This window comes from Geobacter argillaceus (assembly GCF_007830735.1).
GTDB classification, from domain to species: domain Bacteria; phylum Desulfobacterota; class Desulfuromonadia; order Geobacterales; family DSM-12255; genus Geomobilibacter; species Geomobilibacter argillaceus.
The window spans coordinates 56825-101056 of sequence record NZ_VLLN01000015.1 but is presented as its reverse complement, the minus strand read 5'-3'; the positions used below and the strand labels follow the sequence as shown (position 1 = coordinate 101056).

Here is a 44232-nt window from a genome sequence, read left to right as displayed (position 1 = left end):
GCCAGGAGGCACCAGCTGTTCTTGAACATCCCGGTCTCGATCCCCTGACCGGCCTGGTAGAGGGAGAAGGCGGAGGTGGAGCAGGCCTGGGTGATCAGGACGCCGGGCGACCCTTCGGCCCCCAGCATGGCCGCGGCCCAGGGACCGCTGTAGAACCAGTGCTGCTGGTAGACGGTGCTCCCCACCAGGACATATTCGATTGCCTTCGGGTCCCACCCCTTGCCCTCCAGGAACCGCTTGGAGGTGGCAGCACCGAGGACGATGGAGTTCTCGTTGGCCAGGGTCCCCTGCCACTTGGCAAAAGGGGTGCTGTAGTAACCGCGGTAGGGGATGAATGCTTTCGTCAACATATGGCTCTCCTTAGGCTGATATCAGGACGGAAACTTATTTGTAGACACCGGCGGCTAGCAGGAAGTCTCCTGCGGATTCTATGTACGAGGTCTTCTCCTCGATCTTCTTGCTGACCGGATTGGTCCATTTGTAATCCACCCAGCCGCTCCCTTTCCTGGCAGTGCTTATGAATTCCTTAATAAAGAACTTTCCGTCAGGGTCTTTTAAATCCAGCATGTTTTTGCCAACGAGTTTCGGATTTGCACCATGCGCCAGCGTAATGCCGTTCATGTCGATGGCAAAGATGTACAGTTCACCCTTTACGAACTGTCCTTTCGGATTGCTGATCTCTGCCAGGGTCTTTTCTTTGCCCGCCGTTTTCAGAAAAGCGGCCGTCTTTTTGACCATGGCCTTTGCATCATCCTTTGCACTGGCGGCATAGCATGTCGTCATGGCAAATCCTGCTACGATCAAACTCACAAGTACGATCAGCGCAATTTTCCTCATCTCTGTTTTTTCTCCTTTATCTGATGTGAATTGCATAATCAGCCCACAGCTCCTGACAGGGCCGTAGCTGCCTGGTGAACTCAGATCCTGATCCTGCCATCCACGGCGTACACGCCGTCCTCAAACGCCATGATCGGGTTCATGTCCATCTCCTGGATCATCGGCAGGTCAATGAGGAGCTGGGAGACGCGCTGGATCAGGTTGACGATCCTCTCCTTGTCGACCCCCTTCTCGCCCCGGACACCGTCCAGGAGGGCCGCGGTCTTCAGGCTCGCCAGCATCTCCCCGGCCTCAACCTTTGTCACCGGCGCGATCTTGAACGCCACGTCCTTCAGCACTTCGACGTAGATGCCCCCCAGCCCGAACATCACCAGGTGCCCCAGCTCCCTTTCGGCAGTGGCGCCGATGATCAGCTCGCGCCCGCCGGGGAGGAACTGCTGGACAAAGAAGCGAAGCTTCCCGAAATGCCCGAGGCGGTTCTGCATATCCTCCACCGCGGCACGGACCGCTGCGCCGTCCTTCAGGTTGACGCTAACCCCGCCCATGTCGCTCTTATGGTCGATCTCCTCGCTGTCCACCTTGACCACCACTGGGTAGCCGATCTTGCCGGCGGCGAAAACGGCCTCCTCGGCGTTTTCCACCACCAGCCAGCCGGCCACCGGGATGCCGTACGCCTCGAAGATCGTGTAGACGTCGCTGGCGGGAAGAACGCTGCGGCCGGCCTGCTGTGCCTGCTCGATGATCGCCCTGGCACTGGCACGGTCAACGCCGCTAAAGGTCTCTGCCTGACCGATGTCGCGCTGCTTGAGCAGGCCGTACCTGGTGAGGGCGCCCAGCGCCTTGGCCGCGTCGCTCGGGTTGGCGTAGAACGGGACCCCGCCTTTTTTCAGGATGTCCCGGGTGATCTGGAACCGCTCCTGGCTGAGGTCGGTCATGAAGTTGCAGACGATCGGCTTTCTGGCGAGCTTGCTGACCTCGACGATCTGCCGGGCCACCTCGTGGGTGTCGGTGAACGGTGCGGTGACGAAGTTGATGAAGATGCTGTCCACGCTCTCTTCGTCGATGAGCACGTCCAGGGCACCGCGGAAGTGGGGGCCGCCGGCGGTGGCCACTACGTCGATCGGGTTCTCCAGGGCCGCTTCGGGAAGCTGGGTCCCTTTCAGCCGCTCGATGGAGCTTTCAGAAATCTTCGGCACGTCCAGGCCGCAGGCAACCAGGACGTCGGTGGCGATGACGGCCGGGCCGCCGGTGTTGGTGATGATCCCGACCCGGTTCCCCTTGGGGATCGGCTGGGTGGCGAAGGCCATGGCGGCCCTCGCCATTTCCCCTTCGTCGGTGAAGGAGAGGATGCCGGTCTTTTCGAAGATCAGTTCGGTGGCGATATCCACCCCGGCCAGGGAACCGGTGTGGGAGGAGGCCGCCTTGGCCCCCTGCTCGGTCCGGCCGGCCTTCATGGCCAGGATCGGCTTTCGGGCGGTGACCTCTTTGGCCACTTCGAGGAACTCGCGGGGATTGGAGAACCCTTCGGTGTAGAGGATGACCGCTTTGGTCCCCTCGTCCTGGCCGTAGTAGCGGACGATCTCGGGGATGGAGACGTCGCAGGCGTTGCCGTTGGAGGCGTAGAGCCGCTGGCCGATCCCCAGGTCGGCCAGGGCCTGCATGATCAGGGCGCCGACCCCGCCGGAGAGCGCCACCACCGAGATGTAGCCCGGCTCCGGGTAGGTGAAGGTGAAGTTGCAGTACGCATTCAGCTCAGGATCGGAGTTGATGACCCCCTGGCAGTTGGGACCGAAGACCCGCACGCCGTACTTCTTGGCCGTGGCGAGGAATTCCGCCTGGAGCCTGGCCCCTTCCTCCCCCATCTCGCTGAAGCCGGCGGAGTTGATGATGACCGCCTTGATCCCCTTCTGGCCGCACTCTTCCATGGCCTGGGGGACCTGGCTGCTGGGGATGATGATGTGGGCCAGATCAACCTCGCCGGGAATCTCGGCCAGGTTCCTGTACGCCTTGATGCCGCGGATGTCCGGGGCGCTGGGGTTGATCGGGTAGATGGCCCCTTTGTACCCGTAGGTTTGCAGGTTTTTGGTGATGACGTTGCCGATGGACAGTTCCTTGGTGGAGGCGCCGATGATGGCCACTCCTTTCGGGCTGAACAGTGCGTCAAGCTGGTGTGACATCTTATTTCCCCTCCTCAAGCTGTTCAATGAATGCTTCCACGTTGGTCTTGGTCTGCTCGTCGGATACGCAGCGCAGGTCGTTCAGGTCGCCGGAGATGACCAGGCTGGGGATGCCGGTTGCCGCTTCCAGCCGCTGGGGCATGCCGTAGCGGCTGTTGGAGTTGTAGGGGCAGGTCTTGGCGTCGTGGTAGATGATCCCGTCGATCCGGAACTTCTGCAGCATCTCCTGGATGTACGTTTCCTTGTAGGCGTCGGAGCGGACGATGAAGAGTTCCAGGTAGGCCTTGGCCATGCTGCGCAACGGATCGTTCTCGTCAAAGGAGGGGAAGATCCAGCTGCTGCAATAGGTGGAGGCGATAACGTTCGCCCGCAGACCGGAGAATAGCTCCGAATGCTGCCGCAGGCGGCCCCAGACCGGCATGCCGTCCCAGTAGATGCGATGCCGTTCCTCTTCGACCGCTCCCACCCCTGCGGCGATCCGCTGCTCCAGTTCGGCCAGGAGCACCTTATAGTAGTCGATGGCCTCCCGGGTGCCCCGCAGGACCACAGCCGGTCCCATATGGATGGTACCGTCAAAGAAGGTGAGCGGTGCAGGGGCGGCGGTGGCGGTCTCCAGGACCCTCTTCCACAGTTCGGTGCACTCCCGGGAGAGGGCCACTGTTTCCCGGAGCCTCTCCATGTCCAGCCTGGCCCCGGAGATCTCCTCCAGCGTCGGGACCAGGTCCGCCATCTGCCGCGCCACATCGTCGATATGGGCTGTGGTCACTTCGTTGACGTTTTTGGGGGAGGTGATGCCGATGACCGGAACCCCCAGTTCCTTGGCATACCAGGCGAACCAATCCTGCACGTCGCGGCACTGGTTGGTGTTGTAGATCAATACGTCGGGCCTGGGCACGGATTCGATTCCCGGGTAGGCCTTGGCCAGCGGGGTGGTCCCGTTCAGGTAGGCGCCGATGTCGGCCGTGAGGTAGGAGCAGATATCCGGCGAGTAGCCGATGGCGTTGGCCGCCGGGATCAGATCGGTTGAGAGGCGCGTGGCGCCGAGCATGGCCGCATGATTTTCCGGGAAGTGAACGGCGAACCCCATGGCCCTGAGCAGTTCCGCCGGGCCAACGCTGGTGCACCAGGCAACCTTTTGTGTCTTGCTGGTTGCCGCCTCGTTCAAGCCGTAAAAGTAATCGGCCATGATCTTGTTCATCCGGTCAGTGGCCTGAATTTTCTTGCGCACCGTCTTGCCCTCTTCAGCCATTACTGTCTCCTTCTGAATCCATAATTCAGTAGGTTGGGTTAGGCGGTTGTATCGCCGTAACCCAACATAGCAGCGTTGCTCGTTGGGTTACGCTATCGCTAACCCAACCTACTTGGGACTACCCTTTTTCATCCAGGGCGTAGAGTGCCGCGCCGATGGCGCCGGCCAGCTGGGGATATGCGGGAACCATCACCGGCCTGCCGATCATCTCCCCGACCATCTCGACGATGTAGGGGTTGTGCGCCACCACCCCGCCGGTCATGACGACCCGCTCGGTGAGGGAGTCCATCTCCAGGACCCTTTTGATGACCGAGTAGAAGATCCCCTTGACGATGTCGCTCACCTTCTTGCCGTTGCGGATGCTCTCCAGGACTTCCGTGGCCGAGAACACCGTGCAGTAGCTGCCGAGCTTGACCATATCTTCCGACTGTCGAGCCAGGTCGTTCATCCGTTCCAGGGGGAGGTCGAGGCGGCTCGCCATCTCCTCGATAAAGGCACCGGTGCCGGCCGCACACTTGCGGTTCATCTTGAAGCTGCTGCGACGGCCATTGCTGTCCAGCTTGACGATCTTGTTGTCCTGACCGCCGATGTCGATGACGGTGATAGCCTCGGGAAAATAGTGGTGGCACCCCTTGGCAATGCAGCCGATTTCCGTCTTGCTCTCCTTTGTGACAAAGGCGACATTGGCCCGGCCATAGCCGGTGGAGACGGCCCGGACGATGTCGTCGCGATTGGCGCCGGCCATCGCCAGCGAGTCATCCAGGCAGGCGGACGCGGTCGCCGCAAAGTCGACACCTGACTTCCTGACCGCGTGGCCGTTCAGTTGTCCTTGGGGATCGATAACCGCAACCTTGGTTCTTGATGCCCCCATATCTAGACCGACAAACACCGGTTTCAACATTCGTTCATGCCTCTTATTTCGTGAGCAGCTCGCCGCTCAAATCAGCCAGGGCAATGGGATACGCGTTCTGTTCGTTCGAGAGTCGAGCTCTGCCCGAGTTCTGTTGTTAAAGGGTCCGCAGTCGCTATTCGGCAATCTTAAAATATTGTTTTGCATTCTGTGTGCCACAATCAATATGCCGCCCCATAATTGCTCAACAAACCGAATTTATTGTGTTTTTGTTTTTAAATTGTGTTTTGTGTGAGCTGGTCATGGGCACACAACGACGATATTTCGTTGGATTGCGTGGCGGCAACACCAGCCACCCAGACGGTATCATCAGGTAACGGTTGGAATATTAATGAGAATGTGATGGGGAAGTCTTCTGAAGGCGTCATTGAATATTCGACGATATTTAGTCGGCATGACGATATATCGTCTACAACAAAAATAACTCCTCTGCGGGCAGGATGGTGCGTTGCAACCGGTCAGGCAACTTGTTCACATCCGCCCGGGACCGCCAGTGGCACTGGCGGCCCCGGGCGGTATCCTGAATCCTTTTTTACTTTTCCGTCAGATCTGGAACCATTGTCCTACGTATATAGAAGTTGGTCAGTCGAACACCCTGTCCAAATCCTCATCCTTCACCAGAAAGGAGAGATTGTGAGGTGCCACCGACTCGTTGTAGAAAAAGCGCGGCAGCCGGTCGTGGGCCTTTGAGAAGCCGGCGCGGGTGTTGAAGTCCCGCTCGGCGGCAAGGATCTTCGTGCCCAGCGCAGAAAATACGTCCGCTACCATGGGGCGTCCGGAACAGGCCGAGAGCATGTCAAGCAGGGCCTGGAACGTCTCCGGCTGGTCCATTATGGCCATGGCGACAAACAGGCACATACCGGTAGCATCAATGGCCGCCGTCGCAATCTGCAGGTTCCGGGATAGTTCAGCCTGCCCTTCGGCCTTGAGCGGATCCACATCGCCGCCGATCTTCAGGATGTTGGTGGCTACCGCGTAGCCGGCCGTATGGTCGGCCCCCATGGTGCTCGTTGCGTAGGTGACCCCCATCCCCTGGACCGCCCGCGGGTCATAGGCCGGAAGGGCCTGCCCCTTGACGACCGGAACCCGTTCCACGCCGAGAACCTTGCCGGTTATTTCCGCCCCGCAGCCGAGAATCCGGCCAAGGGGAGTTCCCTTAGCCACCTCCTCCACGAGCCCGATCGCTGCCTCCCCATCCCCGAAGGCGACAAGTCCCGCATCCATGGCCACCCCGATGGTTACCCCCATTTCGATGGTGTCGAGACCGATGTTGTCTTCCATATAGTCGAAACGGGCCACCGTATCCAGATCGGAGATGCCGCAGTGGCCGCCGTGGGCCCAGACCGTCTCGTACTCCGGCTGCTTGGTGACGTAGTTGCCATCCTTGTCGTTGAATATGCCCGAACACTGGATCACGCACCCCCGGTGGCAGCCGTGGGTAGCCGAGCCGCCGCGCTTTATCTCCAGTTCCGCCAACGCCTCGCCGCTCAGTTGTGCGGCGTTTTCGAACTGGCCGGCCTTGAAATTGCGCGTAGGGTAGCCTCCCGCCTCATTCAGGACGTTGGTCAGGACGTTGGTGCCGAAGGCCGGCAGCCCTTCGCCAGTGACCGGATGCTTGCGCAACCCCTCGACGAACTTCCGGTTGGCGTCCCGGAATCGTTCCGGTTCTTTCGGCGTGCGTATATTCATGCCGGCATCGTCGAGGATGATCGCCTTCACCTTCTTTGCGCCCATGACGGCGCCAACCCCTCCACGCCCGCAGTGGCGGGTCGGGCGGAGCTCCGGATCGGTGCAGGCGATGGAGGCTGCCAGGAGCCGCCGCTCACCCGCCGTGCCGATGGTCATGTAGGCCACCTTGTCACCGTATGTCCGGCGCAGCGTCTCGACCAGCGGGTAGTTGTCCAACCCTTTCAGGCCATTGTCCACCTGGATTCGGACCCCATCCTTGTTGAGGTAAATCGTGTAGAGATCGTCGCCGACCGGCTTCCCTTCGAGAACGATGGCGGCATATCCGAGCCGTGCCAGGACCTGGGCGGCCTGGCCACCGGCGTTCGACTCCTTGATGGTCCCGGTCAGCGGGCTCTTGCACCCGACCGACAGTCTGCCGGTCATGGCGCCGGAAGTTCCGCTCAAGAGTCCCGGGGCAATGACGAGCTTGTTCTCCGCCCCCAACGGATGGGCCAGCGGATGCACCTCCCTTGCCACCAGCAGTGAGGTCAATCCCCGTCCCCCCAATCCCTCGTACTCACCTGCCGGTTCAACGGCGGCCGTCGGACCTCCCGATGCTCCCATGTCAATGCGCAAAATCCTGTCCATGCCATTACTCCTCTCTTCCGGATAGGCGATTGATCTGTTGAATGATGGAATAGTTTCGTTGCTACCGCGGAAACGAATAGTCACTGCACCAATCGATGCGCTCTGGTACTCGGGCCAAACCTGGCGATATGCGCCGTCACCCGGGCACAGGCAAAGGAGTTCCCCCAGAGGTTGTCCGATCTCTTCACCCCTTCAAGATCCCGCGGGCTCCCTGATGCGGCATAGGGGTATCGCCTGCCATGGTCCACTGAGATTTCGCCCACCGGAACCAGGTCGTCGGCTATCGTGCCCAATACCCCGGGGATCGAGGCCGGTAACACCTGAGAACTGTCGGGACGACCCGCAGCAACGATGGTGCATCCGGCCGCGAGTACCTCCGTGCAGGCCATGGTGAGGAGGTCGGAGCCGGGACCGGGGGACATGCCCAGGCTCAGGTTCAGGAGCGAGCACCCCTCGGCTGCGGCCCGCAGGACGGCGCGCGCCACCAGCGAGGGATAGGAGGTGAGATCATGCTCGAACACCCTGACCGAAAAGATCTCCAGGTCGGAGAGCTGCTGACGGAGAATTCCGGCTACCGCAGTGCCGTGGCCGACCAGATCGCGGAAATCGTCGTCTTCCCGAACCTTGCCCCGGCCGTCGAGAAAGATGCGACAGCCGTACACGCCGCCTCTGACATGGGAGTGCCAGGGGTTTATCCCGGTATCGATGACCCCGATCCGGAGCCGCGTATTTTTGGCGGTGCGTTTCATGGTCGCCTGTCCGCCGATTGCCTGAGGGTGCGGACCTGATCGAGCGCGACCAGATTCGACGCGGCTTGTCGAAATGCCGTGCCGCCAAGCTCGGCGCTCAGTTCCTGACCGTCGACCTGTCGTAGTTGACCCGCCTTCATGAGAAAAAGGCGGTCGAATTCATTCAGACCGTGCAGGCGGTGGGTGATGACCAGAAACGTACGGTCGGGAAAATGGCTGAACAGATTCTGCCGGATCTTGGCTTCGGTTTCGGGATCGAGCGCCGAGAAGGCCTCGTCGAGGACCAGAATCGCCGGGTTACGCAGGATGAGCCTGACCAGCCCAATGCGCTGTCGTTGCCCGTCGGAGAGCGCCAGCCCCCGGCCGCCGATGATTGTCCGGTAGCCGTCGGGCAGTACGGAGATAAACCGGTGGGCTTCTGCCAGGGAGGCTGCCAGGTGCAATTCCGTATCGCTGATTCCCTGGTTGCCATACCGCAGGTTCTCGGCAACCGTCGCGTGCAGCAGAAAGGGATCGCACCCGGCATACCCGAGCCGTGCCTGCGCATCAGCAACGGCGGGGCCAACCGATATCTGCCCCGTGTGCGGGGTGCGCAGGCCGAACAGCAACTGCACCAGGGTCGATTTTCCTTCCCCCGATATCCCGAAAACCGCCACGCGCTCCCCCGGCGAGACCTGCAGATCTAACTTGTTCAAAACCGGAGGGGAGCCGGCATAGGCGAAACTGACGTCCTCAAAGACAATACCGCCCGGCTCAGTCCGGCCTGGTGGGGAGGGGGCAGTGACAATAGAGTCAATTGCCAGGAGTTCGACCACCCGCTCGAGGCTGACCCGCGCTTCCTGGATATTTCGCAGCAACCCCAGTAATCCCGTGGCCGGGCCGACAAGACGTCCCTGATAGAGGACAAATGCCACGAACGTTCCCAGGCTGATGGTGCCGCCTTCGATAAGCCTTCCGCCAAGGAGATAGATCCAGGCAAGACTCGCGGTCAGTGCCAGGGCCGGGAATCCGGAGGCGGCGGAATCGAGGGTCTGGAATCTCAGCAACCGGTGAACGAGGGTAGCATTATGGGCGGCAAACGCATGCCGGTCCTCTGCCTGCGCTCCCTGGAGACGCACTGCCCGCAGGGCGCCGAGGCGCTCGGTAAGGAAATGGGACAAGTCGACCATGGCATCGCGTACCCTGCGGGTCCCCTGTTCCACCGGTCTGCGGAACGATGCCGTGATGGCCAGGGCAATGACCAGCCCCAGAAAACTCCAGAGCGCCAACACAGCCGACAGACGCAGAAGGATCGCGGCGGCCACGACGAGAAAGAGGAGGTTCTGGAAGAATCCCAGAACACCGTCCACCAGCAGTGTCTGAATCTTGGGGATGTCGGAGCCAAACCGGTTCAGCAGGTCGCCCTGGCGGAACCGTTCCATCTCCGCCAGGGGGGCATGCAGACATTGGGCAAACAGACGCTCGCGGATTTCCACCAGGACCCCGGCCGAGAGCCGTGCGTGAACCTGACGCGTGCACGTTCCCAGGATGAGATCGGCAACCGCCAGTCCGAGAAGTGCCAGGGCAATGCGTGGCACCAGGGCAAAGTTCTGCTTCCCGACCACGGAATCGATAAAGCTCTTGCCGATCAGGGGGGAGGCCAGGGAGGTTGCGGCGCTGGCCAGGCCGAGCAGGCACAGGGCGGCGATAAGCAACCCTTTCCCTCGCAGGTGCCGGGTAAAGAGCGTAAGCCCCGTCAGCATGGGGATCCCTCTCGTTCCCACAGATCCGGGTAGTAGCAGAGATGCCGCTCTTCGCACATCTGGGGCCACCCACGCAGATTCACGACGGCCTGACGGATCTCCTCAGGGCTCGCCCCTTCCCGGGCGAGTCGAAGCGACAGGGCCGCTATCCGCACCGAGGCCTCCTTCCGCTCCAGGGACGCTTCCCGCCCCACAACTTTAAGACTGGAGATGCCCGAAGCGAGCAGGCGGGGAATGGCACACAGCCCGCAGGGACCCAGCGGATAGCCATTACCCGTCCGGCACTCGCAGTGATTGAGCGTCCATTTCCAGAAGGCATAGCGCTCCAGTGTCTCAGGAGAGACTCCTTCAGTTCCTTCTCCGTCCAGGGTGCAGAATGCACCGGCAGCATGGGTCGTGGCGCAGAGCCCTTCCTCGAAGACGCAGCCATCGTTCAGCAGGAAGACCTCGAACTCCACCCCGGGAATGACAATTGACTCCATTTCAGCAAGGGTCAGATGCCGGGGCAAAATGATCCGCGAGACCCCCAGATCCCGGTAGAATGCGGCACTCCCCGCATTGATGCAGGTGGCCAGGCTGGAAACATGGATACTGGCCCCGTGGCCGGCATCGACCAGGGCCAGGAGCAGTTCCGTATCAGCGACGATCAGCCCGGCAGCCCCCATCTCCAGAAGTTGGGCTCCGAACCCGGCAAGCATCTCCACGGCACCGCCAGGGTAGTACGGGGCGTTCAGCGTCACGAAGACGGGCCGGCCAGCAGTCGAGGAGAGAATCCGCTCAAAATCGGCCAGATCGGCCACGCCGGCCGACAGTGGCGCCCGGCGGTTTGCCCAGGTGCCGCCGAATCTCGCCTCCCAGCCCGGGGGAGTGACCCCGCAGAAGAATTCATCCGCCCCGGCCTCAAGCAGTACCCCGACCTCTGTGGAGCCGCGCAATGGCGCCAGAATGTTCACGGTACCGGCCTCTCGAACAGCACTACCCGGTCTGCCTGTGACAGATGCGCTGCAGCCAGTCGATGGGGCAGTTCGCAAAAGGAGGTGTTTCCGGCCCGCCAGAGCGGCAGGGAGGTGTCATCCCGGCGGACCCGGTGCCACCTCCCCTGGCATCTGCCGTTGCAGGGAATACCCAACCCCTTGGTGAAGCATTCGTCGGCGGTTCGGGCGCCATCGGCCTTTACCAGGCAATTCCTGCTGCTGGCCACAAAAAGGTAGGGAAGATACAGGACCCGCTGCATGCTTCCTGCAGCGGCTCCCAGAAAGCCTCCCTCAAGATCGGGGTCGGTCTCCACGGCGGTTACGCCGCTCTGAGCGAGCAGTGTCCGAACCCGTTTACCCCGGTCCGGCTGGCCGGACCCGCTGTCCGGGCGTGCCTCCACTACCCGCGGATCACGAAGAGCACGGTTGACCAGCCGCCCTGAGCGGCGGGGCAGGTCCGGATACCGCTGCCGCAGCAGGTTCAGTACCCCCCAGTCGTTGAACACAACCTCCGGAGCCCACCCCCCCGTTATCAGCCGTTCAAGCAGCAGGTCGAGCTGCCTGAGACCTTTGTCAGTGACGAGCGGAGTGAGCATGACCGCCTCCAGACCGGCTTCACGGGCCACGAGACAGAACGCCGCCGCGGCCCCAACCGGTGGCAGGAGGCTCTCGCAAAATTCAGTGCCGAAATAAAGTGCACGCAACTGCCCGGGCGGAAGGATTTCCCGCCATTCAGCCGGGCAGATGGTCCGTGGATCGGCCGGCAATTGGCGACTGTCGGTGAGACGCACTCCGTATTCCATGCGACGCCCCTCGATCCGGGCCAGAGCGGCAGCCCCCCTGGCCCGGATGATTCCCTTTACAGGTCCAGCCGTCTCAGCATGATGCCGTCGGTTGACAGCTGCAGCTTCTTGACGACCTTCAGGGTGGCGGCATCGTACACATCGACAATCGGCCCTCCCTGGAGGTAGATCTTCTTGCCGTCCGCACTGGTGACCAGGCCGAACGTGGTCCCCTCATTTACTACTTCCGTATTGGCCACGGTCCCGGTCTCAATGTCGATCACGTACAGGTCGTCCATATTGGCGTAGGCCTTTTTCCTGTCCGGGGAATAAAAGGCCCCGTATGCCATGATCTCGCTCTTCAGCGGGATGGTCGTGATCTCGGCACTCTTGGTATCGATACTCAGGAGGCCGGGCAGTTGCGGGGTGTAGTAGGGGACCAGGAACACGCCGCCATTCTCCTGGACAGAACAGAAGATCGGCAGAACATTCATCTTTTTGTCGAACAGCGGATAGGTATCGACGATCTTCATCGCACCCTCCGAAACGTCTATCGTGTAGATGTCCAGACCAACCGCAAAGAGCCTCTTCTTCTCGGCCGAATAGGCGATGTTGAACACGCCGGAGGGAACTTCCACGCTGTTCAGAATCTGGCCGGTTTCAAGGTCGATCTGGAGGACCGCAGGTTTGCCGATTACCACCTCCCCGTTTTCGGTCTTGCGCGAGATGCTGTTGATGTAGGCGGTCTTGCCATCGCCCGTATTCTCAAAGCCGTAAATGAAGCGTTGCCAGCCGCCGTGATTCATATCAACGGTCTTAACCACCTGCATGCTCTGCAGATCGACCTTGTGGATCATGTGCCGGCTGGCGGTCACATACAGGAACTGTTTGTCCGTGGAGAGCATTGTTTCCCGCGCCCACCCCTTGATCGGGATTTCGGCCGTCACTTCATCGGTACTGACATCGATCACCTGCAGTTTGCCATACCCCAGGTTCACCACCAGTTCCTTGGCATCTGCCCGAGCGGCAACTGCCAGCAGGCAGAGGAATATGGTTGTCAGAACTACATACGCCGTGTTTTTCATGGACATCTCCTTGAAAATTGATCGCAAGCCTTGCTACTCGACCCGGCCGCAGAGCATCCAGCAGCCCGATGCGCGAGTATGCCGCCCACGGGATGTGAGCCGTGGTTATTTGATATCGCGCCAGTCGCGGACAATGCTGCTGCAGACGAGCTCCAGGTCCGGCGTATTGGTGAGCCCGTCGGTACTCTGTGCCGGCCACCAGCAGTCACCGGCACAGCCCAGATAATCGTGGGACGAGGGCTGGCAGTTCCCGACCGGCGTTGAGAGCCGCGGATTCGTTTCCCACCCGGTATCAAAGATCGTGGTGCACCCGACCGGCATTTTCCATTTGGTCCCATCCTCCAAGGCCTCAACGGACCGTGTTTCTCCCCTGGCCAGGGATTCGATGGCACGGGCCTTCTCGTTCAGTGCTTCCAGGTGCTTTTTCTTGTCCATAATCAATAACCTCCGTTAGTTGTTACCGGTATCGCTCATTATGGGGGATTCAGCATTTGACCCGCTTCTCCAGTCTTCGCAGCAGTTCGTCCGCCCCCCCACGTTTCAACTCCGCGTATGCCTCGATGCCGAGCTGAAACCAGCGCCGAATGAAGGAGCAGCTGCTTCCGGGAGGAATACCCAGCAGGTTTTCCCGCAGATGGTTTTCATAATGGCACCCTCCGGCACAGAGGGTCCTGGCCCAGCACTGACCGCACATCTCCTCCCTGCCGCAGGTGACGCCATCGATCGCCCGGCGGATCTCCTCCGGATCGTGGCCAGCGGCAATGTCCCCCACGCAAAAGGCTTCCTCGCCAACCAGACGATGGCACAGGTAGTATTTTCCTTCGGCATCGACCGCCAGATAACCGATCCCTGCACCGCAGGAAACGGATTTTGTCTGTCCCAGATGCAGCCTGGCCAGCAGGTCGATGATATTGCTGAACGGTAGCAGCCTCCCCTGCCGGGCCGCTTTCACAAAGGTTGTGGTCAGGGCGGCAAATCCTGCCAGCAGCTGTTCCTCCTGGTCGGTATCCGGCAGGTACTCCGGCCGGACGGGACTTACCGGGCCAATGCCGACTTCATGAAAACCGAGCTCCATGAGGTGATAAAAAACCTCTTCCACCCGTGACCACTGTTCCGGGACCAGGGTTACCCTGGCGGCAACCGCGGCAGTTGCGCCCCGGAGCAGGTCGCCCAGCTTGGGGACGATTCTGGCGTAGCTCCCGTTCCCTGTGGCGTCGGGACGATTGGCATCGTGCAGGTCTGCCGGACCATCCAGGCTGACGGCAACCGCAATCCGGTGCTGATGAATGAAGTCAATGATCTCCGGGGTCAGCAGGGTCGCGTTGGTGGTGAGGGAGACAAAGACCTTTTTCCCTGTGGCAACCGCGGCTGTACCGGCCTCCTCCACCGCGGCCCTGACCGCGTCCATATTGAGGAGCGGCTCTCCACCGAAAATCACCAGCGTAACCGTTTCCCGGTCCCCGGAGCCGGCAACAAGTTGTCGGACCGCTTCTCTGGCCAGGGACGGGGAGAGGTGCCGGACCTGTTTTCCGTAGGTTCCCCCTTCGGCATAACAATACCGGCAGCTGAGATTGCATTCCTGGGCCACCTCGAGGACCATAGTGGTGAGGGGGATCGAGCCGACATCCGGGATAGCCGGCTCGATCCGGTGTCTCGCCCCGAGCGGGGCCAGAAATCTGGCTTCGGCCAGGCTCTCCAGAATGTCCCGGTCGGCGGCGGACAGTTCCTCCAGTCGGAGGGGATGTCGGCTGTCCAGACGCTCCACAAGCTCACGGGTCGCCTCATCGATGAAGAAAAGGCTCCCCTGATCGACTCCGAAAAGAATCGCCCGGTCATGGTGCTGGAAGAGCTGATGGTCGGTCCATTCGTACCGCATGCTTACTTGATCCTCTGCACAAAGTCGGGCATGGTGACGATCAGGTTGGCCGGCTTGGCGGCGTAAACCTGCTCACCCCGCCGGTATTCCGCCTCTACCTTGACGATGCCGCCCCCATCGGTTCCCATGGCGCGCGCCGGATTCGAGCCGTAATCACCCATAGGTATGTACTTGCCATTCGGCAGGATGGCGCCGGCCCATACCAGGTCGTCGTCATTGGCGCGCTTGACCTCGGCGGCCAGCTTGAACCGGGCCGGTACCGGTCCCAGGGCGATCTCTCCCCCGTCCCCCTTGGCCAGGGCTAGAGCCTGGTACTGGACGCCTTCGGCCGGGTAGTTCCTGCCGCCGTACAACCGGGAACGCCCCATTTCCGGCAGAATCCTGATGCTGTCGATCCGGTCGGCCAGGGTCAGTGGCATGCTGTTCAACCCCTTGATGCCGATTGCAGTCTTGACCAGACCATCATTGCTGGATACGGCCTCCACTTCGATTGCCTCCGGGCCGAGACGGCGCACCGCCGTCACTTCCACCGAGCCGCCGGAAACGGAGAGATCGCCGGCAGCGACATCGGGCAGGCCGACCCCTTCCAGTACCAGTGTGGTCTTTTCACCCTTCAGCAGAAATGCCGGAGAAACCCTGAGCAGCCGTGCCGCGCCGTTTGCCGGGTACCAGGTACTCTGCGACGTCCTGAAATCGGGTGCCGGGAAATGATGCTCTCCCTTGAGAGTGCCATCCGTAAAGGAGTAAGCGCCGCGGGTCTTGTTGCCGTCATGCTGCGTACGGGTCCGAAAGGCGTGGCCACCGTAGAGCGTCCCCTCCCCGGAGAAATTTTCCGTGGTGCCGTCGCTGAATTGCAGTTTGCCTTTGACCGCATACTCCTCGTTGCTGCCGGGGTTGATGGTTGCCTGGCCCCGGTAGTTCCCCTTGCCCGGTTCGTACCCCAGGATCAGCCAGGAGCCGGACGGCTTTTCCGCCGGCACCTGCCAGGCCTTGGTATACGGATGGCTCTTGGCCAGGGAGGCAAGGACCGTATCCGCTTCCTTCCCCCAGCGCATCTCACGCATCTGGTTCACTGTTGTCGGAACCATGTAGAGGTGAAAATCGCGGATCTTGGCCCAGGCGGAGTCGGTCATCCGGTAGGAGTAGATCTTGGCGCCGCTGTGACAGCGCACACAGGTGACGAACAGCTTCTCCTCCTCGGCCCCCTTCGGGATCTCCATATTCTGGGGATTGTTGAACAGGTTGAGGTAACTGACCTTGTCCAGCTCGGCCGGTGAAAGGATCTGGGTGCTGCAGAGCTCCTTCAACAGATCACCCATTTCCGCAGTGGTCAGATCCATGCCATGCAGCCGTGACATCCGGTCTACAATCACCGTCCACTCTTCCGGAGTTGTCCGAATCTCCTCAACCCGGGCGATCTTGCCGTTGGCCGGCGCGTGGCATCCCGTGCATTTTTTCCAGACCAGCGACTCCTTGGAGAAGGCCATTGCATCGGGCACGCCCCCCAAGGCCAGAACGAGTAAAGCAAGTGATAGATGTATCCAGTTCCGCATCGATTTCCTCCTTGTATGAGTGAGAGAACCGCTTGGGGTCTCTCCTCCGAACTTGACGGCCCGCCCCAGTGAAGATGGCGGTATCCGGCCTGTTACGCTGATTTCAGCCTGACTTCGACACGTGACCCTCGGTCGATATGTCGGCTGCTTCTGCTGGATCCACTGCCGCCTCCCTGGCTTGAACGTTATTGAGCAGGAAGTGGGAGAGAGCCGGGATCAGCACGAGCGCCCCAATCATGTTCCAGACGAACATGAAGGTCAGGAGAATCCCCATGTCGGCCTGGAACTTGATTGGCGAGAATGCCCAGGTGACGACACCCGCTGCCAGGGTGATACCTACCAGCCCGACCACCTTGCCGGTGAACTGGACTGCCCGCTTGTACGCCTCCCGAAGGGGAAGGCCGCTGCGCTGCTGGTTCAGTTGAACACTCAGCAGATAGAGCGCATAGTCGACGCCGATGCCGACACCCAGGGCGATGACCGGGAGCGTCGCCACCTTCACGCCGATGCCGAGGATCACCATCAGCGCTTCGCAGAGGATCGACGTGACGACGAGCGGCAGGACCGCCACGAGCACGGCGCGCCAGTTGCGAAAGGTTATGAAGCAGAGCACGATGACGGCGGAGTAGACGTACAGGAGCATGGTACGGTTCGACTCTCTGACGACGATGTTGGTGGCTGCCGCGATCCCGGCGCTTCCCGCCGCCAGCATGAACTGCCGTTCCGGCACGCTGTGGTTTTGGGAAAAGTCACCCGCCACCTTGACCACCAGCTCCAGGGTCTCGGCCTTGTGGTCGGCGAGGTAGGCGATGATCGGCATGACCGTGCCATCGTTATTGAACAGGTCGGGGTTGTTGACCATCGACTGATGGCCGCCGTAGTTCAGCACCGCCTGGTTGCGGGAGAGGGTCAGCCATTTGGGGCTCCCCTCATAGGAACCGGCGGTGATCTGCCGCACCGAGTCGACCAGGGAAACGGTCGTCTGCACCCCTGGTACCTGCTGCAGGGCCCAGGCGAGACGGTCGGCTTCGATGAGCGTATCGTACTTCTGGCTTCCATCGGGTGGGGTCTTCAGAATGACCGCGAACTGGTCGCTGGATAGGGCATAGTTGGCGGTGATGTAGGCGTTGTCCCGGTTGTAGCGGGAATTGGGCCTGAGCTCGGGAGCCCCGGGGTCCAGGTCCCCTATTTTCAGGTTAAGGCTGACGGCAAAACCGGCAACGGCCAGTATCCCCGAGACTGCTATGGCGGCAACCGCCCAACGCCGCTCGGTAAAGCGGTCGAGGAATCCCCAGAGCGCGCCGAGTCCCTTTCCTTTGTTCTCCTCGGTTTCTTCCTGCAGGCTCCTCTTGGCGGCTGCAGGGCTGACCCCCAGAAAGGAGAGAAGCACCGGCAACAGGACCAGATTGGTGAAAATAAGCACTGCAACGCCGATACTGGCGGTCAGCGCCAGGTCCTTGATGACCGGGATGTCGATGAGCATCAGTACGGCAAAACCAACGGCGTCGGCCAACAGTGCCGTCATGCCGGCGAGGAACAGGCGCCGGAAGGTGTACCGGGCCGCGACCAGCCGGTGCGTGCCGCGCCCCACATCCTGCATGATGCCGTTCATCTTCTGGACGCCGTGGGACACGCCGATGGCAAAGACCAGGAAAGGCACCAGGATGGAGTACGGATCGAGCTCGAAGCCAAGGGTGGCGACAAAGCCGAGTTGCCAGATCACCGCCACCACGGAGCAGGCGATGACCAGCACACTGCTCCGTATGCAGCGGGTGTAGATATAAATCACGGCCGCGGCGATGAGCGCGGCGATGAGGAAATAGGTCATTACCTGCATCAGGCCGTCGATCAGGTCACCGACCAGTTTCGCGAACCCGACGATATGAATCCTGATCTTGCCGCTCTGCTTGCCGTTCTTACTGCTGTGTTGGGCCCGTATCTCCTCGAGCTTTTTGGACAGGGTGCTGTAATCGAGCGGTTTGCCTGAAACGGGATCGATGTCCAGCAGAGGGCAAAAGACTGCCGCCGACTTGAAGTTATCCGCCACCAGATCCCCGACCACCCCGGAACGGCCGATGTTTTGCTTGAGCTGATCGATGCTCTTCTGTGAGCCATCGTAGGTGTCGGGCATTACCGGCCCGCCCTTGAACCCCTCCTCGGTCACTTCATCCCAGCGCACGGCTGCCATCCAGATGGATTTCATCCAGGGGCGGTCGATGCCCGGGGTGAGGAATAGGGCATCGTTGACCTGCTTCAGCGCCTCCAGATACTCGGGATCGAAGATGTCTCCCTTGGTGTTTTCCACCACGACCCTGATCGAGTTACCGAGACCTCTCAGTTCACCCTTGTTCTTCAGATAGTTTTTGATGTAGGGCTGGCTCTGCGGAATCATCTTCTCAAAACTCGCATTGAACACGAGCTTGGTCATTTGATAGGCAAGAACCAGCGTCACCAGGGCGCAGACGGCAACCACCGCCTTCCGGTGGTTGAAGATCAGGCGCTCCAGCATGTTACCGGAGGACTGGTCGAAATCCTTCAGCTCCTGTACCACCGGCATGTCATCGACTTTGTCCGTTCCAACGGCCATTGGGAATTCTCCGTTTCAGTAATTTACTTCAGGGGCTGAACCTGTACGCCGCGAAGTCCTGCAATCAGCAGGGCATCCTTGCCGATGGCGGCGACTGCGGTGGCGAAGATCGACTGGTCCGTTTTGACCGATTTGAAACTCGACCCGTTGTCGCTGCTTACCAGCAGATCGCCGCTCTGACTGACCAGCACGATCCTTCCATCCTCGGTAACGGTGGCACCGGTGAGCCCGGCCTGCACCCCTGTTTCCACCTTCTGCCAGCCAACCCCGCCATTGGTGCTGCGGAACACATTGCCGCGCAGTCCGAAGGCGATGATTGACCCGGGTTTCCCGGTTATTCCGAAGAACGTGCCGTTGTACGGGGTCTTTTGGGCCGCGAAGCGCCCCGTCTTCCGGTCGAGCTTCAGGATGAGCCCCTGCTCGCCGCTGATGAACAGATCCTGGCCGACCGGCCTGATCGCGTAAAGGTGGAAGCGCTTCTTGTTCTCGGTCCGGTCAAACCACGGTTCCCAGCTCTTGCCGCCGTCAACCGTACGAAAGATGAGATTGTATGCTCCGACAATGAAGCCGGTGGTTTCGTTTTCGAACCAGACATCGAGAAACGGCTTGTCCGGCCCCTGTTCGGTGAAACTTTTGAGGTCTGCCATCAGGGCGGCTTCGGAGCCTTGTGGTCCTCCCTTGGGAGGCTCGATCTTCTCGTGGCAGCTCGAGCAGTTTTTCCACCCCTTGTGATAACTGGCCATGACCTGTGCTGCGGCGCGGCCGTCGAACTGCTTGACCCACGAACTGCCGCCGTTGGAACTGTGCACCACGACACCATCATGACCCACAGCCCATCCGTTCTGGGGGGACGGGAAATGCACCGCCACCAGGTCGGAACTGACCGGGACGCTCGCCTGGGTCCATTTTTTCCCCTGATCGTCCGAATACAGGATATGGCCCCGCTGGCCGACGCAGACCAAACGCTTGCCTGCCACGGCGACACCGTTGAGCAGGTATTTTATGGCAAGCGGACTCTCCAGCGCCGGGGTGTCGAGCACGTCCTGAAAAACAGGAGTGGCAGCGATGCAGTGAAATGCAACGAGACAGGATGTAATACAGACTGCGGTAACTGTTCGGCGGATCATATCTTCTCCTGGGCATCGGGGTATCTGCCCCGAATGATACAAACAGGGAGATACCCCCGGCTGATCGCTCAGCCGGGGGGCATTGATTGAAAAGAATCAGCGGACGCCACTGCCTGCCAGCGCGTCGGGTCCCCACTGCTTGTCGGGCAGAACCGATTTGTAGACAACGCCGCCGGTCTCGGCGATGTTCACGTCCAGGGTATAGACGTTCGAGTTGAAATCGTAGAAGCCGTGGGTCATGGAATAGGGAGCGTTCGCGTCGTAATTCTGGACCATGTACATGAAGGCGCTCCGGTAAAGCTGTCCGCGGCCATCGTACTCGTCACTGGCGAGCGCCGTCCAGCTGTCCTCGTCCAGATAAAATGTGCGTTTGCTGTAGATGTGCCGCTTGCCCGGCTTGAGGGTAGCTTCGACGACCCATACCCGGTGCAGCTCCCAGCGCACGAAGTCGGGATTGATATGCTTCGGCGTCAGCAACTGGTCGGCCTTCGAACCATAGACCAGCTTGTAACTGTTGTAGGGGACGTACAACTCCTTCTTGCCAACCAGCTTGAAGTTGAACCGCTCCATCGACCCGAGAAAGAGGCACCATTCGTCGTAGGCGGTGGCGCCGTTCAGCTGGGTGTTGGGAGTGTCGAAGTTGATGTCCGGGGCGAGTTTCGTCCTCCGCTGGCCGGGAAGATACTGCCAGGCGCGCCGCCCCTTGCCGAACATGTCGAGGGGATCGAGGACCAGGAGCATCTCGCCGGTGTTGCGGGGTGGGCCGGTACAGATGTCCCGGAGCCGGAAGAAGAGCTCTGCTTTATCCTTTTTGGGATCCCAGTAGGGCCAGTCGAGCAGCTCGTCCAACTGGTAGGTCATGGTCGGCCGGCCGGAGGCGTTCACCACCCATGAGCGGGGATAATGGTTCAACGAGACGCCGTTGTAACGGACGATATGGTTCCACATCGCCTCGTAGCCATCCTTCGGGATCGGGAAGGGGTAGGCGGCGTGGGCGCCGACCAGCGTGAGACCGTTGTTGGCGGTCTTCGTCGTCGTGGCCTGCTTGACGGTGTTGTCCAGGATATACTTGGGGAATCCAACCGTACGATGGGTCTTGTAGACGTCCATGCGAAAGCTTGGATACTTCTTCAGCAACGTCTTTTGTCCCTCGGTCAGTTTGTCGGCGTACTTCCCCATGCTCTTCTGATCGATGACGAACTGTGGCTTTTCACCGGCAAACGGGTCGGGACGCAGGGGTGACCCCTTTTTGAACCCTACCGGAGCACTGGTGAGGCCACCGGTGTACTCAGGGATCGTCCCGTCCTTGTTCCCCGCCTTTTCCGCACCGATGGGGGTGAGTGTCGAACCGAGCTTCTTCGCCTCATCAGCGGAGATCGCCCCGATTGCAACCCCCGCATACCCCAACAGCAGACCCGCTGTTACCAATCCTTTACGAAAAGTCATACAGAGTACCTCCTTCTAGAATGTATATCGGTAGGTGAATGAAAGTGTTCCCCGGTCCTTGAGCAGGGCCGGATCACCGTTGTTGACCGCAAGGATGCCGGTAGCCGGATCGGTTCTGAAGTCACCGAAGTAGTCCACATAGGCCAGATCGAATTTGTGCCGGGCAAGGTAGTCAACCGACAGGCCGGCACTCCAGGACCCGGCATTCTTCTGCATGATGTTCGTGACGCTGTTGCCGATCAGGCCTCTGCTATAGGACAGCGGCAGGGTGAGATCCGCTCCCGGAAAGACCTGGAACCAGGTAGGCGCAAAGTTCAGGTCGATCGAGACAAAATTCTTGGTGGCCTGATCGATGTCGGTGTAGCCGTTCCCGCCTTTGAACACCCCGAACTGATCCTGGGATACGTGAAGCCAGTTGCCCCAGTTGAGTTCTGCGATCCATTGGGCCGAATCGAACATCGGCGTTCGGTTGATGAGCCCCAGGCAGTTCAGGACCGCATGCAGGGTGTCGCCGCGGGCTGTCAACGTATCCCCTCTCCCCGGGAGGCCTGCAGTTGCAACTGCCACGGGATTGCTCAAGAGCGGCATATTGTGCCGGTACGAAAACTCTGCTCCCACGCTCACGCCAAGGATCTGCTGGGAAAAACTTATGCCGTAGAGGTCGATGTTGTCAGGGTACGCAAAGCGAAGCTGGCCGGTATCGGTATCAATGTGAATCTGCGGCATTTTGTCGGAGAAATTCCGGTAATAGAAGCCGAGCGTTGTCCCGTTCAGCCCTTCAGGACTCCAGCGCGCCCCGATTCCCCAGTCGCCGATCTGATGGGGGGTGATGTCGCTGCCCCGTGTGAGGCCGAATCCTCCCTGGGCGCCGTTGAGAAGAAAGTCGTAGATTCCCATGTACGATCCCGATTCGGGATACCGGTTGGGTTCCCACTGCAGGAAATACTGTCCCATGATGGTGAGGGTGCTGGTCGGTTGCGCGGTAACGCTGATGTTGTTGAGGGGGCGAAAGAGTTCCTTTATGCTCGTGTTCGGGACCGCATACCCTTTGGCGATGTCAAGCGGCGACTGGGCATAGGATATGCCGTTGAGGGCGGCATTCAGCAGCAGCCCCTCGCCCCAGAACTGGGTATTTCGCCCCACTTTGATCTGGAACGGGATCTCCGCCAGTTCGAATTTCCCGAAGGCAAAGGCGTCGAGCAGTTCGCCGCTTGGGCCGGCGTAGTAACGCTTCGTGTAGTTATTGATGGCAACCTTGTTGCCGTTTCCGTCCACAGCGTTCGAGGTCGTCAGGTCATCGCTCAGATGATTGTGATACACCTGGTCATACCACCCTGCACCACTCAGCCGGATGCCGTATGCCTTCTGGTAGGAAACGTCAAATTCTGATATCAGGTCCAGCCGGCTTGCCACGATTCCGTGTCTGAAGTTGCGTTCACCGTCGTCGTAATCCGGATTGGCCACAATTGCCTTGTCCGGTTGCCCGACCCGGTAGCCCAGATTGTACCTGATGGAATTGTCCCAATTGACCTTGACGTCATCATTGCCGGTCTTGATCTCAAAAGCGCCGGCACTGCCGTAGCCTCCCAAAAGCGAGGTCAACGCCATTGTGATCAGTCCTGACCGGAAATGACTACGTCCCGTACCTCTTGCGCGCTCGATCAAAGGATTTCCCATGCACCCACCTCCCATGTAATTGCTCCCCGCGGCTTACTTCACATCATGGCGCTCCTGCGTTCAAACCCATGTTCCATAAAAAACAGTCGCAAAACAAGCTGTGTCGAGGCTATTTGTTGACATACCCGGAATTATTCAAACATCGTTCCAATTAGATATTTCAACAAATTAAGTTACATTAATCGCATATCCAGCTGATAATACGCGCTATTTGTGTTCAGTTATAACAATCTTATATAATCATTTTAATGATTCGAGCACCTGGACATGTATGTGGGACATGTATGTCTCGAAGTGGTGGAGAGGGAGAGACTTAATTGTCTCATCTGATGGAGAACGAGGAAGGGAGTGGGACTTTTGTGTCTCAGCTGTTGCGGAACGAGGCGGGATTGATCCCCCAAATATGGAGGAGCCGATGGATGTGACGGCGATTTATGCCTGCATAATCGGCCACTTTGGTGACATTTCCCTGAAAGTGATTCAGGAGCGATTGAAAATAGCTTCGCCCCACTTCTTCGAGAACCTGGTCCTTGAGTTCGGAAAATGTTTGGGAAGGCAATGACGTAGTGAGGGCTTGCAGACTGTTCGGAAGATGCTTTACATCAAGAATGTCAGGATTATGAAATGTCATGACCTGTTCCAGAAGATTCACCAGTTCACGGACATTGCCGGGCCATTGATAATTGCTGAGCAGTTTCATTGCCGAGGGAGAGATGCCGGAGATCTTACGGTTGAGCTTGCGGTTCAGACGGGTCAAATACCACTCGACCAGCAGGGGAATGTCCTCTGCCCGGTCCCGGAGGGGAGGGATGCAGATCTCGATCACCTTGAGCCGGTAATAGAGATCCTCCCTGAAACGGCCTGCCTGAACCTCGCGGGCAAGATCGCGGTTGGTTGCCGCAACGATTCGAGCCTGTGACAGGCGGCGCCGGGTCTCTCCGACACGCACGAAGGTCTTTTCTTCGAGGACGCGCAGCAGCTTCTTCTGGATACCCAGCGGGATTTCACCGATCTCGTCGAGAAAAACCGTTCCGTCCGCTGCTGCCTCAATATGTCCGGCCCGGTCTTTGTGCGCCCCGGTAAAGGCCCCCCGGGCATGGCCGAAGAGTTCGCTTTCAATGAGCGTATCGGGAATGGCGGCACAATCGACGGTAATGAAAGGTTTTTCGCGGCGTGAACCGGCGACATGAATAGCGTGGGCAATTACTTCCTTCCCTGTGCCGCTCTCACCGGTTACCAGTACGGTCGAGTCGGTGTCCGCAACGACCTGAACAGCATCGAGCACCTTGCGAATCGCCTGGCTTTTCCCCACTATGCCCGAGAATTCACCGGCCCGTCCGGTTGCTTCGGCAAGGACGCGGAAACGGCGCTTCTGTTCATGGTGATCCAACGCTTTTTTGAGTGTCAGATCAACAATGTTCAGATCAAACGGCTTTGTCAGGTAATCAAATACCCCGGCCCGCATGGCCTGGACAGCGCTATCAATGGTGCCGAACCCGGTCAGAAGGATGACCGGCAGGTCGGGCATTATTTCCAGCGCCCTGGCCGCCAGTTCCACGCCGTTCATCCCCGGCATATTGAGGTCGAATATCGCCGCGTCGGGTTGCCAGGAGCTGATCAGTGAGAGGCCGTCGCTCTGCTTCAGCTCACCGACGACCTCATACCCCATCGACTCCAGGGCCGTAACAAGGGCCGTCAGCAGGGGGCGCTCATCATCAACTACCAGAATTCGTGCGCTGGGTTCGGCATTCGTCATTGATCTCTCGTTATCGGCAATGCAACTTTAAACAGGCAACCGCAAGGGGAAAGATTCCTCATTTCGATCGTGCCGCCATGATTCTTTACAATGTTATATACGATCGAAAGCCCCAGGCCGGTTCCTTCTCCGACTTCCTTGGTGGTGAAGAACGGCTCGAATATATGCGGGACATTGGCCTCGGGAATCCCCGGCCCCTCATCGGCAATTTCGAAGAGGAAACGTGATGATTCACCTCCACTAGAGTTGACGTAAGTCTTTACACTAATCATGCCACCTTTTCCCTGGGCATCGAGAGCATTTCGTACCAGGTTCCAGACAACCTGTTTGAAACCTGAAACATCGGCAGGGATGGTTTGGCAATCGTCACACAGGGAAAGGTGCAAATTCACGCCACGGGTCGCGGTTTCGTACTCCACCAGGCCGACGATCTCCCTGATGATGCCGTTCGGATCGATTTCCGTGATCTGCGGAAGCTGGAGCCGGGACAGGTCCAGCAGATTGTGCAGCTGTTCCTGGATCCGCTGGATCTCGCCCATTACTACCTTCATGTTTTCCGATACATCGGGAGGAATATCGTTCCTGCGTAATACCATCTGGGTGTAGGTGGATATGGTTGCCAGGGGGTTGTTGACCTCGTGTGCAACCCCGGCTGCCAGGCGGCCGACCGCCGTGAGTTTTCTCCCCTGCTCCACTTCCGCAAACGCCCGCTGCAGTTCCGCCGTCTTTTCCTTAAGACTGCGAGCCATTGAATTGAGCGCCTTGGCAAGCTGACCGAATTCGGAAGAATCTTCAGGGATACGATGTGAAAGATTGCCGTTGCCGAGTTCGAAGATCCCCCTGAGGAGGGTTCGAAGTCCTTTTGACTGGTGAATGATGACGATGGCGGAGATGCCGACCACACCAATCACGACAAAAATGAGAATGTGGAAGAAGTTGAGCCGCATGTTTTTCGTTTCGAGCAGGATCTTCCGGGCGCTTTCATTGGCAGGAATGGTGAGTTCATTTTCGGGAATGAGATAGACAATCTTCCAGCCGAGAGGTTCGACGGTCGCATGCCCCACAAACACCTTCTGTCCCGAGATCTCGACCATCGAGACATTTCCTTTTTGCGCCTGGATGCGGGCCGACATTTCCCGGATCTGTGGCAGGGCGGATTTTGTCAGCTTCTGTCCGTGGGAGGGAAATTTCAGGTCAAGTCCGAGTTCAGCGAGTGGCAGATTGGCCGAAGCCGCTACGATTTCGCTGCCGGACAAAAGCAGGGAGCTTGCTCCTTTTGGCAGCCTGCTGCCGGCAATCTCCCGGAGGAGATTTTCAATCGTGAGGTCGATACCGATTGTTGCCTCGAACTGTCTGTTGATATACACGGGTGAGATACAGGAGATCATCCACTCCCGGCTCAGGGGGTCGAGGTATACCGGGGTGAAGAGCACTTTCTTGCGGGGATTGTGGGATGGATCGGCAAGGTAGTAAAAAGGCCAGGAGGTAAACTCCCTTTCTTTGGGCATATAGGTGAAATCATGCCACGGATACGCACGGGTTACGCCGTTTCGATGAACTATCCAGGCGAACACCATTCTCACTTCACGCTCGGCCAGCGGCTTCAGCAGAAGGTCGAGCGATTCCGTGGCAACAATGACCGAATCCTGGGAAGGCTCATACTGTGGGACATACAGAACCGAGTTGCCGTCCTTGGTTTCGTTACCGTAAATACCATTCTTATTTAGATGATATCGGCTGCCGTTTCTGAACAGGACCGGGGCTGGATTCTTGAGGATAGTTTGGGAATACGAAGCAAGCATGTAGGTCTCATCCTGAATCCTCGTGAACAGGGTTGAAAGCCTGGTTGCCTCCTCGGCGAGCAGATCCTGCAGATGCTTTTCCTGCGACGAAATGAGGACGACCCGCGCTTCTTCAATGGCAAAATCCTGGATTTTCTTCAAGTGGCCGGATGAAATCGTCAACATCAACCCGATGGGCAGAATCCAAAGAAGGCAGAATCCGAGGAATAGTTTGATTTTCAATGTTCAGCGCCTCTGATGCCGTCTAACTGCGGACAGTGCCACCCTATGGTGCTTCGGAAAGGGTATTTTTTCTCCTGATCCCCAGCCTCTTCATGCGCGAGTTAAGGGTAGTCGGCTTCAACCCCAGGATTTCCGCGGCTCCGTTCCGGCCGCGAATGCGCCAGCCGGTTCTTTCCAGCACGGAGTTGATATGCATCCTCTCCATTCCTTCGATGGTCATCGGCTGGGTAGTGATCGGGGAGGAGCCATCCTGTACGTCAACAACGAGCGTAGCACCACTGCTCAGGATCATGGCCCGCTCCACCAGGTTTCGCAACTCCCTGATATTTCCCGGCCAATGGTAGCGTTCCATGGCCTCCATGTTTTTCTTGGGAATCCGCTCGATCGTTTTGCCCAAGACCTTGCCGAACTCCTCGACCATCGCCCATACCAGCAGCGGGATATCCTCCCGTCGTTCGCGCAGCGGCGGAACCACTATCGGGAACACGTTCAAGCGGTAGTACAGGTCCTCACGAAATCGCCCTTCCCTGACCGCCTGGGCAAGATTTCTGTTGGTGGCGGCAATGACCCGGACATCCACGTCAACAGGCTTTGGGCTACCCAACCGTTCAAACTGGCCCTCCTGGAGTACCCTGAGCAGCTTCGCCTGGAGTTCCAAAGGCAGTTCGCCGATCTCGTCCAGAAAGATCGTTGAGCCGTTCGCCGCCTCGAATCTACCGATCTGACTTGATGTCGCCCCGGTGTAAGCCCCTTTTTCGTGGCCGAACAGCTCGGCTTCGATGAGTGCTGCCGGCAACGCGGCGCAGTTCACCTTGATCATGGCGCGGGCCTTGCGGGTGCTGGTGTTGTGGATGGCCCTCGCTATGAGCTCCTTGCCCGAGCCGGTTTCGCCCAGAATGAGCACCGTGGTGTCAGTCGGGCCAACCTGCCGCACCTGGAGCAATGCCCGTTGAATGGCGTCGGACCGGCCAATGATCTCGTCATGCTTGTATTCGACACTGATCTGATCACGCAGATAAATGTTCTCCGCTTCCAGGCGATCCTTCAGCTCCTTTATCTCGGCCAGGGCATCCTGGATCTTCTGGTCGGCCCGCTTACGCTCCACAGCATTGGCAAAGATCTCCCACAGGAGGCGAAGCCGTTGGATGAGTTCGTCGGGCCACTCTACCTTATTCCGGTAGGAAACAAAGGTAATGGTCCCCACAATGGTCCCGCCAACACTGGCAGGAATGAACATGATGGATTTGATGCCGCCCGCTTCCTTGCAATACTTTCGTTCACGCCAGAATTCATCCGGAAGCTCTTCACTGTCGGAAATCCTGAACACCTCGCCCTTGCGCACCATATTCATCCAGACCGGGATCAGATCCACGATCACCGAAGGCGGCTCCTTTATCCCCGGCAGGGCAAAGGAGTGGGCGAGCAGCAACCGGCCCCCGTCCGGAGACAGGTACCAGATGCTGCTCCGCTCGAACCCCAGGAACTCCACGAGCTTTTGCAGACCCTGCTTGATCTTCCGGTCCACTTCGCTGACCGGCACATTGATGAAGGTGGACGAAAGATCGGACAAAAGGGCCTCAACCTTCAGACGCTCGATCTGCACATCCTCCTTGGTCTTCTGTTCCGTCACGTCCCGGACGATCAACCCGCACCCCAACACGGGCCCGTCATCGCCCTTGAACGGGTGACAGCTGATCAGCCAGAATCTATTTTGCGACGACAGGTCGGGAAGCTGCGTATTCACGACAACTTCCCGCTCCACAAAGGAGCGGTCTTCCCTGATCGTGCGGGAGAGTACCGGCTCGATGGCCAGGGCGATCTGCAGATCGAGTTCACCGATCGTCTTGCCGATGTGACGGTCCGCCGGGATACCGTCGATTATCACCATCCGGTCGTTGACGTGAATATAATGCAACTCCCGATCAAATACCGCGATCCCGTAGCTGGCCTGCTCGAATAGCTGCCCGATCAGACTGAGTTTCCCCTGGAAAAAGTCCGCACTGTCTTGTTGCCGGCCACCTGCACTAGTCATCTCAAGACCTCTGCTGCTTTTGTAAAAAATCGTTTTAAGTATAGCATTATGCGTAATTGTAGCAAGTTATGCTTATTTAATCTGTCTTCAATCGCCTTCTGTCCAGATGCCAAAATGCTTTATCAAACATGCCATGCCATTTACGATCAGGTAATCCGTTTGCATCGCACCGCTTGCGCAACAACAAATCAGTGCTGACATCCCCTTGTCTTTTGCCCCTGTTTCGCTACAGTTAACACCTTGAGGCAATTGAAAACTTAGTGCTTGAAACGGCAACGGGGAGGGCCACGAAGGCGACTCCCCGTTTTATGTCCTGGCAGAAGAGCAGAGCTCGGGAAAGGCGCGCAGAACCTCGCGGACCGCGGTGATGGAGAGGCTGTTGCCGACCAGGTGCCACTGCTTGCGTAGCGACAGCGTGGCCGGGAAACTGAACCCGGCCGGAAAGTGGAGGAGACGGGCGATCTCCCCGGGGGTGAAGCGGCGCACCGTCCCGTCGTGACGGAGATAGGAGCCGGCATTGACGATGGACCGGCCATAACCGGCAGTGAAGCAGGTGGTATAGGCGGACGGGTCGGACGGATCAAGAATGCGCAAACCCTTGCCGAAGCGGGCGATGATACCGTCGGCCAGGCGCAGTTCCGGTGGCATCGCCTCCCCTGGCAGCGGGTCCAGGTACTCACCGAGCCCCCTCCCCTGCTCCGGTGATGACGGCTCAGGCGCCGGGAGCGGGCCGCGGGACGCAGCCAGGTAGTAGCGGGGCCGCCGGGACGGAACCCCCAGTCCGGTCGGGCAGATCTGACGTTCCAGGAGGCTGTAGCCCCGTTCCGAGAGGAGTCGGGTCAGGCGGTCGTGGGCCTGGGAGCCGACAAAGCCGGCCACATTCTCCAGCGCCAGGTGGCGCGGCAGCCGGTCGTCGGGAATCCGGCCCAGCAACTCCAGGATACGGACCAGGCTCCGGGCGCGGTGGTCGGCCAGGTCCCGGCGGACACCCCGCTCGCAGTAAGGCTGGCAGGGTGGGGAGAGCCACCAGAGGTCCGCGGAAAAGTTGGTCAGTTCCCAGGCGCTCACCCGCTCCAGGTCCAGCTGGTGTGCCGGGTGAGTCGGAAAGTTGCGACGGTAGACGGCAAGCGCCTCCGCGCTCTGGTCCAGGGCTCCCACCACCTGTACGTTCCACCCCGCAACGGCGGCGGCAAAGCCGCCGATGCCGCAGAACAGCTCCAAAGCCCGGACTGTTCCGCCCGGCGCCGCTCCATCACGTTTTTCAGACATTCCATCCATGCGGGCATTTTATGTTTCATGGCGGCTCACTGTCAAGGCCGGCCGCCCCGGCAACCTCATGGTATACTTGCAGTACGAGCAACAAGTATGAGGAGGTGTACCATGAAAAACGCGATCATTGCCCTCTGTGCCCTGCTGACGATGGGCGGGGTAGCCGAGGCCAAGGTGGTGACCAAGGTTGTGGAATACCACCAAGGAAATGCCGTCCTGGAGGGGTACCTGGCCTATGACGATTCGAAGGCGGGAAAGCGGCCCGGCGTGCTGGTGGTGCACGAGTGGACCGGTCTCGGGACGTACGTGCAGAAACGGGTGCAGCAGCTGGCAGGAATAGGGTATGTGGCGTTCGGCGCCGACATCTACGGTAAGGGGATCAGGCCGGACAATCCGAAGGATGCGGCGGCAATCGCCGGCACGTACAAGGCGGACCGGCAGTTGATGCGTGATCGGGTGCTAGCCGGCCTGGCTGAGCTTCGCCGGCAACCGCAGGTCGATACCGGCCGGCTGGCGGCCATCGGCTACTGCTTCGGCGGCACCACGGTGCTGGAGCTTGCCCGCAGTGGCGCCGACGTGCGGGGGGTGGTGAGCTTCCACGGCGGCCTCGATACAACGATGCCGGCACCAGCCATGCAGGTCCGGGCCAAGGTGCTGGTCCTGCACGGGGCAGACGACCCGTTCGAGTCACCGGCCCAGGTGGCAACCTTCCAGGACGAGATGCGGAAGGCTGGTGCCGACTGGCAGATGGTCTGTTACGGCGGCGCGGTGCACAGCTTTACCAATCCGGAAGCGGGAAACGACCCGAAGAAGGGGGTCGCCTACAACGAACGGGCCGACCGACGGTCGTGGGAGGCGATGAAACTGTTCTTCGCCGAACTGTTCGGCAAATAGCCGTGGAGCTGGCCAGAGCAACGAAGGGGACCCTTACAGCGCCCGCATTTCCGCTTAAGGTGCTGTACGACGGCTCATGCAGCGTCTGCGCCACCGAGATCGGTCAGTACCTGAAAAAGGATGGTGCCGGCAGGCTGGTGGCAGTGGATATCAGCGCCCCGGATTTCGACCCGACACAGTGGGGACTGACTCTAGACGAGGTAATGACCCAGTTGCATGCGATCGATGGGGAAGGAAGGTTCTACCGGGGGGTGGAGGCGTTTTGGGCGATATGGCAGGCCTTTCCCGACTCCACCCGTTACGGGCTGCTGGGGGCCCTGGTCACCATGCCGCTCCTCTTTCCCCTGGCACGCCTTGCCTACCGGGGTTTTGCCCGCATCCGGCGTTTTCTTCCGAAACGGCGGACAGGGTGCGGGGGCGGCAGCTGCCGCCTTCGCCGACCTTGACGAACGGCGTTGAATCGTATAACAGTGGCGGCGCGTGCAGCGACGCGCCATTCACGCCTTCCGGGACCCCATGCACAGACCAGTATTCAGAGAGGGCCGGCAGTGACGGATTCCTTTCCCCATTGCTCCGGCCACCGGCCACGCCTGCTCCTCGTCTACCCGGCGACCGAGAAGCTGGGGTGGGTGCGCCGGTTCCAGCTCCCCTCCCTGGCCCTGCAGCAGGTGGCAGCCGCCACCCCTCCCGAGTGGGAGGTACTGCTGGCCGACGAACTGCACGAGGAGGTGCCGTTCGACGGTGCCTTTGACCTGGTGGGGATCACCGCCATGACTCACCAGGCACACCGCGCCTATGCCGTTGCCGACCGGTTCCGGGCACGCGGGGTGCCGGTGGTGCTCGGCGGCATGCATCCCACGGTCCTCCCCGACGAGGCCCTCGGCCATGCGGACGCGGTGGTGGTGGGGGAGGCCGAGCCGGTCTGGTCGACCCTGCTGGCAGACCTGCTCGCCGGCTGCCTGGTTCCGCTCTACCGTGCGCCGGTCCCGACCGGCGACACCCTGGTTATCCCTTGGACCAGGCGCGACCTCTTTGCCGGCAACAGCTACCTCACCACCCAGACGCTCCAGGCGAGCCGCGGCTGTCCCTACGACTGCCCGTTCTGCGTCACCACCAACTATTTCGGCAACCAGTTCCGCTACCGTCCGCCCGAGGAGATACTGGCCGAGCTCAGAACCTTTGACCGGAAGCTGACCGTGTTCCTCGACGACAACCTGCTTGGAGACCCGGCACGGGCCGTGCCGATCCTGGAGGGGATGGCCGGTATGGGGCTCCGCTGGGGAGGGCAGACCGGGCTCCGCTTTGCCGAGGACCCCAACCTGGTGCGGCTCGTCGCCCGTTCCGGCTGCATCGGCCTGTTCGTGGGGATCGAATCGGTGAGCGGCGCCAATGCCGGCCTGGCCAAGTCGAGGTCCAGTTCGTCCCACAAAGAGCTGATCCGGCGGGTCCAGGAGGCGGGGATCATCGTGGAGGCGTCGTTCGTCTTCGGCTTCGACGACCACGACGAGAGCGTATTCGAGGAGACGCTGCGCTACGTTGAGGAGTGCAGCCCGAGCATCCCCACCTTCCACATCCTGACCCCCTATCCGGGAACCTCGCTGTTCGAGCAGTACGAACGGGAGGGGAGGCTCTTGCACAAGGACTGGGACCGCTACAACCACAACGAGGTGGTGTTCCGGCCGAAGCGGATGTCGCCGGAGCGCCTCTACCGCGGCTGGGTTGAGGCCCGGCAGCAGGCCTACTCCTGGTCGTCGCTCCTGGGCCGGGTCGCCCGCAACCCCAACCCCCGCTTCACCAACTTCGCCTACAACCTGCTGCGCAAAGGACCCAACGACAGCCTGGCAAAGGAGTTCACCAAGGAAGATCCGTGAGGATGGAGCGCCCCGTTCCGCTCCGAGTACCGCTCGCACCGCCGCTGTACGGCTCATTGCGCGCCGGCCCATCAACTCGCCCTGACGGGCTCAGACACGATGGACCGGCTTTGCTCCATTTCGCCTACAGCGGCTGGCGCTCGGGCACAGTCGCTCCACGGGACACTCCATCCTTACGGATAGTGGTTGCTACGCCCGGATCATCACCAGCAGCATCTTGAACCGCTTGACCGCCCGCAGCGAGTGAGGGTGGTTGGCCGGCATAATGATGAACTGGCCAGTCTCCACGGTGTGGGCCGTGCCATCGATGGTGACCTCGCCGGTGCCGTCGACGATCTGCACAAAGGCGTCGTAGGGTACGGTATGCTCGGAAAGTCCCTGCCCCTCCCCAAAGGCGAACAGGGTAACGGTACCGATCTTCTTGTCGATGAGGGTCCGGCTCACCACGGAACCGGTTTGGTAGGCGACCAGTTCGGCCATGGTGATGGGGCTACCGATCAGGGTTTCTTGTGCGTCGCTCATGATGGATGCTCCTTTCTATAGGTAAAGCATACCGCAATTACCACGCTTCGCCTTGATGCAGGTCAAGGAGCGGCAGCGCCTCTTCCCATTTTTCCCGCCCTGTAGTAGTATCCACCCCCTCAAATCAGGAACAAGGAGCAGAGAATGGCACTCACCGCAGACCAGCAGCGCGCCGTCATCGGCTATATAATCGAAGAGACCGGGCTCAAGCCATTCCAGGTGGAAAATACCGTTGAACTTTTCCAGGAAGGGGGGACGGTCCCGTTCATTGCCCGCTATCGGAAGGAGCGGACCGGCGAACTGGACGAGGTGCAGATCCGTACCATCGAGGAACGGTTCACCTATTTCACCGAACTGACCGAGCGAAAAGTCGCCATCCTCAACTCCATCGAGGAGCAGGGTAAGCTGACCCCGGAGCTGAAGGAACGGATCGAGGCGACCCGCCAGAAGACCGAGCTGGAGGATCTCTACCTCCCGTACAAGCCAAAGCGCCGGACCAAGGCGACCATCGCCCGGGAGCGGGGGCTGGAACCGCTGGCCGACCTGATTGCGGCCCAGGAGCTGACCGCCGGCACCCCGGAGGAGGAGGCCGCTCCCTTTGTCGACCCCGCCAAAGAGGTGCCGGATGCGGCCGCAGCCCTGGCCGGGGCCGGCCATATCCTGGCCGAGCGCCTGGCCGACGACGCCGACGCCCGCGCCTTTGTCCGGCGGCTGACCGCCGAGGAGGGGATCATCCGCTCCCGGGTGGCCACGGATAAAAAGGGAACGGTAACCAAGTTCGAGATGTACTACGACTACGAAGAGCAGCTGCGGACCGTCCCGTCCCACCGGATGCTGGCCATGCGCCGGGGGGAGAAGGAGGAGGTCCTGTTCCTCACCATCGTCGCCCCGGTGGAAACGATCCTGGTCGGCCTGAAGAGCCGGCTGGTCCGGGGGGAGAGCATCTTCCGGCCGCTTCTGGAAGGAGTCGGCGAGGACGCCTACAAGCGACTCATCGCCCCGTCCATCGAGGTGGAGCTCCGCCTGGAGGCCAAGAACCGGGCCGACGAGGAGGCGATCCGGGTCTTTGCCCAGAACCTGCGCAATCTTCTTTTAGCCCCGCCGGCCGGGAGCAAGCGGGTGCTCGGCGTTGACCCGGGCTTAAGGACTGGCTCCAAGCTGGCCGCCGTGGACGGTACCGGCCGCTTCCTGGAGCATGTCACCATCTACCCCCATACCGGCGAGGGGCGGGTCCCCCAGGCGAGAAAGGAGCTGCTCCGCCTCATCGAGAGCCATGACTGCGAGATGATTGCCATCGGCAACGGCACGGCCAGCCGGGAGATGGAACTGTTCGTCAAAGAGACCATGGCCGAGGCCGGCCGGCACCTCCCGGTGGTGGTGGTGAGCGAGGCCGGCGCCAGCGTCTACTCGGCCTCGGAGATCGCCCGGGAGGAGTTCCCGGAGCTGGACCTGACCGTGCGGGGGGCCATCTCCATCGCCCGGCGTCTCCAGGACCCGCTGGCCGAGCTGGTCAAGATCGATCCCAAGAGCATCGGTGTGGGCCAGTACCAGCACGACGTCAACCAAACCATGCTGAAGAAAGCGCTGGACGATGTGGTGGAGTCGTGCGTCAACTACGTCGGGGTCGACCTGAACACCGCTTCCTGGGCGCTCCTCTCCTACGTTGCCGGGGTCGGGCCGGCCCTGGCCAAGGCGATCGTCAAACACCGGGACGACAAGGGGGCCTTCCCCTCCCGCCAGGCGCTCCTCTCGGTCCCCCGCTTCGGGGCCAAGGCGTTCGAGCAGTCTGCCGGCTTTCTGCGGATCAGGGGTGGCGCGCATCCCCTGGACAACAGCGCCGTCCACCCGGAGCGCTACCCGGTGGTGGAGGCGATGGCCGCCGACCTCGGCGCCTCCCTGGCCCAACTGGTCACCGATCCGGCTCTGTCAGGGCGGATCGACCTCAAGCGTTACGTCACCGAGCAGGTCGGTCTCCCCACCCTGCGGGACATCCTGGAGGAGCTGAAAAAGCCGGGGCGCGACCCGCGCAGCCAGTTCCGGGCCGCCACGTTCCGGGACGACATCCGGGAGATCGCCGACCTGAAGGAGGGAATGGTGCTCCAGGGGGTGGTGACGAACGTCACCGCCTTCGGCGCCTTCGTGGACATCGGCGTCCACCAGGACGGCCTGGTGCATGTCAGCCACCTGGCAAACCGGTTCATCAAGGACCCGAACGATGCGGTCCGGGTGGGTGAGGTCGTGCAGGTGAAGGTCCTGGCCGCCGACCCGCAAAGAAAGAGGATCTCCCTCTCCATCAAGGAGGCGCTGCCGGGGGGTGGGGAGCAGCGACCACGTCGGGACAAGCCGGCAGTTGCGGAGAAGAAACCTGCGGAACCGCAAAAGCAGGGGGGGCTTGACCTGAGCGCCTTCGAGCGGGCCGGGTTCCGGGTGAAGAAAAAGTAGGGAGGCTTTCCATGCCCCACCGCCTGCATCTCGAACATTTCGGTCCGGTCCATGCCCTGCCGGTGCTCCATTACCGGATGGAGTTCGCCCATCTGGTGCGGCAGGCCGTCGACCGGATCGAGCCGGACTGCATCGCCATCGAACTGCCGGCCACCCTGGAGGAGCGGTTCCGCAAAGCGGTGGCACGCCTGCCGGAGATCTCGGTCCTTTGGTACGAGGTCCCGACTCAAAGCGGCGCCCACCAGACAGTCTACCTGCTCGTAGAACCGGCCGACCCGCTGGTGGAAGCGGCCCGCCTGGCCCTGGAACAGGGCATCCCACTGTCGCTGATCGACGTGGACGTGGACCACTATCCGGCCCACACCGACCCCCTCCCCGACTCCTACGCCATCCACCGCATCGGCCTTAGCCAGTACTATCACGAATTCATTCGGGCGACCGGAGCTGCGGAACCGGAGCTGGTGGACCAGCGGCGGGAGCAGGGGATGGCGTTCCGGCTGCAGGAGCTCAGCCACCAGCATGAACGGATTCTCTTTGTCGGCGGCATGAGCCATGTGCAGCGGATCGGCGAGCTGTACCAGCGCCCCCAGGCGGCCCCGCTGGAAAGAGTGCGGCGGGAAGGGATCTGGCTCGCCAATCTCCATCCCGATTCCTGCCGGGAGATCCTCGGCGAGTTCCCATTTGTCTCGGCCATCTACGAGCTGAGGCGGGGCGAGCTGCCGCCCGAGCCGGTCACGGACGGGCTGTCGCTCCGCAAGCGGTTCAATGCCTTGGAGCTTCTGAGCGGCGGCAAGCAGGAGATCCCTGAGAATGAACTCCTCATGGCAGCCATTAATGCGGCGGCCCGCCATGTGGGGAGCGCAGGGGAGATGCCGGACCGGCAGCGGATCGTGTTCCGCCTCTTCCAGGAAGCGGCCCGCCACTACCGGCAGGAGACCGGCGAGCCGGTCCACCTCTGGCAGAAACGGGCCTTTTTCCGTTTCGCCCGCAACTACGCCGCCATCAGCGACCGGCTCATCCCCGATCTGTTCCAGCTCCTGGCTACGGCCCGGGGCTGCGTGGACGACAACTTCGCCTATGCCTTCTGCCGGCTGGCCACCTGCTACCCCTGGCAGCGGGCCGACGCCGAACTGCCGACCCTGCGCCTCACCCCGGCGGACATCTGCGGCGCCAGCCGCCAGATCCGCTTTCGTCCTCGCCAGCCGAGGCCTGGGAAAGGGCTCTCCTCGCTGCAGTTTCTTAAGCGGCGGCGGGAGAAGCGGCCCGGCGAGTGGCTGGATGGGTTCGACAATCCGTCCATCTGCTCCTACCCGCCGGAGGATTTGCAGATCGAGGAGTACGGGCGGTTCCTGAAGAAGAAGGGGGCCAAGCAGCTTTCCGAGGAGCAGTTCCGGACCGAGCCGTTCAGTGCCTCGCTCCTGGACGGCATCGACCTGCGGGAGACCGTGCGCAACCTGCACGAAGGGCGGCTCTACGTGCGGGAGCAGCAACGGGTGACCGGCGGGGTGGGGAGTGTGGTGGTGATCTTCGACGAGGATCGGGGGAGCGACCGTTTTCCCTACTGCATGACCTGGCTCGGGGAGCACGACCAGGAATCGGACATGGCCTTCTACGCCACTCCGCCGGCCGACAACATCGTCGGCCCCGGCATCTGCCGCTGCGAGTACGGCGGCTTCGTCCTCTGTTTCCCCCCCCGGCGGATGCTGGATGTCTGGAGCGACCCGGACTACGCCTTTGCCCGGGGCAAGCACGAGCGGCTCCTCCTGGCAGCCCTGGACTATTCGCGGGAGAAGCACGTGGTCTATGCCGCGCCGCGCCCGCCCAGGAGCATGTTCCGCCAGCTGGCTGCCCGCCTGGGGAGGAAGATCGTCTACCTGCCAATCGGTTCGCTGTCGCCGGTGAAGCTGAAGGCGCTGAGGGTGCTGCACATCCTCTACGGCCACGACAAGCGGGAGATCGCGAAGGATTATGTCTGGTAGGAAATGAGGGGCGGCGAAGTTAGATGAAGCCCAGCAGTTTCACCCCTTCCCGCAGTAGCATGACCGCCAACAGTGTCAGCAGGAAGCCGAGAAAGCGCATGATGTACAGGTAGAGCCTGCTGCTCAGAAACAGTTTTGATCTGCCGACCGCGATGGCCAGGATGATCTTTGCGCCGACCAGCGACAGGTAGAAACCGGCGATGAACGCAGAGAACGCGGCAATGCTGATGGTAAGCGACCTGGTCAGTATCGGCGCACCGACGCTGATCCAGAACAGGTACGGATGCGGGCTGAGAATGTTGGTCAGGACCCCTTTCAGCAGTGATCTCGGTAGTTCCTTTGGCAGGATGAGTTCGACTTCTTGGGTGCGGAGCGCCTCATACCCCGTGAACAGGACGAACATGCCGCCAGCCAGTGAAATGATGCCGAGGATGTCGTGATAACCGGAGAGTTGTACCAGGCAGGCAAGGGTGACAAGAATGATCGGCAGATCGGTGATGATCGGCGCCAGTGCGACCTTGATGCCCGATCGCGTACCGTGGCGGAGCGTTTCCGAAATGACCAGCATCAGGAGCGGGCCGGGGGAAAACCCGGCGGAAAGCCCCAGAATGATGCCAATGCTCAAGAAATGTATCATGGTTATGGTCGGTAGTTAACGGTCTACGCCTTCGATTCCTTTGACACTTTCGCCTTGGAGCCGGACGATTCCTGTTTGGCTGGGAGGATTGCCGAATCTTTGGTTGCAACCGGTTGGTCCTTCATGCAGCCGTTACAATACATCTGCCCGGCAGGCGCAGCTTTCCATTATCCCTCCAGACGGCGCGAATTTTTCTCCCCACCATCAAGGAAAAATACAGACACCCCACCTGAGCGGGCATTCTCCCACGCCCCATGATTCTGTTCTAGTCGGGCGCGATGAAATGTCCGAAAGTCTGACCTGACCCCACAGCTCCCACGAAAAGTTATGAGTTACTGGGTACTAGTAGGATATCTTTTGCGTTATCAGTCATAGAAACACCCTGTTCAACGCAAGGCTGACCGGCCGATTTTTAGGGCCGGTCCAGCCGTGAGTTGGGAAAATCTTGTTCATCTGTTTGAAATTTGGAGCTTTGCCCCCTTTTTGATTGTAAAATGTGTTGACCCAGATGCTTTATTTCCTTCTTTTTTCGAGTTCGTTTTTCGCCAACGCCGGCTCATCAAATTTACCGGTACTGTTTATTATGCCGTTGAGAGCCTTATCCGTCATGTGCGGATACAGCAGCCGGTTCCATCTCCGGGCATAATTCTCAGGGGAAGCCATCAGCCGTTCCATGTTTCTTATCCGCTGAATCGACAGAGAATGCCGGTCGCCCTTCTTTAGCATGTTCAGAACTTCTGCTTGAACGTCATGCCCCGAAAACCATTCCATCGCTTCGTTAATTGACCGTTTACCGTCTTCCCCCATTCTTACTAACATTATCGTCGCGAACTCATCAACGACATCCTCATTATCGAAACCAGGCAGTCCCCAAAGATTCAGAAGGGTATGCCCCAATTCGTGCATGAATATTGGCACTATTGCTCTTGGCTGGCCGTCCTGGATCAGTTTCTGAACCAGCTCACTGCACAGTGTAATATCGGGATTTGAGAAGGCATTCTCCATGCCGCACATGACAATATTTATGTTGAAATCAGGGAATATGAATGTGCTCTTCAAGGAATCGTATATTGCATCGTAAGACTCAGCAAGCTTCATTCTGTCGGCTTCAGGCAGGGTTTTTACGGTCTTGATATTGTAGTCAATCTTCTTACCAAGAAAGTTCGCAAACCGATTATCAAGAACGAGGTAATATTCTCCGTAACTCCAAGACTTCGTCTTAAACTGGATTGGCGAAATCTGTTTTTGAACTCCGGCAGACTTGTACTCCAGTCCCTGGTTCATCAGATTGAGGTTGGTCTTGTCGATGACATATGCAGATAAATCCTTGTAAACGGCATTCGTTACGGTAACAGAGACATCGATTTCATCTCCCTGATTAATGCTGCCAAGGGGAATCGTCGTGTAACTTCTTGCTTGAACCAATTCGCTCCCGTTCCTATTTACGGGAATCTGAGATTGGACCCTGACCTCTGCTAAGGAGGGGACCGCCAGCATAATCAAAATAATCGTAAGAATTATTCGCATTTATCCTCCCAATATTCGATATATCCACTGCATCCCTTTATGAATCTCTCATCGGTTCATAGTTCAACTCGTAAATGAGCAGTTAGAGCCAGGTTTATATTTATAGGCAAGCTTATACATGTATAAACAAGTTTATATATTTATAAACCAGGAAGGTTTCTACTATTATAAGCTTTGCCACGATTTGCTGTGCTTCGTGTTTCCAATACTATAAACTTTTCCAGTTTTGTCCCGGCAATGCACCCATATGCCACAAGTCAGACCGGGGGACAAACGTAGTTGACTTGTTGACTAAGTGCAGAGTTTATCGACTAACCATGTTCCCCTTTGCGTTCCCAGAGGAGATGCCCGGCCGTATTCCTCGGACGACGTACAAACTTCACTCCCGCAATAAATGAAAGCCACGCACGGCATCATGCTACCACACGCGGCTTCAGAAATTTCCTTGGCAAATATTTCCAACGCGCCCTCCAGCACATTACACACAAGAATGATAAAGGCTTTGTATATTACAGGTTTCGTGCCAAAAGCAATAATACATAATATCAATATGTTGCGGGCGGCCAACAAGGCAGGTGTAACAAAATGAGATGTCACATAATGTTACACTTGCACCAGCAAGCGCCCTCCCATGGCTGCTTTACAGCCAAGTGTAACAAAATGTTGCAGTAGGGGTACTTGAGCGGGTGGGGGACGATTTTTTTGGGGGGAGGGGTTGGTTCGAAGTCAAACTCCCCAGATTTCTCCACGGAATGATTGAAACATTGTAGTTCGAAAGCTCCTTGTCCCCGCCATATGCCAGCACTGCCGGGTGATCCGCCGAGTAGCCAGGCTGCTCGAACAAATCGTCAATTCAATTTACAATATGTTCAATGGGGGGCTTGAGCTATGCTGATTACGCGCGGGACACGAGCCTCCATCAGTCACCTGCCAACACTTTGCGAATGGTTTTGTCCAGGCTGTTTTTGGTATACGGCTTCATGACGTAGCCGGCTATTTCGGCTTCTTTGGCCTGGGTCTCGTTGAGATCCTCGCTGTATCCGGTGCAGAGGACAATCGGAATATCCGGCCTGATGGTCATGAGTTCACAGGCCAACTCCTTGCCGGTGAGCCCCGGCATGGTCATATCCGTAATGACCAGGTCAAATCCCTGTGGATTTGACCTGAAGAGTTGCAATGCCTCACTGCTGCTCGCCGTAACGGTAGCGGAGTACCCAAGCGATCCGAGCAGCTCCTGCCCCAACTCCGCCAGCATTGCTTCGTCGTCCACAAAGAGTATCCGCTCCGTGCCGCCGCTCGATTCATCACCTGCCGGGTCCCGGGGAGCAATCTCCGCCACAAGCTTCGGCAGAAAGATGTGAAAGGTGGTTCCTTGCCCTGGTTCGCTATCGACACTGATCGCGCCGCCATGATTCTTGACGATTCCTTGCACCACAGCCAAGCCGATGCCGCTCCCTTCTCCCACCTTTTTGGTCGTGAAGTACGGATCGAATATCCGCTCTCTGACGTGGCCCTCCATGCCATGGCCGGTGTCGCTCACCGTCAACCGCACGAAGGAGCCGGGCGTGAGGTCCGGGTAGAGTGCGATCAGCGAGGCATCGACCTCGACATCCGACAGGGACACCGTCAATATTCCTCCACGCTCGCGCATGGCATGTGCCGCATTGGTGCCGAGATTCATCAGCACTTGGTGGAGTTGGGTCGGATCGGCGAGGATCAGGTCCCTTTTCAAACTGGCAGCGATCTGCTGTTGAATCTCTATGGTAGATGGGATCGAGGAACGCAGGAGCATCAACACCTCCTCGACGATGGAAGCCACCGGTACCGGTTCCGGCTCCTGCTCACTCTGACGGCTGAAGGTCAGGATCCTGCTCACCAGGTCCTTGGCGCGGGCGCTCGCCTCCTGTGCCCGTTCCAGATCGCGTGCCGCTGCACCGTTGTTCTGCAGCTTGCGCTGTGCCAGATCGGTATAGCCGATGATGGCGGTAAGGATATTGTTGAAATCGTGGGCTATCCCACCGGCAAGAGTACCGATTGCCTCCATCTTCTGTGACTGGCGCAGCTCTCTTTCCAGCTTCTTGATGTCGGTGATGTCGCGACCCTCCGGGATGAGCAATATGACCTCACCCTGATCGTTGATCACCGGTTTCAAGGAAAAGTCGATGTTGTAGAGGTTTCCACCACGGTCCAGGTAGTTCGCCTCAAACCGTACCAATTCGCCCGCTGCAGCCTTGGCGACCGCACCATGTACTTTTTCCCGGAGTTCGGCGGAGTATGTCCACCAGGGTGAGTCCCAGAAAGGTTTACCGATGACATCCGACTCGGTGACGCCACTGATGTCCAGTGCGGTCTGATTGGCCTCCAACAGAATGCCATCGGGGGATAAGACCCCCATCATCTGGAAGGTCTGGTCAAAGATGGCACGAAACTTCTTTTCGCTCTGCTGCAAGGCGTCCTGGGTCCGTTTCAGTTCGTCTATTTTTTCTTCCAGTTCTCTATTGGCAATCGCCAACTCCCTGGTGCGCTGTTCAACGCGTCGTTCCAGCGAGCCTTTTGCCTCCTGCAAACTGGACGTCAGTTCCCTGATACGCAGATGCACCCCGACGCGAGCCAGCACCTCTTCACGCTGGAATGGCTTGGTGATGTAGTCCACGGCTCCGACATCGAAGCCCTTCACCTTGTAATCAGTATCAGACAGGGCGGTCATGAAAATCACCGGGATATCCCGTGTATTGTCAAGGGCCTTCAGCCGGCGGCAGGTCTCATAGCCGTCGATCCATGGCATCATGACATCGAGCAGAATCAGGTCGGGCCGGGCGTATTCCGCCCTGGAGATTCCGCTTTCCCCATCCTCGGCCACAAGAACGGTATAGTCGCATTCTGCAAGAAAATTGGTCACAACGGCCATGTTGTTGGGATCATCATCAATAATCAGGATGGTGGGTTGCTTCATTTCTGCTCGCATCTGGTTCCCCCCGATATGTTCATCCGCCAGATATGGAATATAGGGCAAAAAAGCAGTTGTCAACGAAACACACGAAAAACACGAACTAAATCAGTAAAATAAGCAGCATCACCGTACGACCTGTTCGGTGAATTGCTGATCTGCTGCAATGTTTTATTTTTTCGTGTGTTTTCGTGTCGTTCGTGGACCTAAAAGCCGCTTTTAGGTTGAATCTGAAGGGGATCAGCGGGGAGGTACGAGGAGAGAGGGGGGAGCTAGTCAAGCCTGCGACCCTTTCGGGTCTTCTTCCGTGGACCCTTCTGACACCTGTCTGCCGGGTAGGATTGGCGACTTGTTATCTGCTACTGCTTTTCCATCCATACAACCGTTACAGTACATCTGCCCGCAGGCACAGCCGGTCATATATTTCTCCTGACAGCGAGATTAACTCGTTGCCTTAGTCGCGGGGGATGGCGATCATCCGGTCCAGCGCCCTCTTGGCCGGGACCCGGATATCCTCCGGCACGGTAACCACCGGGGACATGGTCTGCAAAGCGGCCAGCACGTCTTCAAGAGAGGTGAGCTTCATGTTGGGACAGATCAGGGCCGGCGAGGCGAGGATGAACTCCTTGTCCGGGCTGTCCAGCTTCAGGCGGTAAAGGATGCCGGCCTCGGTGCCGACGATGAACCGGCGGGCCGGGCTCTTGCGGCAATAGTCGTACATACCCGAGGTGGAGCAGACATGGTCGGCCAGGGCCACCACGGCCGGGTTGCACTCGGGGTGGCAGATGAAGAGGGCGTCCGGGTGTTGCGCCTTCAGCGCCTGCACCGCTTCCGGCTTCAGCCGCTCGTGGGTCGGGCAGTAGCCGTCCCAGAAATGGAAAGTCTTGTCGCTGAAGCGGGCAATGTAGCGGCCCAGGTTGCGGTCCGGCACGAAGATCACTTCCCGGTCAGGGAGGGAGTTGACCACCTTGCCCGCGTTGGCCGAGGTACAGCAGATGTCGCTCTCGGCCTTGACCGCGGCCGAGGAGTTCACGTAGGTGATCACCGGAACGCCGGGATACTGCGCCTTCATGGCCTTCAGCCCCTCGACGGTCACCATGTCGGCCATGGGGCAGCCTGCATCAAGGCGGGGGAGGAGCACCGTCTTGCCCGGCGAGAGGATCGCGGCCGATTCGGCCATGAAATGCACCCCGCAGAAGACAATGACGTCGGCATCGGTCTTGGCTGCTTCCTGGGAGAGCCCCA

At 59.5% G+C, this 44232-nt stretch carries 32 protein-coding genes (1 of these 32 running past the window's edge); 5 read left to right on the top strand and 27 right to left on the bottom strand.

Features of this window, described 5'->3' with window-relative positions:
* The 22 genes from JN12_RS12835 to JN12_RS12730 form a co-directional block, all read right to left on the bottom strand.
* Positions 1-350 (bottom strand): thiolase family protein (locus JN12_RS12835; protein WP_456237315.1); only part of this gene is annotated, 350 nt, incomplete at its 3' end.
* Between the two features lie 34 nt (positions 351-384).
* Positions 385-873 (bottom strand): cache domain-containing protein, encoded by a 489-nt coding sequence (locus JN12_RS12830; protein WP_211360540.1) that lies wholly within the window; start codon positions 871-873, stop codon positions 385-387.
* Between the two features lie 44 nt (positions 874-917).
* Positions 918-3014: an acetate--CoA ligase family protein gene (locus tag JN12_RS12825; RefSeq protein WP_145023331.1), complete on the bottom strand. Its 2097-nt coding sequence runs from the start codon at positions 3012-3014 to the stop codon at positions 918-920.
* A gap of 1 nt (position 3015) precedes the next feature.
* Complete coding sequence (locus JN12_RS12820; RefSeq protein WP_145023329.1) at positions 3016-4263, bottom strand: 2-hydroxyacyl-CoA dehydratase subunit D; 1248 nt, start codon at positions 4261-4263, stop codon at positions 3016-3018.
* A gap of 118 nt (positions 4264-4381) precedes the next feature.
* A complete protein-coding gene (locus tag JN12_RS12815) occupies positions 4382-5164 on the bottom strand; it encodes an acyl-CoA dehydratase activase (protein ID WP_145023327.1) in 783 nt (260 codons plus the stop codon).
* Between the two features lie 591 nt (positions 5165-5755).
* Positions 5756-7489, bottom strand: a complete 1734-nt coding sequence (locus JN12_RS12810) for an aldehyde ferredoxin oxidoreductase C-terminal domain-containing protein (RefSeq protein WP_145023325.1) — start codon at positions 7487-7489, stop codon at positions 5756-5758.
* An 80-nt stretch (positions 7490-7569) separates the two neighbouring features.
* Complete coding sequence (locus JN12_RS12805; protein ID WP_145023323.1) at positions 7570-8238, bottom strand: S8 family serine peptidase; 669 nt, start codon at positions 8236-8238, stop codon at positions 7570-7572.
* Entirely contained in the window at positions 8235-9980 is a 1746-nt protein-coding gene (locus JN12_RS12800; protein WP_145023321.1) for an ABC transporter ATP-binding protein, read from the bottom strand. The genes JN12_RS12805 and JN12_RS12800 overlap by 4 nt, the downstream gene beginning before the upstream one ends.
* On the bottom strand, positions 9974-10933 hold the full coding sequence (locus JN12_RS12795) for a U32 family peptidase (protein ID WP_145023319.1): 960 nt from the start codon (positions 10931-10933) through the stop codon (positions 9974-9976). Before JN12_RS12795 ends, JN12_RS12800 begins: the two co-directional genes overlap by 7 nt.
* Positions 10930-11757, bottom strand: a complete 828-nt coding sequence (locus JN12_RS12790; protein ID WP_145023317.1) for a hypothetical protein — start codon at positions 11755-11757, stop codon at positions 10930-10932. The genes JN12_RS12795 and JN12_RS12790 overlap by 4 nt, the downstream gene beginning before the upstream one ends.
* A gap of 56 nt (positions 11758-11813) precedes the next feature.
* The gene (locus tag JN12_RS12785; RefSeq protein WP_145023315.1) at positions 11814-12821 is read right to left on the bottom strand and encodes a YncE family protein; all 1008 of its coding nucleotides are present in this window, start codon (positions 12819-12821) and stop codon (positions 11814-11816) included.
* 105 nt (positions 12822-12926) lie between these two features.
* Positions 12927-13256, bottom strand: a complete 330-nt coding sequence (qhpC, locus tag JN12_RS12780; protein ID WP_145023313.1) for a quinohemoprotein amine dehydrogenase subunit gamma — start codon at positions 13254-13256, stop codon at positions 12927-12929.
* Between the two features lie 49 nt (positions 13257-13305).
* Positions 13306-14697: a radical SAM/SPASM domain-containing protein gene (locus JN12_RS12775; RefSeq protein ID WP_145023310.1), complete on the bottom strand. Its 1392-nt coding sequence runs from the start codon at positions 14695-14697 to the stop codon at positions 13306-13308.
* 2 nt (positions 14698-14699) lie between these two features.
* The gene (gene peaA / locus JN12_RS12770; protein WP_145023308.1) at positions 14700-16250 is read right to left on the bottom strand and encodes a quinohemoprotein amine dehydrogenase subunit alpha; all 1551 of its coding nucleotides are present in this window, start codon (positions 16248-16250) and stop codon (positions 14700-14702) included.
* Between the two features lie 103 nt (positions 16251-16353).
* The gene (locus JN12_RS12765) at positions 16354-18837 is read right to left on the bottom strand and encodes an efflux RND transporter permease subunit (RefSeq protein ID WP_145023306.1); all 2484 of its coding nucleotides are present in this window, start codon (positions 18835-18837) and stop codon (positions 16354-16356) included.
* Between the two features lie 23 nt (positions 18838-18860).
* Positions 18861-19964: a WD40/YVTN/BNR-like repeat-containing protein gene (locus tag JN12_RS12760; RefSeq protein WP_145023304.1), complete on the bottom strand. Its 1104-nt coding sequence runs from the start codon at positions 19962-19964 to the stop codon at positions 18861-18863.
* Positions 19965-20060: 96 nt separating this feature from the next.
* Positions 20061-21410: a DUF1329 domain-containing protein gene (locus tag JN12_RS12755; RefSeq protein WP_145023302.1), complete on the bottom strand. Its 1350-nt coding sequence runs from the start codon at positions 21408-21410 to the stop codon at positions 20061-20063.
* A gap of 15 nt (positions 21411-21425) precedes the next feature.
* Complete coding sequence (locus JN12_RS12750; protein ID WP_170241917.1) at positions 21426-23018, bottom strand: DUF1302 domain-containing protein; 1593 nt, start codon at positions 23016-23018, stop codon at positions 21426-21428.
* 433 nt (positions 23019-23451) lie between these two features.
* Entirely contained in the window at positions 23452-24843 is a 1392-nt protein-coding gene (locus JN12_RS12745) for a sigma-54-dependent transcriptional regulator (protein ID WP_145023298.1), read from the bottom strand.
* Positions 24840-26786, bottom strand: coding sequence for a sensor histidine kinase (locus JN12_RS12740; protein WP_170241916.1), 1947 nt, complete (start codon positions 26784-26786; stop codon positions 24840-24842). Before JN12_RS12740 ends, JN12_RS12745 begins: the two co-directional genes overlap by 4 nt.
* Positions 26787-26910: 124 nt before the next feature.
* On the bottom strand, positions 26911-28899 hold the full coding sequence (locus tag JN12_RS12735) for a sigma 54-interacting transcriptional regulator (RefSeq protein ID WP_145023292.1): 1989 nt from the start codon (positions 28897-28899) through the stop codon (positions 26911-26913).
* A gap of 306 nt (positions 28900-29205) precedes the next feature.
* Complete coding sequence (locus JN12_RS12730; protein WP_145023290.1) at positions 29206-30168, bottom strand: DNA cytosine methyltransferase; 963 nt, start codon at positions 30166-30168, stop codon at positions 29206-29208.
* A 111-nt stretch (positions 30169-30279) separates the two neighbouring features.
* Here JN12_RS12730 and JN12_RS12725 point away from each other — a divergent pair, with 111 nt between their 5' ends.
* The 3 genes from JN12_RS12725 to JN12_RS12715 all read left to right on the top strand — a co-directional run bounded on the left by JN12_RS12725 (position 30280) and on the right by JN12_RS12715 (position 32933).
* A complete protein-coding gene (locus JN12_RS12725) occupies positions 30280-31062 on the top strand; it encodes a dienelactone hydrolase family protein (RefSeq protein WP_145023288.1) in 783 nt (260 codons plus the stop codon).
* Between the two features lie 2 nt (positions 31063-31064).
* Positions 31065-31508, top strand: coding sequence for a thiol-disulfide oxidoreductase DCC family protein (locus JN12_RS12720; protein WP_246125860.1), 444 nt, complete (start codon positions 31065-31067; stop codon positions 31506-31508).
* 102 nt (positions 31509-31610) lie between these two features.
* Positions 31611-32933 carry a B12-binding domain-containing radical SAM protein gene (locus JN12_RS12715; protein WP_145023286.1) on the top strand — a complete coding sequence of 441 codons (1323 nt, stop codon included), beginning with the start codon at positions 31611-31613 and terminating at the stop codon, positions 32931-32933.
* Positions 32934-33122: 189 nt separating this feature from the next.
* Here JN12_RS12715 and JN12_RS12710 read toward each other — a convergent pair whose 3' ends face one another.
* Complete coding sequence (locus JN12_RS12710; RefSeq protein WP_145023284.1) at positions 33123-33455, bottom strand: cupin domain-containing protein; 333 nt, start codon at positions 33453-33455, stop codon at positions 33123-33125.
* A 144-nt stretch (positions 33456-33599) separates the two neighbouring features.
* Here JN12_RS12710 and JN12_RS12705 point away from each other — a divergent pair, with 144 nt between their 5' ends.
* A complete protein-coding gene (locus JN12_RS12705) occupies positions 33600-35897 on the top strand; it encodes a Tex family protein (protein ID WP_145023282.1) in 2298 nt (765 codons plus the stop codon).
* 11 nt (positions 35898-35908) lie between these two features.
* Positions 35909-37876, top strand: coding sequence for a TraB/GumN family protein (locus tag JN12_RS12700; RefSeq protein WP_145023280.1), 1968 nt, complete (start codon positions 35909-35911; stop codon positions 37874-37876).
* 19 nt (positions 37877-37895) lie between these two features.
* Here JN12_RS12700 and JN12_RS12695 read toward each other — a convergent pair whose 3' ends face one another.
* The 4 genes from JN12_RS12695 to nadA form a co-directional block, all read right to left on the bottom strand.
* Positions 37896-38501 (bottom strand): LysE family translocator, encoded by a 606-nt coding sequence (locus JN12_RS12695; protein ID WP_246125859.1) that lies wholly within the window; start codon positions 38499-38501, stop codon positions 37896-37898.
* Between the two features lie 525 nt (positions 38502-39026).
* On the bottom strand, positions 39027-40040 hold the full coding sequence (locus tag JN12_RS12690) for a DUF4344 domain-containing metallopeptidase (protein WP_145023276.1): 1014 nt from the start codon (positions 40038-40040) through the stop codon (positions 39027-39029).
* 919 nt (positions 40041-40959) lie between these two features.
* Positions 40960-43005, bottom strand: coding sequence for an ATP-binding response regulator (locus JN12_RS12685; protein ID WP_145023274.1), 2046 nt, complete (start codon positions 43003-43005; stop codon positions 40960-40962).
* A 436-nt stretch (positions 43006-43441) separates the two neighbouring features.
* A protein-coding gene (gene nadA / locus JN12_RS12680) for a quinolinate synthase NadA (RefSeq protein WP_145023272.1) crosses the window boundary here: on the bottom strand, positions 43442-44232 show its 3' portion. The gene runs 124 nt beyond the window's last position; only the last 791 of its 915 coding nucleotides appear in the window; its start codon lies off the right edge, out of view — the gene reads right to left on this strand; its stop codon occupies positions 43442-43444.

Excerpts from the sequence above, each read along its gene's own strand:
- JN12_RS12830 (WP_211360540.1), bottom strand. The coding sequence starts at position 873 with ATGCAATTCACATCAGATAAAGGAGAAAAAACAGAGATGAGGAAAATT.
- JN12_RS12825 (WP_145023331.1), bottom strand. The coding sequence starts at position 3,014 with ATGTCACACCAGCTTGACGCACTGTTCAGCCCGAAAGGAGTGGCCATC.
- JN12_RS12820 (WP_145023329.1), bottom strand. The coding sequence starts at position 4,263 with ATGGCTGAAGAGGGCAAGACGGTGCGCAAGAAAATTCAGGCCACTGAC.
- JN12_RS12815 (WP_145023327.1), bottom strand. The coding sequence starts at position 5,164 with ATGTTGAAACCGGTGTTTGTCGGTCTAGATATGGGGGCATCAAGAACC.
- JN12_RS12810 (WP_145023325.1), bottom strand. The coding sequence starts at position 7,489 with ATGGACAGGATTTTGCGCATTGACATGGGAGCATCGGGAGGTCCGACG.
- JN12_RS12805 (WP_145023323.1), bottom strand. The coding sequence starts at position 8,238 with ATGAAACGCACCGCCAAAAATACGCGGCTCCGGATCGGGGTCATCGAT.
- JN12_RS12800 (WP_145023321.1), bottom strand. The coding sequence starts at position 9,980 with ATGCTGACGGGGCTTACGCTCTTTACCCGGCACCTGCGAGGGAAAGGG.
- JN12_RS12790 (WP_145023317.1), bottom strand. The coding sequence starts at position 11,757 with ATGGAATACGGAGTGCGTCTCACCGACAGTCGCCAATTGCCGGCCGAT.
- JN12_RS12785 (WP_145023315.1), bottom strand. The coding sequence starts at position 12,821 with ATGAAAAACACGGCGTATGTAGTTCTGACAACCATATTCCTCTGCCTG.
- qhpC (WP_145023313.1), bottom strand. The coding sequence starts at position 13,256 with ATGGACAAGAAAAAGCACCTGGAAGCACTGAACGAGAAGGCCCGTGCC.
- JN12_RS12775 (WP_145023310.1), bottom strand. The coding sequence starts at position 14,697 with ATGCGGTACGAATGGACCGACCATCAGCTCTTCCAGCACCATGACCGG.
- peaA (WP_145023308.1), bottom strand. The coding sequence starts at position 16,250 with ATGCGGAACTGGATACATCTATCACTTGCTTTACTCGTTCTGGCCTTG.
- JN12_RS12765 (WP_145023306.1), bottom strand. The coding sequence starts at position 18,837 with ATGGCCGTTGGAACGGACAAAGTCGATGACATGCCGGTGGTACAGGAG.
- JN12_RS12760 (WP_145023304.1), bottom strand. The coding sequence starts at position 19,964 with ATGATCCGCCGAACAGTTACCGCAGTCTGTATTACATCCTGTCTCGTT.
- JN12_RS12755 (WP_145023302.1), bottom strand. The coding sequence starts at position 21,410 with ATGACTTTTCGTAAAGGATTGGTAACAGCGGGTCTGCTGTTGGGGTAT.
- JN12_RS12750 (WP_170241917.1), bottom strand. The coding sequence starts at position 23,018 with ATGGCGTTGACCTCGCTTTTGGGAGGCTACGGCAGTGCCGGCGCTTTT.
- JN12_RS12745 (WP_145023298.1), bottom strand. The coding sequence starts at position 24,843 with ATGACGAATGCCGAACCCAGCGCACGAATTCTGGTAGTTGATGATGAG.
- JN12_RS12735 (WP_145023292.1), bottom strand. The coding sequence starts at position 28,899 with ATGACTAGTGCAGGTGGCCGGCAACAAGACAGTGCGGACTTTTTCCAG.
- JN12_RS12730 (WP_145023290.1), bottom strand. The coding sequence starts at position 30,168 with ATGTCTGAAAAACGTGATGGAGCGGCGCCGGGCGGAACAGTCCGGGCT.
- JN12_RS12725 (WP_145023288.1), top strand. The coding sequence starts at position 30,280 with ATGAAAAACGCGATCATTGCCCTCTGTGCCCTGCTGACGATGGGCGGG.
- JN12_RS12710 (WP_145023284.1), bottom strand. The coding sequence starts at position 33,455 with ATGAGCGACGCACAAGAAACCCTGATCGGTAGCCCCATCACCATGGCC.
- JN12_RS12705 (WP_145023282.1), top strand. The coding sequence starts at position 33,600 with ATGGCACTCACCGCAGACCAGCAGCGCGCCGTCATCGGCTATATAATC.
- JN12_RS12700 (WP_145023280.1), top strand. The coding sequence starts at position 35,909 with ATGCCCCACCGCCTGCATCTCGAACATTTCGGTCCGGTCCATGCCCTG.
- JN12_RS12690 (WP_145023276.1), bottom strand. The coding sequence starts at position 40,040 with ATGCGAATAATTCTTACGATTATTTTGATTATGCTGGCGGTCCCCTCC.
- JN12_RS12685 (WP_145023274.1), bottom strand. The coding sequence starts at position 43,005 with ATGCGAGCAGAAATGAAGCAACCCACCATCCTGATTATTGATGATGAT.